The sequence below is a fragment of the Sphingobium sp. MP9-4 genome (assembly GCF_005281675.1).
In the GTDB taxonomy this organism is placed as follows: Bacteria; Pseudomonadota; Alphaproteobacteria; order Sphingomonadales; family Sphingomonadaceae; genus Sphingobium; species Sphingobium yanoikuyae.
Genome location: NZ_LUFI01000046.1, coordinates 1 through 43,126 on the forward strand (window position 1 = coordinate 1; position 43,126 = coordinate 43,126).

At 65.7% G+C, this 43,126-nt stretch carries 34 protein-coding genes and 1 pseudogene; 16 read left to right on the forward strand and 19 right to left on the reverse strand.

Annotation, left to right across the window (positions count from 1 at the left end; translation table 11 throughout):
• From A0U87_RS15270 to A0U87_RS15285, 4 genes are all read left to right on the forward strand, one after another.
• Positions 1-326, forward strand: a 326-nt coding sequence (locus tag A0U87_RS15270) for an SDR family oxidoreductase (protein WP_137405669.1), incomplete at its 5' end; no start/stop codon positions are given.
• A 90-nt stretch (positions 327-416) separates the two neighbouring features.
• Positions 417-2,813 carry a beta-galactosidase gene (locus A0U87_RS15275; RefSeq protein WP_137405670.1) on the forward strand — a complete coding sequence of 799 codons (2,397 nt, stop codon included), beginning with the start codon at positions 417-419 and terminating at the stop codon, positions 2,811-2,813.
• On the forward strand, positions 2,810-4,021 hold the full coding sequence (locus tag A0U87_RS15280; protein ID WP_137405671.1) for a glycosyl hydrolase 53 family protein: 1,212 nt from the start codon (positions 2,810-2,812) through the stop codon (positions 4,019-4,021). Before A0U87_RS15275 ends, A0U87_RS15280 begins: the two co-directional genes overlap by 4 nt.
• Positions 4,021-4,962, forward strand: a complete 942-nt coding sequence (locus tag A0U87_RS15285; RefSeq protein ID WP_137405672.1) for a glycoside hydrolase family 43 protein — start codon at positions 4,021-4,023, stop codon at positions 4,960-4,962. Before A0U87_RS15280 ends, A0U87_RS15285 begins: the two co-directional genes overlap by 1 nt.
• Here A0U87_RS15285 and A0U87_RS15290 read toward each other — a convergent pair.
• The 7 genes from A0U87_RS15290 to A0U87_RS15320 form a co-directional block, all read right to left on the reverse strand.
• The gene (locus A0U87_RS15290; protein WP_048936823.1) at positions 4,918-6,360 is read right to left on the reverse strand and encodes an efflux transporter outer membrane subunit; all 1,443 of its coding nucleotides are present in this window, start codon (positions 6,358-6,360) and stop codon (positions 4,918-4,920) included. The two genes, A0U87_RS15285 and A0U87_RS15290, sit on opposite strands and share 45 nt — an antisense overlap.
• Positions 6,353-7,255: an efflux RND transporter periplasmic adaptor subunit gene (locus tag A0U87_RS15295; RefSeq protein ID WP_010337503.1), complete on the reverse strand. Its 903-nt coding sequence runs from the start codon at positions 7,253-7,255 to the stop codon at positions 6,353-6,355. The genes A0U87_RS15290 and A0U87_RS15295 overlap by 8 nt, the downstream gene beginning before the upstream one ends.
• The gene (locus tag A0U87_RS15300) at positions 7,252-7,467 is read right to left on the reverse strand and encodes a DUF1656 domain-containing protein (RefSeq protein WP_004209328.1); all 216 of its coding nucleotides are present in this window, start codon (positions 7,465-7,467) and stop codon (positions 7,252-7,254) included. Before A0U87_RS15300 ends, A0U87_RS15295 begins: the two co-directional genes overlap by 4 nt.
• The gene (locus A0U87_RS15305; RefSeq protein ID WP_048936824.1) at positions 7,464-9,572 is read right to left on the reverse strand and encodes an FUSC family protein; all 2,109 of its coding nucleotides are present in this window, start codon (positions 9,570-9,572) and stop codon (positions 7,464-7,466) included. The genes A0U87_RS15300 and A0U87_RS15305 overlap by 4 nt, the downstream gene beginning before the upstream one ends.
• Positions 9,569-10,018, reverse strand: a complete 450-nt coding sequence (locus A0U87_RS15310; RefSeq protein ID WP_137405673.1) for a MarR family transcriptional regulator — start codon at positions 10,016-10,018, stop codon at positions 9,569-9,571. The genes A0U87_RS15305 and A0U87_RS15310 overlap by 4 nt, the downstream gene beginning before the upstream one ends.
• Positions 10,019-10,122: 104 nt before the next feature.
• The gene (locus A0U87_RS15315; protein ID WP_004209325.1) at positions 10,123-10,425 is read right to left on the reverse strand and encodes a hypothetical protein; all 303 of its coding nucleotides are present in this window, start codon (positions 10,423-10,425) and stop codon (positions 10,123-10,125) included.
• A gap of 23 nt (positions 10,426-10,448) precedes the next feature.
• Positions 10,449-13,334 (reverse strand): pitrilysin family protein, encoded by a 2,886-nt coding sequence (locus A0U87_RS15320; RefSeq protein ID WP_048936826.1) that lies wholly within the window; start codon positions 13,332-13,334, stop codon positions 10,449-10,451.
• Between the two features lie 186 nt (positions 13,335-13,520).
• On the opposite strand from A0U87_RS15320, the gene A0U87_RS15325 reads away from it, so the two are divergent.
• The 3 genes from A0U87_RS15325 to A0U87_RS15335 all read left to right on the forward strand — a co-directional run bounded on the left by A0U87_RS15325 (position 13,521) and on the right by A0U87_RS15335 (position 18,591).
• On the forward strand, positions 13,521-15,188 hold the full coding sequence (locus tag A0U87_RS15325) for a M28 family metallopeptidase (protein WP_048936827.1): 1,668 nt from the start codon (positions 13,521-13,523) through the stop codon (positions 15,186-15,188).
• A 95-nt stretch (positions 15,189-15,283) separates the two neighbouring features.
• Complete coding sequence (gene clpB / locus A0U87_RS15330; protein ID WP_048936828.1) at positions 15,284-17,863, forward strand: ATP-dependent chaperone ClpB; 2,580 nt, start codon at positions 15,284-15,286, stop codon at positions 17,861-17,863.
• Positions 17,860-18,591, forward strand: a complete 732-nt coding sequence (locus A0U87_RS15335) for a 2OG-Fe(II) oxygenase family protein (RefSeq protein WP_107917527.1) — start codon at positions 17,860-17,862, stop codon at positions 18,589-18,591. Before clpB ends, A0U87_RS15335 begins: the two co-directional genes overlap by 4 nt.
• A gap of 115 nt (positions 18,592-18,706) precedes the next feature.
• Here A0U87_RS15335 and A0U87_RS15340 read toward each other — a convergent pair whose 3' ends face one another.
• The 3 genes from A0U87_RS15340 to A0U87_RS15350 form a co-directional block, all read right to left on the reverse strand.
• Positions 18,707-21,682, reverse strand: coding sequence for a TonB-dependent receptor (locus A0U87_RS15340; RefSeq protein ID WP_037519341.1), 2,976 nt, complete (start codon positions 21,680-21,682; stop codon positions 18,707-18,709).
• Between the two features lie 482 nt (positions 21,683-22,164).
• On the reverse strand, positions 22,165-22,422 hold the full coding sequence (locus A0U87_RS15345) for a hypothetical protein (RefSeq protein ID WP_234415690.1): 258 nt from the start codon (positions 22,420-22,422) through the stop codon (positions 22,165-22,167).
• 56 nt (positions 22,423-22,478) lie between these two features.
• A complete protein-coding gene (locus A0U87_RS15350) occupies positions 22,479-23,762 on the reverse strand; it encodes an aspartyl/asparaginyl beta-hydroxylase domain-containing protein (protein ID WP_048936829.1) in 1,284 nt (427 codons plus the stop codon).
• A gap of 88 nt (positions 23,763-23,850) precedes the next feature.
• On the opposite strand from A0U87_RS15350, the gene A0U87_RS15355 reads away from it, so the two are divergent.
• Positions 23,851-24,885: a hypothetical protein gene (locus A0U87_RS15355; protein ID WP_048936830.1), complete on the forward strand. Its 1,035-nt coding sequence runs from the start codon at positions 23,851-23,853 to the stop codon at positions 24,883-24,885.
• A 164-nt stretch (positions 24,886-25,049) separates the two neighbouring features.
• Here A0U87_RS15355 and A0U87_RS15360 read toward each other — a convergent pair whose 3' ends face one another.
• Positions 25,050-28,106, reverse strand: a complete 3,057-nt coding sequence (locus tag A0U87_RS15360) for a TonB-dependent receptor (protein ID WP_048936831.1) — start codon at positions 28,104-28,106, stop codon at positions 25,050-25,052.
• Between the two features lie 393 nt (positions 28,107-28,499).
• On the opposite strand from A0U87_RS15360, the gene A0U87_RS15365 reads away from it, so the two are divergent.
• On the forward strand, positions 28,500-29,045 hold the full coding sequence (locus A0U87_RS15365) for a hypothetical protein (RefSeq protein WP_048936832.1): 546 nt from the start codon (positions 28,500-28,502) through the stop codon (positions 29,043-29,045).
• 3 nt (positions 29,046-29,048) lie between these two features.
• Here A0U87_RS15365 and A0U87_RS15370 read toward each other — a convergent pair whose 3' ends face one another.
• The 3 genes from A0U87_RS15370 to xseA are packed head-to-tail and all read right to left on the reverse strand — an operon-like array spanning position 29,049 to position 31,629.
• A complete protein-coding gene (locus A0U87_RS15370; protein ID WP_107917528.1) occupies positions 29,049-29,903 on the reverse strand; it encodes a M23 family metallopeptidase in 855 nt (284 codons plus the stop codon).
• On the reverse strand, positions 29,900-30,112 hold the full coding sequence (locus tag A0U87_RS15375; RefSeq protein ID WP_048936833.1) for a DUF2093 domain-containing protein: 213 nt from the start codon (positions 30,110-30,112) through the stop codon (positions 29,900-29,902). Before A0U87_RS15375 ends, A0U87_RS15370 begins: the two co-directional genes overlap by 4 nt.
• Positions 30,113-30,135: 23 nt before the next feature.
• Positions 30,136-31,629, reverse strand: coding sequence for an exodeoxyribonuclease VII large subunit (gene xseA / locus A0U87_RS15380; RefSeq protein WP_137405674.1), 1,494 nt, complete (start codon positions 31,627-31,629; stop codon positions 30,136-30,138).
• Between the two features lie 7 nt (positions 31,630-31,636).
• Here xseA and purD point away from each other — a divergent pair, with 7 nt between their 5' ends.
• The gene (gene purD, locus A0U87_RS15385; RefSeq protein WP_048936870.1) at positions 31,637-32,914 is read left to right on the forward strand and encodes a phosphoribosylamine--glycine ligase; all 1,278 of its coding nucleotides are present in this window, start codon (positions 31,637-31,639) and stop codon (positions 32,912-32,914) included.
• Between the two features lie 98 nt (positions 32,915-33,012).
• The gene (locus A0U87_RS15390; RefSeq protein ID WP_048936834.1) at positions 33,013-33,582 is read left to right on the forward strand and encodes a hypothetical protein; all 570 of its coding nucleotides are present in this window, start codon (positions 33,013-33,015) and stop codon (positions 33,580-33,582) included.
• Here A0U87_RS15390 and A0U87_RS15395 read toward each other — a convergent pair.
• Entirely contained in the window at positions 33,579-34,541 is a 963-nt protein-coding gene (locus A0U87_RS15395) for an acyltransferase (protein ID WP_048936835.1), read from the reverse strand. The two genes, A0U87_RS15390 and A0U87_RS15395, sit on opposite strands and share 4 nt — an antisense overlap.
• Before the next feature lie 171 nt (positions 34,542-34,712).
• On the opposite strand from A0U87_RS15395, the gene A0U87_RS15400 reads away from it, so the two are divergent.
• Positions 34,713-35,390, forward strand: coding sequence for a GDSL-type esterase/lipase family protein (locus A0U87_RS15400; protein ID WP_048936836.1), 678 nt, complete (start codon positions 34,713-34,715; stop codon positions 35,388-35,390).
• Here the strand turns inward: A0U87_RS15400 and A0U87_RS15405 are convergent, their stop codons facing one another.
• From A0U87_RS15405 to A0U87_RS15420, 4 genes and pseudogenes are all read right to left on the reverse strand, one after another.
• Entirely contained in the window at positions 35,391-36,188 is a 798-nt protein-coding gene (locus A0U87_RS15405; RefSeq protein WP_037519327.1) for a 3'(2'),5'-bisphosphate nucleotidase CysQ, read from the reverse strand.
• Positions 36,175-37,521, reverse strand: a complete 1,347-nt coding sequence (locus A0U87_RS15410; RefSeq protein ID WP_048936837.1) for a metallopeptidase TldD-related protein — start codon at positions 37,519-37,521, stop codon at positions 36,175-36,177. Before A0U87_RS15410 ends, A0U87_RS15405 begins: the two co-directional genes overlap by 14 nt.
• Positions 37,522-37,560: 39 nt before the next feature.
• Positions 37,561-38,479: pseudogene (gene nudC, locus A0U87_RS15415) on the reverse strand (NAD(+) diphosphatase).
• Positions 38,466-39,536 (reverse strand): A/G-specific adenine glycosylase, encoded by a 1,071-nt coding sequence (locus A0U87_RS15420; protein ID WP_048939102.1) that lies wholly within the window; start codon positions 39,534-39,536, stop codon positions 38,466-38,468. Before A0U87_RS15420 ends, nudC begins: the two are co-directional and overlap by 14 nt.
• Positions 39,537-39,562: 26 nt before the next feature.
• On the opposite strand from A0U87_RS15420, the gene A0U87_RS15425 reads away from it, so the two are divergent.
• The 4 genes from A0U87_RS15425 to A0U87_RS15440 all read left to right on the forward strand — a co-directional run.
• Positions 39,563-40,105 (forward strand): DciA family protein, encoded by a 543-nt coding sequence (locus tag A0U87_RS15425; RefSeq protein WP_037519322.1) that lies wholly within the window; start codon positions 39,563-39,565, stop codon positions 40,103-40,105.
• A 41-nt stretch (positions 40,106-40,146) separates the two neighbouring features.
• The gene (locus tag A0U87_RS15430) at positions 40,147-40,815 is read left to right on the forward strand and encodes a thioredoxin domain-containing protein (RefSeq protein WP_004209297.1); all 669 of its coding nucleotides are present in this window, start codon (positions 40,147-40,149) and stop codon (positions 40,813-40,815) included.
• 44 nt (positions 40,816-40,859) lie between these two features.
• Positions 40,860-41,594 carry a thioredoxin domain-containing protein gene (locus A0U87_RS15435; RefSeq protein ID WP_017501742.1) on the forward strand — a complete coding sequence of 245 codons (735 nt, stop codon included), beginning with the start codon at positions 40,860-40,862 and terminating at the stop codon, positions 41,592-41,594.
• A gap of 77 nt (positions 41,595-41,671) precedes the next feature.
• On the forward strand, positions 41,672-43,126 hold a 1,455-nt coding region (locus A0U87_RS15440; RefSeq protein WP_170978404.1), incomplete at its 3' end, for an AAA family ATPase.

Genomic DNA, 43,126 nt, shown 5'->3' on the forward strand with positions numbered 1-43,126 from the left:
TGCTGTCGTTCCAGGGCGGCATCCGGGTGCCGAGCTATACTGCGTCCAAGAGCGGCGTCGCCGGCCTCACCAAGCTGCTGGCGAACGAATGGGCGGCCAGGGGCGTCAACGTCAACGCGATCGCGCCGGGCTATATCGCGACCAACAACACCGCCGCGCTGCAGGCCGACGAGACCCGCAACCGCCAGATCCAGGAACGCATCCCGGCCGGCCGCTGGGGCGACCCGAGCGATATCGGCGGCGCCGCCGTGTTCCTCGCCTCGCCGGCGGCAAACTATATCCATGGCCATGTCCTGGCCGTCGATGGCGGCTGGCTGGCCCGCTGATATCCCGTCCTGCGCCTGCCAGCGGGTGGGCGCAGGACAACCTTGACCAAAGAGGAGGGCTCAGCCTCCCGTTTCACCACAGGAGGACGGATGCCCGATATCGACCGGCGCACGGCGCTGACTGCCACGGGCCTTGCCGGCCTGGGCCTCGCCCTTCCCGCTGACGCCCTGGCCCAGACGGCCAACAGCCTGGATGCGCGCAAGCCGGGCCTGCCGCTCAAATCCGGGCATCTCCATATGGGCACCGGCGCCGGGCCGCAGGGCCGGATCGGCATCACCAATCTCTATCTAACCCGCGACGACCGGCCCTGGCTGCCGGTGATGGGCGAGTTTCACTTCACCCGCTTCCCGAGCGAATATTGGGAAGAGGAATTGCTGAAGATGAAGGCGGTCGGTGTCGGCATCGTCGCCTCCTATGTTCTCTGGAACCATGTCGAACTGGCGCCCGGCAGGATCGACTGGACCGGCGACCGCGATATCGGGCGTTTCGTGCGGCTCTGCCAGAAACATGGTCTGCTCTTCTTCCTGCGGCCCGGCCCCTGGGGCCATGCGGAGGCGCGCTTTGGCGGCATTCCCGACTGGATCGCCGGCAGCACCCGCACGCGCAGCAACGACCCGGCCTATATGGCGCAGGTCGAGCGCTTCTGGCGCGGGCTGCACGATCAGCTCAAGGGGCTGATGTGGAAGGATGGCGGGCCGATCATCGGCATGCAGGTCGAGAATGAATATAATCTGGGCGGCCCCGGCCAGGGCCGGGAGCATATCGCGGCGCTGAAGGCGCTGGCGCTGCGGATCGGCTTCGACGTGCCGCTCTATACCGTGACCGGATGGGACCAGACCGTCTATCCCAAGGGCGAGGTGGTGCCGGTGCATGGCGGCTATCCCGACGAACCCTGGTCGGCGAAGACGGTCAAGCTGCCGCCCAAGGAAAATTACCTGTTCCGCTTCGACAGCCGGGTGAGCGGCGACCTGGGCGCGCAGACGCGCGGCGGGCGGCGCGGCGATGCCGACAGCGACATGGCAGATACGCCCTTCCTGGGCGCGGAATATGGCGGCGGCGTGCCGGTCATGTATCGGCGGCGGCCGTTGCTGCAGCCGGCCGACGTGGCGGCGGCGGTGACGACGCAGGTCGGATCGGGCGTCAATCTGCTGGGCTATTATATGTTCCATGGCGGCGCCAACCCGATGGCGAACGGGCGCATGCTGGAGGAAACGCAGCGGTCGGGCGGCTATAATGACTGCCCGGCGATCGCCTATGATTTCCAGGCGCCGATCGGCCAATATGGCGAGGTCAATCCGGTGAGCGCGGCGCTGCGCCCGCTCCATTATTTCCTGGCCGAATATGGCGAGACGCTGGCGCCGATGACGGTGCATGCGCCGGCCGTGCTGCCGGCAGACAAGGATGACCTGAAGACACTGCGCTGGGCGGTGCGGGCGAAGGGCGACTCCGGCTTCCTGTTCGTCAACAATCATGTCCGCCAATATGGCACGGCGGCGCATCCCGGCACGCAGTTCAATGTGACTTTGGCCGGCGGCCCGGTTCGCCTACCGAGCCGGCCGGTGACGATCGCGCCAGGCGACAATTTCTTCTGGCCGATCGGCATGGATCTGGACGGGGTGCGGCTCGACTGGGCGACGGCGCAGCCGGTGACGCGCATCGCCGACAGCGACGGGCCGATCCATGTGATGGCGGCCTGCCTGCCCGGCCCCGTGGAGCTGGCCTTCCCGGCCGGGACGAAGGTCGATGCGCCGGCGCGCAGCGAAGGTGGACGGGTGATCGTGCAGGTGCCGCCATCCGCGACGCGCCCGGTACAGGTGACCGGCGCTGAGGGGCGATCGGTGCGGTTGCTGCTGATCGAGCGGGACGCGGCAAAGCGCATCTGGGTCGGCGAGATCGGTGGCGAGGGGCGCGTGGTGCTGAGCGCGGCGGATGCGCTGTTCGGGCCGGACGGGCTGGAGCTGCGCCAGCGTGGCGAGGCGCGTTTCGCCTGGCAGATATTGCCCGGCAAGGCGGCGATGATGACGGCGAAAGCGACAGCCATCGCGCCCCTGCCCTTCACCCAGACGCGCGAGGCCGGCACGGCGCCGCCGATCGAGATTGGCGGGCCGGCCAAGGCGGCGATGCAGCCTTTGCCCGAGGCGCACAAGGCGGCGGCGGCCTTTAGCTTCACCATTCCGAAGGATGTGTTGGCGAAGGGCGGCGACGCCTTTCTGGAGATTGACTGGCGCGGCGATATCGGCCGGCTGTTCGATGGCCCCGACATGCTGGACGATGCCTATTGGGACGGGCGGGTCTGGCGGATCGGCCTGAAGCGCTTTGCCGCGCGGCTGGGCCGGCCCTGGACGCTGACGGTGATGCCGCTGCGCGCCGATGCACCCATCTATCTGGATGATGCAGCGCGGGCGAAGCTGCCGGCGGGGGAACAGGTGGCAACGCTGGAGGTGCTGCGCATCGTCCCGGAATATCGCATGGAGGTGAAGGCATGACCCGGTTTACGCGGCGCGGCACATTCGGTCTTGCCACCCTGCCCCTGCTGGCCCGGCCGGCGCTGGCCAAGGTAAGCAAGAATGGCGCGCGGCCCGGCCCCTATCTGATCGGCGCCGATGTGAGCTGGGCGCCCGAAGATGAAGCGGCCGGTGCGCGCTATTTCGCGAACGGTGTGCAGAAAGACCCGATCCTGATCCTGCGCGATGCCGGGTTCAATGCGATCCGGCTGCGCATCTTCGTCGATCCGGCCAAGGGCTATTCCAGGCGGGAGCCGGACAAGGGCTGGGCCGGCCTGGCCCAGACGGTGAAGCTGGGCAAGCGGGTGCGCGATGCCGGCATGGGGCTGGTGCTGAGTTTCCATTATAGCGACACCTGGGCCGATCCGGAGCATCAGGCGGTGCCGGCGGCCTGGGCCGGTTATGACCTGCCGGCGCTGGCCAAGGCGGTCGAGGCGCATACCCATGACACGCTGGTGGCGATGCGCGCGGGCGGCGCGCCGGTCGACATGGCGGTGATTGGCAATGAAACGACCTTCGGCATGTTGTGGCCTTATGGCCGGGTGAAGCTGTCGACGTCGACCGGCAATCCGGTGACCGACGCCAATCATGCCAAAGTCGGCGAGGTTGGCGGATTCGACGGCTTTGCCGCATTGCTGCGCGCCGGGATTGCCGGTGCGCGCCGGGCCGAACCGGGGGTGGCGATCCAGGTGCATAATCATCTGGGCCGGCACTGGCCGATCGTGCGCGAATGGAGCGATGCGCTGATCGCACGGCAGGTGGATTTCGATGTGGTCGGCTTTTCCTGCTACCAGCAGCGGGCGCAGGGTGACTGGGCCACGACCTTCAGCGAATATGTGAAGCGCTATCCCGACAAGGGGCTGCTGGTCGCCGAATATTCGAGCCGCAAGCGCTATATCAACGATCTGGTCCATGCCCTGCCCGGCAAGCATGGCTGGGGCACGTTTATCTGGGAGCCGATCCGGCACCAGGAGGCGATTTTCGACCAGGATGGGCATAATGCCGGCGAAGGCGCCAAGCCCGACCTGATCAGCCAGGGGCTGAACGGGGCGGAGGCGCCGGGCGGGCTGGCATCGCAGCAGCCGGCCGTGCCGAAACCCGAACCGACCGGGCCGATGGGCCATGGCGGCGACTATGTCGCCAATGAGCTGATCGACCTCTACCCGCAAATGGCCAAGGATTATCGCTGATGAGACGGCGCGACTTCACATTGGGGCTGGGCGCGCTGGCGCTGGCGGGGTGCGCTACCCGGTCGGCGGCGCGCGCCGATGACCTGCTGGTCTTTGCCTATTTCACCACCGGCAAGGGCGAGGCCGACGGCCTCAAACTGGCGGTGAGCGAGGATGGCTTTGCCTTTCGCACGCTGGCGGACGGGCGCAGCCTGCTGGTGCCGCAGGTGGGCGAGAAGAAGCTGATGCGCGACCCCTATCTGTTCGCGGACAAGGGCGTCTATCATCTGCTGTGGACCACCGCCTGGGAAGGGGTGACGATCGGCCATGCGACCAGCCGCGATCTGGTCCACTGGTCGGAGCAGCGCGCCATCCCGGTCATGCAGGACGTGCCGGGCACCCGCAATTGCTGGGCGCCCGAGGCGGTGCGCGATCCGGCGACCGGGCGGCATATCCTGTTCTGGTCTAGCACGGTGGAGGGGCGCTTCACCGAAACGGCGGGGACGTCGGAATCGGGCTATAATCATCGGCTCTGGTCGGTCAGCACGGCCGATTTCGAGACGTTCAGCGCGCCCGCGCCGCTTTATGATCCCGGCTTCAGCGTGATCGACGGGACGTTCGCGCAGGCGCCGGGCGGCGGCCTATACCTGATCGTCAAGGACGAGACGGTGCAGCCGCCGCACAAATGGCTGCAGGTGGCCAAGGCGGACAGCCCGACCGGGCCGTTCGGCCCCCTGTCGCCACCCTTCTCGCCCGGCTGGGTCGAAGGGCCGATGAGCGCGCAGGTCGGCGATGCGCTGCTCTGCTATTATGACGTCTACAAGGAGGGCCGCTGGGGCGCGGCGATGACGCGCGACATGGTCAGCTGGACCGAAGTCAGCGCGCGCCTGACCATGCCGGCCGGCGCGCGCCACGGATCATTGCTGCGCGTTCCCAGCGCTCTGGTTGCCGGCATCGTCTGAGGTCCAGCCGCCGCCCAGCGCCAGGAAGATGGCGATCTGGTCCTGCACCAGCTGGACGCGGGCGGCCGCGGCCGAGGATTCGGCGCTGGCGAGGCTGCGCTGGGTGTCGAGCAGGTCGAGGAAATCGCTGCGGCCAAAGCGGAACAGCTTGTTCGCCTGCCCCGCCGAGACATTGGCGCTGTCGCGCGCGCGATCGAGCGCGGCGGCCTTTTCCGCATCGCGGCGATAGGTTTCGAGCGCGGTTTCGGTCTGGCGCAGCGCTTCCAGCACGCTGCCGTCGAAGCTGGCGAGATCGGCCTGCACCTGGGCATCGGCCTGGGCAATGCGAGCGCGGACCACCGGACGGTTGGGGAAGGTCCAGCTGATGAGCGGGCCGAGGCTGAAGCCGAAGGCGGAGCCGGAGCCGAAATCCTTGAGCGGGCCGGACAGGCCGACCGAGCCACCGATGCTGACCTGCGGATAGAGATCGGCCATGGCAACGCCCAAAGTCGCGGTATCGGACGCGATCATGCGTTCGGCCTGGCGGATATCCGGGCGGCGGCGGATCAGTGCGGTGCCATCACCCACCGGCAGCGGCGCACCGAGCGACGGCAGGGTGGCGCAGCCTTCCACATCCCTGGGGTAATCGGCCGGCGGACGGCCGAGCAGGGTGGCGAGCAGATAGAGGCCGCTCTGGCGCTGCGCTTCATAAACGGGCAGCGTCGCCTCGCTCTGGTCCACCGCCGCCTGGGCGCGGCTGACGTCGAAGGCGGTGCCGCGACCACCCTTGAACAGGCGCTGGGTGGCGTTGAGCGTATCGCGCTGGAGCGAGACGACCCGGCGATTGACGCCGAGCGCATAATTGGCGGCGCAGACCTGGGCATAGGCCTTGGCCGTGGCGGCGGCGACGCTGACGCGGACATAGTCGCGCGCGGCGGTCACCGCCTCGACATTGGCACCGCTCGATTCGATCGCGCGGCGGATGCGGCCGTTGAGGTCGAGCGGATAGGAGGCACTGAGGCCGAAATCATAGCTGACCGAGCCGGGCAGATGCTGGGTCACGCCCGAGGGACGCGCCAGCGTTTCGCCGCCGCTGATCGTGGTGCTGATCTGGCGCCCCGCCTCGGTCTCGCGCAGCACTGCCTGCGCCGCGGTGAGATTGGCATCGGCGACGCGCAGGTCGGTATTGGCGGTCAGCGCTTCGGCGATCAGCGCGTCGAGCCGGGGGTCGTTATAGAGTTTCCACCAATGATCGGGCAGGTCGGCACTGCTGAAGCCCGCACCCTGGGCCGACTGGAAATTACCCTGCGCGCCCGGCGCGGTCGCGGCCGAATGCTCGGGCGGATGATAGTCCGGCCCGGCGGTGGCGCAGGCGCTGAGCGCCAGTGCCATCAAGGATGCAGCAAGGCCCTTACGCATGGCGGCAGCTTCCCGGCTTGGCATCCTTCTTCGCCGGTTCGACCGTGACCGTGGCGGTGCGGCCGGAGATCAGCGTGATATTGGCCGGGACATTGGTGAGCTTCACCCGGACCGGGATGCGCTGGGCGAGGCGGACCCAGGAGAAGGTCGGCTCCACCGTGGGCAGAAGGTTGCCGGAATCGCTGCGGGTCGAGTCATTGATGCCATAGGCGATGCTTTCGACCTTGCCGTGCAGATCCTGCTTCTCGCCCATCAGGCGAACGGTGACCGGCGCGCCGATGCAGACCAAAGGCAGCTTGGTTTCCTCGAAATAGCCCTCCACCCGCAGGCTGTCGCTGTCGATCAACGCCATCGCCTGGGTGCCGGCGCCAAGATAGTCGCCGGGATGCAGATCGAGATTGGTGACGACGCCGTTGACCGAGGCACGGACCTGGGTGCGCTTGAGGTTCAAGGCGGCGGCGTCGCGCGCACTCCGCGCCTCGGCCAGCGCGGCCTGCGCCGTGGCGACGCGGGCGACATTCTGTTCATGGCTTTCCTTGGCGACAAGATCGCCCAGCGCCAGATCGCGGGTCGCCTCTCGCCGGGCCTGGCCGAGCGTGGCCTGGGCGCTGGCGATCTGCGCCTCCGCCTGTTCCAGCGCCAGCGCATAGCGCGGCGTGTCGATGACGAAGAGCAGGTCGCCCGCCTTCACCTGCTGGTTGTCGCGCACCGCGACCGAGGTGACGAGGCCGCCGATATCGGGGGTCACGCGCACCACGTCGGCGCGCACGCGGCCGTCGCGGGTCCAGGGGCTGCGCTCATAATGGTTCCACATCCACACCGCGACGATGACGGCGAGAATGACGATGATGATGGTGGCGGCGCTGCGGATCAGCGTCCCGGTCAGGCGGTTCATAGGCGGATTCCCAGCATCGGAACGAGAATGGACAGGCCCCCGAGCGTCAGCACGAACAGGCTGAGGTCGACGAGGGCCCGATAGGCAAGAAAGCGGTAGAGGCCGAACGCCGCGATCAGGCGGGTGAGGCCATAGGTGAGGATGAGCGCTGCCAGCGCCAGCGCCAGCAGCGTGGGGAAGAAGACCCCGTCGATGGACAATTCGCCGGTCATGTGGGAACTCCGGTCAGGGGGATCTTTGGGGTCATGGGGGGCATGCGATAGCCGGCGCTGTCGGCAAAGAGATTACGGCGCAGGCTGACCAGCGCCAGGATCGCATCGCGGCGGACCGAAGGCGCGGGATTGGCGGCCAGGTCGCCGATGGCGCTGTCGATGTCATCGAGCAGGGCGGGGTCGGCCGCGGCCGGCGCATCGGGATCGAGCCGGCGATAATGGTCGGCCACGCCGCCCAGCACCCGGCCGAGCGGAGCGCCTTCGTCAAAGGGAAGATCGACGCGGAGCTGACGCAATTCGCCGATGGCGACACCGGTGCGCAGGTCGCGCAGTGCGTCATAGAGCGGCTTGCCGCTGTCGGTGCGGATGGCGGCGAGGCGTGGGGCGAGCAGCGCGATGCGATCGAGCATGCGGTTGATCCAGCCGCGCACATCGGGCTGGGTCATGAGGTTGGCGCGAGTGGCGATATCCGCCCAGCCGGCGCGCACGGTGCGGCGCACGGCGCGCTCCACCCCGGCCGATTGCAGCAGGCCGGCCATGATGATGGCGAACCAGATGCCGACAAGCTGTGCCACCGAGCCGTTCACATAGGAGGCGAAGGCGCTGACATAGGCACTGGAGAGCAGCACCGGACTGCCCAGGCCGAGCAGCGTCGGCAGCGCAATGCCCATCCAGCGCGGCGAGGCCATCATCGCGCCCAACACCAGCAGCGGCGGCGCATAGGCCAGGGCGAGCATGGCGAAGCCGTCGAGCCGGGGCATGATGGCATAGCCATAGAGGGCGCCGAGGAAGGTGGCGATGATCGTGCCGATCATGAAGCCCTTGAGCGGGGCGAGCGGATTGTCCGACGCCGAGAAGAGCGCAAGGAAGACGCCGGCCAGCATCACCGCGCTGCCGCCATCATGCCAGCCGCTGCCGATCCACAAGGCACAGCCGATCGTCACCGTCATGAAAGCGGCGAAGGCGCCGCGCGCGGCCCCGGCATAATCGCGATGCAGTTCGCGGTTGCGGCGCCCCTCCAGCAGTTCGGCGACGCGCGGCGTCACCGGGCTGCGGCTGTGGGTCAGCATCTGGTCGAACAGGTCGCGGCAGTCGCGATGGACGGCGATCAGCGTGCCGAGCCGCGAATAGAGGCTGAGCCGCATCATGCCGGCCCAATCCATATGGCTGTCGGCTGTCGGTTCCAGCGCGGCGCAGCGGTCGATCAGCGCCTGGGCGCCGGCGGCGCGGGTCGCGCTGTCGGTGCCGGGATGATCGAGCCAGTCGCGCGCATCGGCGATCAGCTGTTCGACCTGGGCCGGGACGATGCCGCCATTGGCCTGTTTCAGCATGGCCAGCCGATCCTCGACCGCGGCGCCGAGCGGCAGCAGCAGCGAGAGCTGGTCCTGCATCGCGCGCACGGTGCGGACGCGCGGCGCGAGGCGGCTGATGTCGAAGGGCAGATGGATCGACATCTGGTGCAGTTCGGTGACATCCTGCGCCAGGCGGCGACGTTCGGCATCAAGGCCGGGCACCGGATCGGTCGCGATCGCATCGCGCGACCAGCGTTCGGCATCGCGCAGCATGGCTTCGACACGGGCGAAGAGGTTGCCGGTGATCGAGCCGGGCAGGACGACGCCATGGACGATGCTGCCGCAGGCGATGCCGATCCAGATTTCCTGCACGCGCAGGGTTGCAACGGTGAAGATGGTCTGGGGCGAGTCGACGTCGGGGAAGACGATCAGGCAGGCGCTGTAGCCGGCCAGCACGAACATGTAGGAGCGCGGCGTGCGATCGAGCAGCGAGACGAAGACGCAAAGCGCCAGCCAGGCGGCCATGGCAAGGGTCAGAAGTTCGGGCGAATTGACCAAGGGCGGGACGATCGCAACCGAGAAGGCGGCGCCGACGATGGTGCCGATGGCGCGGAAGATCGCCTTGGAAATCACCGCGCCGGCGAGCGGCTGGGCGACGATATAGGAGGTAAGGAAGGCCCAATAGGGGCGTTCCAGCCCAATGCTGAGCGCCACATAAAGGGCCAGCATCGCCGCCAGGAAACATTTGAGCGAGAATAGCGCGGCGGGAACGCCGAGGCGCTCGCTCCAGGCTGACAAAGCGGCCTTTTTCATGACTGGCCCCGGCGCTCCCCGATACGGCGTCGCAGCAGTTCTAACAGATTGACCGCCGTCTCGATATCCGCCTCTGGCACACCATCGAGCAGGTCATTGCGCATGTTGCTGAGCCGCGTTTCGATGCGACCGACCAGGTCGCGGCCGGAGGTGGTGAGCGACAGGCAGTTGGACCGGCGATCCTCCGGATTGGGGGTGCGCTCGATCAGGGCGGCGGCCTGTAGATGGTCGAGGGTGCGGACCAGCGAAGGCTGGGTGATGCCCAGCACATCGGCCAGTTCGATCTGGCGCACGTCGGCGCCCAGCCGGTCGAGATAGAGAAGGCACCAGCCGGCGGAATTGGAGACGCCGAATTCGGCCAGGATGGAATCGGCAAGCTGGCCCCAGAGGCGCGCGATCTGCGGCATATTATGCGCCAGCGCGCGCTGAAGTTCGGTCCGATTCACGAACGCTTAGATAGCTAACTAATTTTACAGTGCAACGGGTCGGCCATGAATTTTTGGTAATGTCGGTTGCGGCCCGGCATGAACCGGGCCGCAGCCGATCGGGATTATGCGCGACGCGTGCCGGTGAAGGGCGCGGCACCAAAGGCGCCGAGCTGCATCGTGCCGGTCAGGCTTTCGCCGGTGATTTCGGCTTCGCATTCCAGCGTCATCGGCATGGGGATGGTCATTTCCATCTTCCAGGTCAGCTTGTTGCCGGCAACCACGCCATCCTTGACGTCGAGCGAGCCCATCATGCCGGCAAAGGTGCCGTTGAAGCGGTCGCCCGTGCTGATCACGGTGAACACGCCGGTCTGTTCGCCCAGCGGGGTCTTAGCCACGCAATCATAGGCACCATCCACTGCAGCCATCTCACTTCTCCTTTACGTTAGCGTCAATCAGCCAATGTGCCCATTTCCACCGGCAGGCCGACCGCGTCAAGCTGGGGCTTCACCAATTTCGCATCGCCGACCACGACCCAGATCAGCCGATCGGGATTGATCGCCTCGCGCGCGGCCTGATCCATCTGCGCCGCGGTGATGGCGCGATAGGTCGCCGGCAGGGTGGCGTAATAGTCGTCGGGCCGGCCGAGCAGATTGTTGCGCATCATCGCCGAGAGCAGGTCGGACGAGGTTTCGAAGCTGCCGGGCAGCGACAGGATCTGGCCATTGATCGTCTGGTCGCGCTCCGCCTGGGTCGTGCCCTTGCTGGTCAGGAAATCCTTGATGTCCTGGCGCGCGGCGATGATCGATTCGCCGGTCTTGTCGGTCTGGACCGGGGCATAGACCAGCAGCGGAATGGTTTCCTTGACGCCGGGCATGCCGGTGCCCGCGCCATAGGCCCAGCCCTTGGCCTCACGCAGGTCCATGGTCAGGCGCGAGGTGGTGCTGCCGCCCAGCACCTCGTTCGCGGTGATGAGGGTGACCGGATTGTCGGTGCCCGACTTGTTGGTGAGCTGGCCGGCGAGGATCATCGACTGCGGGCTTTGCGGCTTGTCGATGAGGACGATGCGCGACGGGCGCATCATGCGGTCCATGCGGAACAGCTTGGCGCCCTTGGCAAGGGCCGGCGCCTTCCAGTCGCCGAAGCGCTTTTCGAGCAGCGGCAGCAGTTCGGCCAGCGTCGTGTCGCCAGTCGCGAAGATGGTCGCATTGTCCGGGCGCATCCATGTGTCATGGAAGGCGACCAGATCGGCGCGCGTCACCGCTTTCACCCCGCTTTCGGTGCCCGAACCGGTGAAGGGAATGCCATAGGGATGGGCCTGGCCATAGAGCATCGGCGGCAGCATGCGCTGGGCGATGGCCATGGGCTGGGTCTTTTCCGCGGCGATGCGGGTCAGCATCTGGCTGCGCAGCCGTTCCACTTCCTTGGGATCGAAGGCGGGGTTGCGGATGATGTCGGCGAGCAGGCCGAGCGAGGCGTCGAGATTGGGCTTGAGCGCATAGAGGCCGACATTGGTGGCATCCATGCTGTTGGCCGCGCTGATGCCGGCGCCCAGACGTTCCTGCTCCTCGGAAATCTGCACCGAGTTGCGGCTGGTGGTGCCTTCGTCGAGCAGGGCGGTGGTGAGCGCGGCGGTGCCGAGCTTCTGCCGGTTGTCGGCGGCATTGCCCGCGTCGAAGGCGACCGAGACCTTCACCACCGGCACTGTGGCGCGACGCGAGAAGACGACGGACATGCCGTTGGAGAGCTTCGCGCGCTCGACCGGCGGGAAGACCAGATCCTTGACCGGCTCGATCGGCGGCTCGGCCACCTTGGTCGGCGGCGGCGGCGTGCCGGCCTTTGGCGCGGGGCCATTGGGATCGCGGAAATGGGCGGGATGCATGGTGGCGCTGCCCGTCGGCGCATTGCCGGCGAGCGCATTATCCTCGGCCGAGCGTTCGCCCGGCGACACGGTCAGGCGGAAGACCGGGCGGCCCAGCCATTGGCGCGCGGCGGCCGAGACGCTGGCGGGCGTCGCGGCGGCATAGATGGCGAGATCCTTCTTATATTTGCCGGGATCATTGGAATAGACCGCGCCTTCGGCCAGGGTCACCGCCTTGCCGGAGAAGCCGCCGACCTTTTCGAGACCACCGATCGTGCCGGAGAGCTGCTGGGTCGCGGCGCGCAGCACCTCGTCCGCGCTGGGGCCCTTGGCGAGATAGTCGGCGAGCAGCGCGTCGAGCCGCTTGCCCACGGCGACCGGATCCTGGCCCGGCTTCACGTCGACGGTGATTTCGACCATCGACAGCTTCTCGAACGGCTGGATGCTGGCCTTGACCGCGACCGCGACCTTCTCGTCGCGGACCAGGATATTGTCGAGGCGCGAGGAGCCGAGGCCACCGAACACCGAGAGGGCGAGGTCAAGCTGCTGCAGGTCGGGCGAATTGACGCCGGGGACGATCCAGTTGCGGTAAAGGCGGGTGGCAGCGACATTGTCGTGCATCACCTTTTCCACATCCTTGTCGAGCGTCGGCACGGTTGCGTCGACATCCTGCGGGGCCGGGCCGGAGGCGATGTTGCCGAACCATTTTTCAACCTTGGCCTTGGCGGTCGGCACGTCGATGTCGCCGGCCAGCACCAGCGTGGCGTTGTTGGGGCCATAGTGAGTCTTGAACCAGCTCTGGACGTCGGCCAGGCTGGCCGCGTTCAGATCCGCCATCGAGCCGATGGTCGAGTGGCGATAGGGATGGCCTTCGGGCAGCATGCCGGCAAGCTGGGCATATTCGACCAGGCCATAGGGCTCATTCTCGCCCATACGCTTTTCATTCTGGACGACGCCGCGCTGGGCATCGAGCTTGGTCTGGGTCACGGCGCCGAGCAGATGGCCCATGCGGTCGGATTCCAGAAACAGTGCGCGATCGAGCGCGCCGGTCGGCACCGTCTCGAAATAATTGGTGCGGTCGAACCAGGTCGTGCCGTTCCAGTCGGTGGCGCCGATATCCTCCAGACGGCCGAAGAAGGGACCGTCGGCATTTTCCGAGCCATAGAACATCAGATGTTCGAACAGATGGGCAAAGCCGGTCTTGCCGGCGGGCTCGAAGCGCGAACCGACATGGTACCAGACCGACACGGCGACGATCGGCGCCTTGCGATCGGTATGGACGATGACCCGCAGACCGTTGGGCAGGCGAAATTCCTGATAGGGGATGTCCACCGCCGAAACGAGGCTGGAGAGCGGCGCGGGCGCAGCGGCGGCGGTGGCCGGGGCGGCCCGCGCGGCGGAGCCAAGCGGCGCGAACGCAAGCGCGGACAGGCCGAGCATCAGGGGAAGCCGGCGGGACATGCGGGTAAGGATCATGAAGACCTCTAGGACAGGAGGGCAGTCGATGCGGCCGGGACGGACCCCGCCGCGATGGCGCGCAGCATAGCGGGGCGTGATAGCGGCGCAATACGCATGATATCGACAAGCGGAGGCTGGACAGCGACGGGGCGCAGCGGCAAGTCTGCACGCCATCATCCATAGAGACGGAAAGTCCCCGATCCCATGAAACGCCTGGCCCTGCTGGCCGCCACCGCCGCCCTTGTGCTGCCCGCCACCCTGCCCGCTCAAACAGCGACGCCGGCCGCGTCCGATGCGCCGACCTTCTCGGCCGCGGCGGTGCGCGCCCATGTCGAATTTCTGGCCGACGATCTGCTTAAGGGGCGCGACACCGGCAGCGAGGGGCATGAGATCGCCGCCCGTTATGTCGCCAGCCAGTTTGACGGGCTGGGCCTAAAGCCCGCCGGCGACAATGGAAGCTGGCTGCAGCGCATCGGTTTCCAGAAGACCGAGCGCGCCAAGACGCCGGGCACGCTGACCGTCACCGGTCCGGCCGGCAGCAAAAGCTTCACCCATGCCGGCGACGTGCTGATCGGCATGAACGCGGCCGAACCCAAGCTGGACGTGTCGGCACCTTTGGTGTTCGTGGGCTATGGCCTGGAAAATGCGCGGCTCGGCCTCAACGACTATGCCGGGCTGGACGTGAAGGGGAAGATCGTCGTCACCCTGCGCGGCTATCCCAAGGGGCTGCCGAGCGAGGAAGGCGCGCACCTGTCCGCCACCAAGGGCAAGATCGCCGAGGCGCATGGCGCGATCGGCATGCTGTCCATCGGCACCCTCCAGTCGATGAAGGCCCGCCCCTGGAACCGCATGGTCCAGTTCGCCGATGAGCCCGACTTCACCTGGGTCTCGCCCGAGGGCGTGCCGTTCGACGCCGCCCCCGGCATCCGGGTCGGCGCCAGCCTGGACGATGCCGCGGCGCAGGCGGTGTTCGCCGGCGCACCGACCAGCATCGCCGCGATCCGCAAGCAAGCCGACAAGGCCGGCGGCAAGCCCAAGGGCTTTGCGCTCAAGTCGACTGCCCAGATCCAGGTCGAAAGCGTCAGCGAGCGGGTGACCAGCCCCAATGTCGTCGCCATCCTGCCCGGCAGTGACCCCAAGCTGAAAGACGAATATGTCGTCCTGTCGGCGCATCTCGACCATATCGGCATCAGTCCGGAAAAGCCCGGCGACAAGCCCGACACCGACCGCATCAACAATGGCGCGCTGGACAATGGCGCCGGCATCGCGACCATGCTGGAAGTCGCGCGCGCCATGGCCCAGTCGCCCAACAAGCCGCGCCGCTCGATCGTCTTCCTGGCCTCCACCGGCGAGGAGAAGGGCCTGCTGGGCGCGGACTATTATGCCCGCCACCCCACCGTTCCGGGCAAGCAGATCGTCGGCAATGTCGACCTGGACATGCCGCTGCTGCTCTATCCCTTCACCGATGTGATCGCGTTCGGCGCCGACCATTCGACGCTGGGGCCGATCGTCGCCAAGGCGGTTGCGCCGATGGGGATCAAGCTGGCCGCCGACCCGATGCCGCAGGAAACCATTTTCGTGCGGTCGGACCATTATATGTTCGTGAAGCAGGGCGTGCCCGCGGTCTTCCTGGCGACCGGCTATGCCAATGGTGGCGAGAAGGCCTGGGGCGAATTTCTGAGCGGCGCCTATCATCATCCCGGTGATGACATGACGCAGAAGATCGACTGGGATGCGGGCGCCCGCTTTGCCGAGGCCAATTATCGCATTGCACGGGTTATGACCGATAGCGACACCCCGCCGCAATGGTACAAGGCGGACTTCTTCGGCGACCTGTTCGCACCGGACGCGGCCAAGGCGCCCAAGCAGTAAGTAAAATAGGCAAGGGGCGTGGATTTTTTGCCCGCGCCCCTTGTGTGTCATTTTTGCAACATTACATCGCCAGCAATGCCTTGAAGGGGATGCTAATGAACCTCGAAAAATTCACCGACCGCGCCAAGGGTTTCCTCCAGTCGGCGCAGACCGTTGCGATCCGCATGAACCATCAGCGGATCAGCCCCGAACATCTGTTGAAGGCGCTGCTGGAAGATGAGCAGGGCATGGCGTCCGGCCTGATCAGGGCGGCGGGCGGCGATGCCGCGACCGCGCTACGCGAGACCGATGCCGCGCTGGCCAGGGTGCCGGCCGTATCGGGCAGCGGCGCGCAGCAGACACCGGGCCTCGACAATGATGCCGTGCGCGTGCTCGATTCCGCCGAGCAGGTGGCGCAGAAGGCAGGCGACAGCTTCGTCACCGTCGAACGGCTGCTGCTGGCGCTGACGCTGGCGACGACCACGACGGCCGGCAAGGCGCTGGCGACCGCCGGCGTACGCGCCGAGGCGCTGAACGGCGCGATCAACCAGCTGCGCGGCGGCCGCACCGCCGATACGGCGGGCGCGGAAGACCGCTATGATGCGCTGAAGAAATTCGCGCGCGACCTGACCGAGGCGGCTAAGGCCGGCAAGCTCGATCCGGTGATCGGCCGCGACGAGGAAATTCGCCGCACCATCCAGATCCTGGCGCGCCGCACCAAGAACAACCCGGTGCTGATCGGCGAGCCGGGCGTCGGCAAGACCGCGATTGCCGAAGGGCTGGCGCTACGCATCGCCCATGGCGACGTGCCCGATACGCTGAAGGACCGCACGCTGATGGCGCTCGACATGGGCAGCCTGATCGCCGGCGCCAAATATCGTGGCGAGTTCGAGGAGCGGCTCAAGGGCGTGCTCGACGAGGTGAAGGGCGCGGACGGGCAGATCATCCTGTTCATCGACGAGATGCATACGCTGATCGGCGCGGGCAAATCCGAAGGCGCGATGGATGCCGGCAACCTGCTGAAGCCGGCGCTGGCACGGGGCGAGCTGCACTGCATCGGCGCGACCACGCTCGACGAATATCGCAAATATGTCGAGAAGGACCCGGCGCTCCAGCGGCGGTTCCAGCCGGTGTTCGTCGGCGAGCCGACGGTCGAGGACACGATTTCGATCCTGCGCGGCATCAAGGACAAATATGAGGCGCATCATGGCGTGCGCATCGCCGACGGCGCGATCGTGGCGGCGGCGACCCTGTCCAACCGCTATATCACCGACCGTTTCCTGCCCGACAAGGCGATCGACCTGATGGACGAGGCCGCGAGCCGCATCCGCATGGAGGTGGAGAGCAAGCCCGAGGAGATCGAAAATCTCGACCGGCGGATCATGCAGCTGCAGATCGAGCGCGAGGCGCTGAAGAAGGAAAGCGACCAGGCGTCGAAGGACCGGCTGGCCAATCTGGAAACCGACCTCGCCAATCTGGAGCAGCAGTCAGCCGAGCTGACGACGCGCTGGCAGGCGGAGAAGGACAAGATCGCGAGCGAAGCCAAGCTGAAGGAACAGCTCGACGCGGCGCGCCTGCAGCTGGAGCAGGCGCAGCGCGGTGGCGACTATGGCAAGGCCGGCGAGCTGCAATATGGCACCATTCCGCAGCTGGAAAAGCAGCTGGCCGAAGCCCAGGGCGCGTCCAAGGGCGCGATGCTGCGCGAGGAAGTGACGGCCGAGGATATTGCAAGCGTCGTGTCGCGCTGGACCGGCATTCCGGTCGACCGGATGATGGAAGGCGAGCGCGAGAAGCTGCTGGCGATGGAAGCCGAACTGGGCAAGCGGGTGATCGGCCAGGCCGATGCCGTGCGCGCGGTGGCGACCGCCGTGCGCCGCAGCCGGGCGGGTTTGCAGGATCCGAACCGGCCGCTGGGCAGCTTCCTGTTCCTGGGCCCCACGGGCGTCGGCAAGACCGAGCTGACCAAGGCGCTGGCCGGATTCCTGTTCGACGACGAAAGCGCGATGGTGCGCATCGACATGAGCGAGTTCATGGAGAAGCACTCGGTCGCCCGGCTGATCGGCGCGCCTCCGGGCTATGTCGGTTATGAGGAAGGCGGTGTGCTGACCGAAGCGGTGCGGCGCCGGCCCTATCAGGTCGTGCTGTTCGACGAGGTCGAGAAGGCGCATGGCGACGTGTTCAACATACTGCTGCAGGTGCTGGACGATGGCCGCCTGACCGATGGCCAGGGCCGCACGGTCGACTTCACCAACACGATCATCGTGCTGACGTCGAACCTGGGCAGCCAATATATCGCCGCCCAGCCCGACGACGAGCCGGTCGAGAAGGTCGAGGACCAGGTGATGGAAATGGTGCGCAGCCATTTCCGCCCCGAATTCCTCAACCGCCTGGACGAGATCATCCTGTTCCACCGTTTGGGGGCGGGCCATATGGCGCCGATCGTCGATATCCAGGTGGCGCGGGTGCAGAAGCTGCTGAAGGACCGCAAGGTGGTGCTGAACCTGACCGACGGCGCGCGCGCCTGGCTGGGCCGGGTCGGCTATGATCCGGTCTATGGCGCGCGACCATTGAAGCGGGCGGTACAGCGCTATCTGCAGGATCCGCTGGCCGACCTGATCCTGCGCGGCGAGGTGCCTGACGGATCGACCGTGACGGTGGAAGATGGCGACGGCGCGCTGAAGCTCAGCGTCGCATGACGACAATGGTTGCGGATTTCCGGTTGGCCGATGGCATCGACATCGACCAGCTGCGATCCGACTATCAGCGCGACGGGCATGTCCGCATCGGTCCCTTCCTGACCGATGCGGCGGCCCGCGCGCTGGCCGCGCATCTGGACACGCGCGAGGATTGGCGGATCGTCCTCAATTCGGACGAGAAATTGTTCGAGATCGATCGCCCGACGGCGCAATCCATGACGCCGCAGCAATGGGGCGCCCTGAACCAGGCGGTGCATGAGGCGGCACGCCATGGCTTCCAGTTTCGCTATGCTAGTATTCGCGTGCCCGACGAGGAGCAGGCGCGCCGGCAGTCGCCGCATCTGCTCGACGCCTTCGTCCGCTTCATGGCGGGGCCGGAGGTGCTGGCGCTGGTCCGGGCGATCACCGGCAGCGAAGCGATCGGGTTCGCCGACGGGCAGGCGACCCGCTATGTCAGCGGCGATTTCCTGACCGGCCATGATGATGGGGTCGCGGGGAAGAATCGGCATGCCGCCTATGTCTTTGGCCTGACCAAGGGATGGCGGACCGAATGGGGCGGCTTGCTGATGTTCCATGGTGCCGATGGCGGCTTTTCCGGCCGGGTTCCGGCCTTCAACAGGCTCGACCTATTCCGCGTGCCACAATTGCACAGCGTCAGCTATGTCGCGCCTTCCGCTGGCGCAGCCCGGACGTCGGTGACCGGCTGGTTCCGGTCGGCGATGGGGTGAAGACGGCGACGGCGCACGGAGACCCAGTGTCGGCTAAGTCGGGCGCGCCGCGCGCCAGTTGGTCCTGAAAGGAGGGCGGCCCCGCAAGGGAGGGCCGCCCTTTTATATTATATCGTCAGAAGCTGGCCTTCGCGCCGATGCGGAAGGAGCGGCCCAGGATCGCAGACTCTCCAACCACCGGGTTGTAGAGATAGGCGCCATAGGTGGTCGCATCGATCGGCGGCTTGTTGTTGAAGACGTTCATGACGTTGGCATAAAGCTCGAACTGGTCATTGACCTTGATCGTGCCCGTCATGTCGACGCTGATGAACGACTTCACGCGGCAGCCCTGATAGGCTTCACCATCATAGTTGGTCGGCACCAGGCTGCAGTCGCCGGCAACGCCGCCCTGATCCTCGGCCGAATAATTATAGCCATCGGTGTAATAGGCGGTCGCGCTGAGCGAAGCCTTACCGAAGTCCAGCGTATTCTGCCAGCTGCCACGCCACTGCTGCGTGCCCGAACCGGCCGTCAGGTTGAAGTTACCGAGCGTGTCGACATAATGTTCAACCGTCCCGTCGGGATATTCGGTGTTCAGCTTGATGACATAGGTCGCATCGATCGAGGTCGAGAAGGTGATGTTGTCGCTCAGGCGGAACTTGCCCATCGCGTTGAAATCGATACCCGACGTCTTGATCGTGTTGGCGTTGATGAAGCTGCCTTGCACGAAGGCGATGCGACGCTGCGAACCGGTATGTTCCTGATCGACTTCGTCCGGAATCACCGTCACGCCATCATAGGAGGTTTCCCCGGTGGCATAATAGTTGGCGATCGCGTTCGAGAAGTTCACCGAGGTGATCGCGCCGGTCTTCTTGATGTTATAGTAGTCGACGCTGAACGACACATTGTTGAGCGGCTGGAAGGTCGCGCCGAGCGTGATGTTGCGCGACTTTTCCGCCTTCAGGTTCGGGTTGCCCACCGTCGTCTGACCGATCGAATAGTTGGTCAGATAGGTGTTGGGACCGGTGCCAGCCGAGTTCAGATGCTGGTCGATGAATTCCTGCGGCATCGAACCGATCGACTGGGTGACATAGCCGGTGGTCGGCAGAGCGCCCATTTCCGCAAAGCTGGGGATGCGGAAGCCCTTCGAGAAGGTGCCCCGGAACATCAGTTCGCGGATCGGCTTGAACTTCGCACCGAACTTGGGCGAGAAATTGTCCTGGCCGGTCGAATAATGGTCGTAGCGACCCGCCGCCGTCAGTTCGAGCTGCTCGACGATCGGTGCGCTCAGTTCGAAATAGGCGGATTCGACGTCGCGATGGCCCTTGGCGCCGAAGGCGTTCAGGCGGAAATAGCGCTCCGTCTGACCATCATAGTCGGGGTTGCCGCTGGGATTGTTGAGCGATTCATAGCGGGCGGCGACACCGACCGCGACCTGCAGCGGGCCACCCGGCAGGTCGAACACTTCCTTCGAAATGCTGGCCTGGCCCTGATAGAGCTGGGTCTTGCTGTGGTTGATCTGGGTCGGGGTCAGATAGTCGAGCGTCTCCTGCGAGGTCGCCGACGGGTTCATGAAATTATACGAACCGTCCGCGATCACATCGAGCAGATGCTGGATATAGACATAGCCCTTGGCCGTGGTCTTCAGCTTCGAGACCATGGCAGTGCCATCGACCTGATAATGCCAGTCGTTGCCGAAATCGCCCTTGATACCGGCGGCAGCGCGGAAGACCTGGCTGACCGATTCATTATATTCGGTGCTGGTCGGCAGGCGGCCGATGATGGCGGCTTCCTGGCCCTGAGCGGCATAGGGGTTGTTCGGGTTCAGCGTGCCGTTGCTGGCGTCGCAGGTGGCGGTGCCACGGGCGCAGACATAGACGGGCAGACGCAGCAGGCCCGCACCCGTCGAGGTCGAGTAAGCCGAATAGTCGATGCCGGCCGGCGCATTGGCGCGGATGATCGAGGCAAGGCCGGTATAGGAGGACTTGCTGTTCTCATAGTTCAGTTCGAGATAGGCTTCACCGCTGTCGCCGACGATCTTGGTGAAGCGGCCCGAAATGCCCCAGCGCTGCTGTTCCGGCAGAACCTGGCTGTAATCGTGCGTGATGTCCTGCTGGCAGACGGTACGCGGCGCCGTTGCATTGGCCGCATATTCGTCGTCGGTCAGCGTATAGGGATTGAGGCTGCCGCAGCCGGCAGCGGCATTCAGCAGCGCGTAACGGCCAGTGCCGGCGCCGGTGGCCGCATCATAGGGGCGCGCCATGAAGACATTGGTCGCGGTCGACAGGCCGGTGAAGCCGATGCTGGGATCGACGCCATTAGCCATGTTGTTGGGGCCGCAGACGCCGTCATGGCAGATGCCCGACAGGTCGTCGCTGTTGTAGGGATAGCCCAGATCCTTGTTATAGACCGCAGCGCTCTTGAGATAATGGGCGCTGACATAAGCGTTGAAGCCCTGTTCGGCGAGGTCGCCATAGCCATAGGTGGCCGACAGGCGCTGGTTGGCGCCATAGCCCTTTTCAGCGACGCCGGCTTCGGCCTGAAGGTGCAGCCCCTTCACTTCGCGCTTGGTGATGATGTTGACCACGCCGGCAACCGCGTCGGCGCCATAGGTGGCCGACGCGCCGTCCTTCACCACTTCGACCCGATCGACGATGGCGTCGGGGATGGTGTTGAGATCGACGAAGTTGCGCGTGCCGTCATCGGCCAGCGGATAATAAGCAGCACGCAGGCCGTCGAACAGCACCAGCGTCGAAGAGGTCGACAGGCCGCGCAGCGAGACCGCCGACGCACCACCGGCAAAGGCGCCATTGGCCGAGAAGCCGTTGGTCAGTGCCGGGCCGTTATTGGCCGACAGATTCTGGATGCCCTGCTGCACCGTGGTGATGCCGCGGATCGCCAGATCTTCCGACGAAACGGTGGTGATCGGCGAAATGGTTTCCTTGTCGATGCGGCGCAGCAGCGAGCCGGTCACGACGATCGTGTCGTTGGCGCCGTCATCGGCCTGGGGGGCGGCATCCTGAGCATGGAGGGGCGCCTGGAACAGCGCGGTGGCGAGAATGACGGGCGCGACTCCGGCCCGCAAGAATGCGGCAATCGATGCGTTCTTCAAATTTCCAGTCCCTTATCTGGAGCGGCGGATTTTCCACCTGCTGTGACCAGTGCGACCCCGTGAGACCACAAGGCGGGGCATGGGTGCGCCCCATGGAACCGGCTGTAAACCCGGTTGCGTTACGAAACGTTACGATTTTTACAAATGTGCAACATTCTGGCAACACCATTACGGTTTTGAAACCAAATGAGATTCTTTTGACCCATCGGAGCGAACAGTCCGAAAACCCCGTAATTATAGGTATTTTTGTGCAACCCAACGCATCAGGAGGTCTTCCGTTTTCATCCTGACACGTAATTATGTTACAATGCCCGATTTGAAAAATATTGACGCATGGAACCGATCTCAGACGGGCAAATTAGCGGCCTGAGCAGATGGAATAGATGAGCTGTAGATATGAAAAGGGGAGCGCCTGCCCCTGGCAGCCGCTCCCGTCGATCAGCTAGACATTGTCCCTGCGCCCATGAGGGCGGCAGGCAGGGTTAGCCGTTCGGGTTCATGCCCGCCCGGCTGCGGGTGATCATGTCATCGGCATCGCGATTCTGCTGTTCGCTGATGGCGCGCCATTCCGCGTTGGTCTTGCAGACGCGCTCCTTCTTCACCAGCGATCCCGTGATCGGGAAACTCCGGCAGCGGGTCGCATTGGGATCATTCTTGTCGAGCTTGGGCTTGTCTTGAGCGAGGGCAGGATAAGCCATCACGAACAGGCCAGTCATGACCAAGGCTTTGACGATACGCATCTTCTATCTCCCAGATGACAAGGCAACCCGGCACAGTGGCCATCGCATCCCTTGTCTTAAACCCCGGCCCCCAGAGCATCCTGCGCCCTGCTGGCATCAGCTGTGGCATAGAATTGCTTCAAGAGCTGCTGCTCGGCAAGTGACAAATGCGGATTCCACATGTCGAAGATCAAGACGACACGAAGATGAGCGCTGTCATTCCAGGCTTCATGTTCGATCGTATCATCGAATGCGAAAGCCTGTCCTTCCTCCCAGGCGCGGGTTTCTCCGCCGACGCGGAAGTAACAGCCAGGTGGAACGATGAGCGGAAGGTGGATGATCGCCCGTGTATTGGTGACGCCGCTATGGGCCGGAATGCGGCTATGGGGCTTGAGCAGCGAGAAAAAGGCGGATGGTGCGCGGCCGGGAATATCCGCTCGCGGCAGCGCTTCGAGCGCAGCGACGGTCTGGGGACAGGCATTGCAGACGGCTTCGTTGCGCACGCCATATTCCCATAGAAACGCCGCGCCCCAATCGAGCGAGCCATCGAGCGCGGTCCATTTATTTTCGGGCGTGCCCGGATCCTGCCGAACATAGGGGCGCACATTGCCGCCCTGCTGTTCGATCAGGCCCAGAAATTCGGCCCGGATGGCGTCGGTCTTCGCCTCCAGTTCCGCCATCCAGGGGAAATGGTCGCGATCGAAATATTCATCGGCCGGCAGGAAGGGGTAATGGAGCCCGGAACATTGGTTCTGGTAGAGCGGACGCCGCCCGAATTCATGATCGAGACAGGCTTGAAAGCGGCGCTGACTCCGCAGGTCCGCGTCCGCCAGCAGCGGCGCGACACCGTCTTCCACGAAGCTTGCCAACCTCGCCTGATGATTGGTCACGAAGCCACGCGCTTCGGCCAACGTATCGACCAGTTGCGGCGGCAAATCGCCCATGCCGGACGACATCGCCAGCACCTTGCTCCAGCTATCGGCGGCAGCCTGGACTTCGCCCAGACGCTGCTGCAACTGGGCCAGACGCATCTGCGCCATGAAATTACGCTGATCGATATCGATCGCGCGTTGCAGAGCAGCGCGCTCGCCTTCTCCATCGCCCAACCCCCGCTGCGCGGCTGCCACATTCATCCACAGGGCAGGTTCGCCGGTGTCGCTCTGGGTCGCTCCCAGAAAATGCATGCGGGCAGCATGGAAATCGCCATTTTCCAGCGCCATCATGCCGAGCATGTTGAGCGCCTGAGGCTCGCCGGGCTGGAGCGCCAGAATATGCGTCAGCGCGGCCTGCGCCTCACCGTTGCGGCCAGTGCGGCGGGCTTCGGCCGCCTGTTGAAAAAATCGTCCGATCTGCTGGTTCATGCCATCCTGCTATCAGATGCGACGGCCCAAGCAAGACGGCTGCCTGCGGCCTTGCTCCCCGGCCCCATGCCGTGCGAAGGCTGGGTCGATGAGCGCTTCCTCGACCCAGCCCCTGACCATGTTAATGGCGGATGCCCGCTGGCTGGCCCACCGCTATGATCCGGGCCATGATGCCTTTCAGTTCCTGCAGGTTTCGCGCGCGCGTCACGCCGATGTGCCGTTCCTGACAGACGAATATATCGCGCAGGGCGTGGAACCCATCGTGGTACGGCGCGAAGATGCCGTGCGCGCAGCGCCGCCACCCGCGCCGGTGCATTTCATCTTCCATTCGGCCTATTGTTGTTCGACCTTGCTGGCCGCCGCCTTCGATCGGCCCGGCATCGCCATGGGCCTCAAGGAACCGGTACTGCTGAACGACATTGTCGGCTGGCGCCATCGCGGCGCGAAAGGGCCAGAAGCAGCCCGCGCGCTGGACCATGGTCTGCGGCTGTTGGCGCGGCCCTTTACGGCAGGCGAGGCGGTGGTGGTGAAGCCGTCCAATCTGATCAACCCTTTGATCCCCGGCATCATGGCGCTGCGCCCCACAGCCCGTGCGTTGCTACTCCATGCACCTCTGGATGCCTATCTGACGTCGATCGCGCGCAAGGGCATGTGGGGGCGCCTGTGGGTGCGCGACCTGTTCGGCAAGCTGCTGCGCGAAGGCATGGTCAATCTGGGCATCGCGCCGTCCGACTATCTGGGATTGACCGATATCCAGGTCGCGGCGCTGGGCTGGCTGGCGCAACAGGCCCAGTTTCAGGCGTTGGCCGGGCAGTTGGGCGAGCGCGTCCTGACCCTGAACAGCGAAACATTGATCGCGCATCCGGCCGAGAGTCTGACCGTCCTGGCCAGGCATTTCGATATCGCGCTGAGCGACGCGGACATTGCCGCCATCGTTGCTGGGCCGATATTCGGCCGGGATTCCAAGACCGGAGCCAATTTCGGCCAGGGCCAGCGCGAACGCGCCGCGCAGGATGGCAAGACGCTGCATGCCGAGGAGGTCGAGAAGGTTGGCGAATGGGCCGACCTGATCGCCCGCAACAATGGCATCGTCATGGACCTGCCCCGCCCGCTACTGGGCTGAGACGGCCATCCCGCCCGCAGGCGGAACAATAGCTAATCGACGGAAAGCCGACCGCTGCACGCAGCGGCGCGGCATCGCATGTTCGGCGCAGGCGCTGAGGACGGCATGAAAAAAGGGCCGGCTTTGCAGCCGGCCCTCCTTTTTCCTTCGGCGTTACGCTTCGATTAGAAGCGGAACTTGGCCGAAACAGCGTAGCGACGGCCCAGCGCGTCGTAGGTCGACGGATAGACGTTACCGCTGTTGTAGCTGGTCGAACCGATCGTGTTACCCACCACCTTCGGCTTGTTGTTCAGCAGGTTCTGAACGGTCAGCGTGAAGGTGATTTCGTCCGAAGCGTGGAAGCGGCCGGTCAGATCGAAATAATGTTCAGCCGGGATACGGTTGAAGTCGACCTGCTTGCCGTTGAGTTCACCAACGAAAGCATCGCCGAACTCATACTTCACACCGTCGATGTAGCGCCACAGCAGCGAGACATCGGCCATGCCGAACGACAGGGTGTTACGCACCGACCACTGGAACTCCGGCTGGATCGACGCACAGTTGGCCGAGTAGAGGCCGACGCAATCGCGGTTGATCGAGGTCGGGGTTGCCTGGAAGGTCGAGCTGTTGGTCCAGTTACCGTTGGCGTTCAGCGCCCACTTGGCGAAACCGATGTCCTTCGAATAGTTGATCGAGACATCGATACCGTCGGTCTTGAGCTTACCCAGGTTGGACAGCGGCTGGTACAGACCAGGAGCGTTCGCGGCCAGACCATAGAGGCCACCGGTCGACGGATCGCGACGGATGACCGTGCAAGCCTCGCTCGAAGCGCTGGCTGCCGTGACATTGCCGAAGCAAGCGTCGATAACATCGTCCGGGGTCGGCGTGGTGATCGCACCCGTGATCTTGATGTTATAATAGTCGACGGTGATCGCCAGACCGGGGACAGCCGACGGCTGCAGCACGACACCGAAGGTGTAGCTGTTCGACTTTTCCGGACCCAGGGCAAGGTTGCCACCGGTGGTGGTGTTCACCTGACCAGCCGGATCGTTGATGATCGAACCAATCTGCGCAAGCGTTGCGCCCTGCGCGACGCAGATCGCTGCCAGGTTGGCGTCCTGGGTCGGCGCGGCGCCGGCGCAGGGGTCCGAAGCCAGGTTGGTCAGAACGGTGTTCAGCGGCGAGAAGAGCTCCGAAATGTTCGGGGCGCGCACGGCATGCGAATAGTTGCCGCGCAGCTTCAGGCCGTTGACCGGGGTCCAGTTCAGACCGGCCTTCCAGGTGGTGGTGTTGTAGCCCGAACCACCCTGAACGCTGTAGTCCGAATAGCGGATACCCGCTTCGGCGGTCAGGTCTTCAAAGAAAGGCTTGTCCTGAACCAGCGGCAGAACGAGTTCGCCATAGGCTTCATAGACGTCATAGCCGCCGTTGATGTTGGGAGCCGCACCACCGGCGCCACCCAGATCACCCGACTGCGACAGCAGATCCGATTCCTGCGAGGCGGTGTACTTGCGATATTCGCCACCGACAGCGAAGGCGACGGCGTCCGAAGCGAACGGCACAGCCACGCCGAAGTCGCCGCTGATCACGCCCTTGACCTGAGCCAGCGAGGTCTTGGTGGTCACCTGGCTGTTGGCATTCAGGAAGCTGTTCATCGCATCGGTGATCGAACCGTCGGGACCGAACAGATTGAGCGGAACGCAGCCATTGGAATCATCGACGCACTCAGTGGTGCTGGTAGCAAGCAACGCCTGCTGCACGCGCGAGTTCAGCCAGTAGCCCTTCTGGGTCTGAATCTGCTCGCTTTCGCCATAGGCGCCCGACAGATCCCAGCTGATCGAATCCGTGATGCCGCCACGAGCGCCGATCTTGTAATCGAAGAAGGTGGTGGTGAAGTCCGAAATACGCGGCCCAAGCTCGGTGGCACGACGGTTCACGGTAACGGCGGGGTTCGAGTTGAAACCTTCGCCTTCCCCGATCACGCCATCGCCGTTCATGTCAGCCGCAACGAATTCGCTAGCCGAAGCAGAACCGACGGTACCGGTGCGGGCGTCGCATTCGGCCTGGGTAAAGCGGGGGCGATAGCCGGCGCGCGGATCAACGTCGAACGCACAGAAGGCATTGCGCTGTGCATCGGTCAGGAACGGATTGTCCAGACCGAAGGTCACCGGAATACCAAAAGCGCCCGAAGGAGCAATGATGGTGCTGACGGTGTTCTTCGAGAACACGCCACGCGAATAGACTTCCACCGCGTCGCTGAGTTCGTAGCGGCCAGCGCCGTACATGTTGAAGCGCTTAAACGGCGTCTGGAAGATGTTGAAAGGGTTGAAGTTGTAAGCATCGAAAGCCGAGGTCGGACGGAATGCACCGCCATCAGCAGTCAGCTGACGCGTACCCTGAACCGAAGTACAGGCCACCTGGCCAGTGCCACCGCAACCCGTGGTGATCGAATCCAGACCGCCAACGTTCACGCCACCGAAGCGCGACGGGGTCGAGGTGCCCGAACCACCGTTCGCACCGCTGAACGAGTCGATCGACGACTGCGAGAAGGAACGGTCGCCCTGATAGACGGGGTCAGCCTGCTGATAGCCGACCGAGAAGACCACATTGCCGCGGCCGTCGTCGAAGTTGGCGCCCAGGGTCACGTCGGCGCGGAAATAGTTGCCGTCGCCCTGTTCGGTCAGCTGGTTCGAAACATTGGCTTCGAGACCCGAGAAGTCCGACTTGGTGATGAAGTTCACCACGCCCGAGATGGCGTCGGCGCCGTAGGTGGTCGATGCACCACCGGTCAGCACTTCGACGCGCTCGACGAGAGCGAGCGGAATGTTGTTAAGGTCGAACTGGCCAGCGAGGCCCGAGGGAGCCAGACGCGAACCGTCGATCAGAACGATGTTACGGAACGAGCCGAGGCCGCGAAGGTCGACCAGCGATGCACCGCCGTTACCGTTGTTAACGGCCGAACCGATGCTGGGGACGACGCCCGGAATTTCGCGCAGAATTTCTTCGGCGGTGTTGTTCTGCTTCAGTTCGATCTGGTCCGACGTGGTCGCGGTGACCGGGGTCGAGCGTTCCAGATTCGGGTTCTTGATGAGCGAGCCGGTAACGACGATGGTGTCGGTGGCTTCGGCTTCGGCGCCCTGCGGCGCTTCCTGCGCGAATGCGGCAGTCGCGATCAGCGACGCACCGAGAATCGCCGGAGCGGCGCTGGCACGCAGCAGTGCCCTCTTCGAAAATGTCTTCACGTTTCCAGTCCCTTGCTCTGGAGTTGGGCAGTCACCTGCCTTCATGTGCACCTACAAGGGGATATGGTGCCCGACAGCGATCCCCCCGTATGGATTGCGGGAACCTGCGCGGTGGGAAAGCTGCTGTAAAGCGCGGGAAATCGCGCCTCGCCGCTTTTGAACAGCCCTGTATCAAAAATGCAACAAGGCGAAACATGTGGAATTGTACGGTCGCAAAGCAAGATAATTTCAACGCCGCAATAAGGTGCGACGCAATGCTGCAATCGCGAGCTGCCCGCTGTCAGTTTGTGACCGATGTCGCGATTCCATGGATGCCGGCGCGCTCTATTGACGACAGACTCGCGGGGTGCATGGTGGCGCCCATTGGCTGCAGATCGACGGAGAATCAAGCATATGAAGGCCCATCATGCGATGATCATGGCCCTGCCCCTGTGTCTGGTAGCGACCGGAACCGGTGCAGCAGAGCGGCAACAGCCCCGCGCCGAAATATTCACCGACCTGCTGAAATGTCGTGAAATCTCCGAGGATAAGGCGCGCCTGGACTGTTATGATCGACAGGTCGGCGCGATGGATAGCGCCGCCCAGCGCGACGAGGTCGTGGTGCTGGACAAGACCGAACTCAACAAGACGCGGCGCACGCTGTTTGGCTTTTCCTTCCCCAAATTGCCGTTCCTGGGCGGCGGTGATGAGGATGAGAAGAAGGAAGGTGCCGAGGCCGATGCCATGACGCAGATCGAGGCGACGATCGCGTCGGCCAAGAATGTCGGTAACGGCAAATGGCTGATTACGCTGGAAGATGGCGCCGAATGGATGACCACCGAAGCGGTCACCTATCGCGATCCCAAGCCCGGTATGACGATCGAGATCAAGCGCGCCAGCATGGGCAGCTTCATGGTCAAGATCGCCGGCCGGGCGGTGCGGGCGAAACGGGTCGGCTGATCCCTATCGCGCCTGCGGCATCGGCCCGGCGAGCAGCAGCGGGTCGATGCGCGCGTCGTTCCATTTCATGCCCCAGTGGAGGTGGGGTCCGGTGGCGCGGCCTGTGGCGCCGATCGCGCCGATGCGTTGCCCCTGTGCCACATGGTCGCCGGGCTTCACGTCGATCCGCGACAGATGCAGGAAGGCGCTGTTGAGACCATGACCATGGTCGATCATCAGCAGATTGCCCTCCAGCGTGAAGGGATGGTCCGCGGCCAGGATCACCACCCCGTCCGCCGGCGCCACCACCGGCTCGCCGGTCGCGCCGGCAACATCGACGCCGCCATGATAGGCGCCGGGCTGCCCCTGATAGATGCGCTGCGACCCGAACAGGCCGGAAATCCGACCCAGGCGCGGCCAGATGAAAGTCTGGCGCCAGCCCTGCGCGTCCGTCACCTTGTCGCGCGCGGCCGCGATCTGCTCCAGTTCGGGCTTGCGCAGGGCCAGGAAGGCCTCGCTGCTTTTCGTCGGGCGCAGCGGCGCATTGATCCGTTCCAGCCGCCATTCGCGCGGGGCGACGGTAAGGGTTCGGTCGATAACCCGGCCGTCCGACAGGCGCGCACTGAGCTTCGCCGGCGGCGGCGCATCGCGATCGAAGGCGATCAGGAAGCGGCCATCGGCATCGACCGGCACCAGCTGATCGCCGAAATGGAGCGCGACCGTGCCGGCCGGCGCGGTGCCGAGCAAAGTGCCGCCCTGGATCGCGGGGCCGGACAGGATGAAATCGGGTCCAGCCACACTCGTCGGCGCCGCGCGCAGCATCGCCGGGGCAAGCGGCAGCGCGGTGAGGACCAGCAAAGCGGCGAGCCGGCGGGTCATCCGGCGGCGCGTGCCTTCAGCTCCGCCTCGACCGACAAAGCGGCGCTGGCATAGGGTTCCTGGCGGGTGATCGACCAGTAGCGCAGATCCTCCAGCGGGATGCGCTGGCCGGACACGGCGCACAGCACATGGTCGCCGGCCTGCAGCACGCGAAAGCTGTAGGGCATATAATGCAGCCGGGCCGGGCGGTCGCGGTTGGACATCAACATGAATCAGGCCTTTCTGCGGCGCATCAGGAGAAGAGATCCTGCTGGCCGCCTTCGACGGTGTCGCGCGGTTTGCGCGCGGGACGGGATGGGGCGGATATATCGGGCGCGGGCGCGGCCTCAAGGGGCGCGGCGGCGTCGATCGCGGCAGCCACGGCGCCATCGGCGAAGTGCAGGCTGACCTGGCCCGCGGCCTGTGCATCGGTGACCGAACGGATCAGCCGATCGCCCGCCATCACCCGGGCAAAGCCGCGCTGCAACGGCAGGTCAGGATTCACCGAGGTGAAGAGGCGCGAGAGGCGATCGAAGGCGGTGGCGCGATCGCGATAAACGCGGGTCAGATAGTCGGGGCGCAGCCGCAGCCGGTCGACCCGCTCGGCCGCGCGGCTGACATATTGGCGCAGCAAGGCCGGGCGCAGCGCGCCACTGACCTGGCCCAGATGGGCGCGGGCGTCTGCGAGCCGGTGGCGCAGGCCGCTGTTGAGGCCGTCGGACAGGAGGTCGAGCCGCTGCCGCTGCGGCGCGAGCAGGGTGTCGGGCGTCGGCATCAGCCGCGCCTGCATATCCAGCCGTTCGCGCGCCTGCATCGCCCCGCGTCGCACCGCCCGGCCCGAGCGCAGGCCCATCTCGCCCAGCATCGCCAGCAGTTCGGCGCGGACCGGCACCGCCATTTCGGCGGCCGCCGTGGGCGTGGGCGCACGCATGTCGGCAGCATAGTCGCACAAGGTCGTATCGGTTTCATGCCCGACCGCCGAAATGGTCGGGATCGAGCATTCGGCGACCGCGCGGACGACGATTTCCTCGTTGAAGCTCCACAGATCCTCGATCGAGCCGCCACCGCGCGCGACGATGACGAGATCGGGCCGGGGCAGCGGGCCGCTGCCGTCCATGGCGGAAAAGCCGCGCACGGCGCGGGCAATCTGTTCGGCTGCGCCCTGCCCCTGGACCAGCACCGGCCAGAGCAGCACCTGGGTCGGGCAGCGATCCGCCAGGCGGTGGAGAATGTCGCGGATCACCGCGCCGGTGGGCGAGGTAACGACGCCGATGGTGCGCGGCAGGAAGGGCAGGCGGCGCTTGCGATCGCGGTTGAACAGCCCTTCGGCCGCCAGCTTGGCCTTGAGCTTTTCGAGCAGCGCCATCAGCGCGCCCTCGCCCGCCAGCTCCATCCGGTCGATCACGATCTGATATTTGGACCGACCGGGATAGGTGGTGAGCTTGCCGGTAGCGATCACCTCCACCCCGTCCTGCGGCTGGAAGGCGAGCCGCTGCGCCCCGCCCTTCCACATCACCCCGTCGAGCACGGCATTGTCGTCCTTGAGCGCCAGATAGAGATGGCCTGAGGCCGCGCGCTTGAAGCCAGAAATCTCGCCGCGCAGGCGAACATGGCCGAAGCGATCCTCCACCGTGCGCTTGAGCAGGCCCGACAATTCGCTGACACTGAGCGGCGGCGCGTTGTCCCCCGCCCTTTCCTCGGCTAACAGGCGGCCCGAACTGTCATAGGCATCAAATTCCGGGGACATGGCCGAGATGAACATCCTTCTGCTTGGCGGCGGCGGCCGCGAACATGCGCTGGCGTGGAAGCTGGCACAATCGCCACGCCTCTCGACGCTTTATGCGGCGCCTGGCAACCCCGGCATAGCCCAGCATGCCACGCTGGTCGACCTCGACGCGACGGATCATCGTGCGGTGCTGGATTTCTGCACCCGCCATTCGATCGCGTTGGTGGTGATCGGGCCGGAAGCGCCTCTGGTCGACGGCCTGGCCGACAATCTGCGCACCATGGGCGTCGCCGTGTTCGGCCCCGACAAGAAGCCGGCGCAGCTGGAAGGCTCCAAGGGGTTCACCAAGGATCTGTGCCAGCGCGCCAACATCCCGACCGCCGGCTACATCCGTGTCACCAGCAAGGATGGCGCGATCGCCGCGCTCGACGATTTCACCCTGCCGGTGGTTATCAAGGCCGATGGCCTGGCCGCGGGCAAAGGCGTGATCATCGCCGAAACGCGGCAGGAAGCGCTCGACGCGCTCGACACCATGTTCTCCGGCGCGTTCGGCAAGGCCGGCGAGGAAGTGGTGCTGGAAGAGTTCATGATGGGCGAGGAAGCCAGCTTCTTTGCCCTGACCGACGGCAGCGCGATCCTGCCCTTCGGTTCGGCCCAGGATCACAAGCGCGTCGGCGACGGCGACACCGGCCCCAATACCGGCGGCATGGGCGCCTACAGCCCGGCCCGCGTGCTGACGCCCGAACTGGAAGCACAGGTGATCGAGCGGATCATCAGGCCGACGGTCGAGACGCTGGCCGCAGAAGGCATGCCCTATTCGGGTGTACTCTACGCCGGGCTGATGCTGACCGAGGAAGGCCCCAAGCTGATCGAATATAATGCCCGGTTCGGCGATCCCGAATGCCAGGTGCTGATGATGCGCTTCGACGGCGACCTGGTCGAATTGCTGCTGGCGGTGGCCGAAGGCAAGCTGGCCGAGCAGGGGCCGGTCGCGCTGGCGGATCGCACCGCGCTGACCATCGTGATGGCGGCCAATGGCTATCCCGGCACGCCGGAAAAGGGCGGCGCGATCAAGGGGATCGACGCAGCCGAAGCACAGGGCGCCCGCGTCTTCCATGCCGGCACGGCGGAGAAGGATGGTGCGATCGTCGCCAATGGCGGGCGCGTGCTGAACGTCACCGCGACCGGCGATACCGTGGGCGCAGCGCAGGCCGCCGCCTATGCTGCAGTCGACGCGATCGACTTCCCGACCGGCTTCTGCCGCGGCGACATTGGCTGGCGCGAGGTCGCCCGCGAGGCGCAATAAGGGCCAAACCGGCGCGGGATCGGGACATGTCCCCCTTGTCCCGCGCCGCCAAGCGTCCTTAAATAGGGCGACATATCCATTCCGGGAGGCAAAGGGCGATGCAGGAATTCTTCATGGACTATGGCCTGTGGCTGCTGATCGCGCTGCTGGTCGTGATCGGCCTGGTGTTCCTGCTGTCGGGCAAGGGCAAGTCGGCTGCGGTGGAAGACCCCGCGCCGGTGGCACCGCCCGTGGCCGCCGAGCCGATTGCCGAGCCTGTTGTCGCGCCGCTGGTGGCCACGCCCGATCCGGTGCCGGTCGTCGAGCCCGTGGTCGCCGAGCCGGTCGCGGTCGAGCCGGTGATCGAGGAAGCCCCTGCGCCCGCCCCTGTCGTCGAACCGACGCCTGCGCCGATCCCGACATCGCCTGCCGTCGCGGCACCGGCCGATGGCGCCGACGACCTGCTGAAGCTGAAGGGCGTTGGTCCCAAGCTGGGCGCATTGCTGACCGAGCTGGGCGTGACGCGCTATGCCCAGATCGCCGGCTGGAGCGACAGCGACATCGCCGCGATCGACGCGAAGCTGGGCAATTTCAAGGGACGTCCGGTCCGCGACCAGTGGATCGACCAGGCCAAATATCTCGCCGCCGGCGACATTGCCGGTTTCGAAGCGAAATATGGCAAGATCTAAACCGTGATCGTGACCGGTTCCGGTTGCATTGCGACCGGGGCCGGCCTGCGTTGCGGCACCGCGCCCAGCAACAGGGGCGGCAATCGTCCCTGCCCCGCAAGTGCGCTGGCGATGTAGAGCAGCAGCACCGCACCAGCGAGAATGACGGCGCCATGCGGGTCGAGCATCGCCACCAGCCCCATTACCAGCGGATGCCAGAGATAGAAGAACAGGCTTTCGCGCCCGATCCGGTTGATCGGGCCGAAATGGAGGCGCACCGCCGACACGCTGGGCAGCAGCGCGATCAGCGCCAGACACATCAGCAGGCGGGCGGGCACGAAGGCGAGCGCATTGCCGGTGCCATAGAGATCCGACCACCAGAACAGACCCAGCGCCCCGACCATCAGCACGGGCCACAAATAGCGTTTGGGCATGCCCCGTTCGGCCATCAGCATGCCGAAGAAGAAATAGACCGGATAGCGCAGGAAGCGGCTATCGGGCGACAACAGGCTGCCGCCGACCGCGCCATGGTCGAGGCCGAAGCTGTACATGGTGGCCAGGCTGACGGGCGCGCCGATCGCCAGCAGCAAGAGCGGCGAAAGCGGCAGCAACCGGGTCACCAGAATCAACAGGAACAGCGCCGGCACATACCAGAGATGGAAGGGCGGACGCAGCAGCAGGTCGAGCGGCGTCTGCCAGGAAAGCAGGCCGCCGCTGGCCAGCCAATAGACAAGCATCGCCACCGCCCAGGGCAGCAGCATGCGTCGGCCATAGCGGCTGAACATCTCGCCAGTCGGCATGGAGCGGGTGCGGGTGACGTTGAGCAGATAACCGGAAATGCCGATCATCAGCGGCATGCGAAAACCCGAACCGATCCACAGCAGGACATGCTGCTGATGCGTCAATTCCATCGCATGCCCGCCCATGACGAGCAGGATCAGCAAGCCTTTCAGCAGGTCGATCGACGGGTTCTTGGTCACGATATGCTCGCAAAATTTGCCATCGAAACGATAGCGTCACAATATTGCCAAGCCCTTAAAATCCGCAATGGCATCATTCTGCCGCAGCCATCTTTTCTTAAGGAAAATATCGTTTAGACTTGGGCTATTAGCAGGAGGGTCGCCATCATCTTGCAGAGACTGGATTCCCCATTGGGCAAGCGTCTGCTGGCCCTGTCGATTTTTTGCGTGATAATCGGGGGCTGGTTTGCCTTCACCCATTATCGCGACGCCAGCCAGACCCTGCCGGACGGGCAGGGCCGTGAAGGGCCGTGCGCCCTGTGGTTCGTGGGCAGTTCATCGATCAAGCGCTGGACCAGCCTGGAGCAGGACATGGCGCCATGGGTCGCGCATAATCGCGGCATCAACAGCGCCACCTTCAACGAGATATTGCCGCGCTTCGCCAATATCGAGCCTGGCACGCCAAAACCGGCGGCGATCATCCTCTATGCCGGCGAGAATGACCTGGCGGGCGGGCGACAGGTGCGACCGATCTTCCACGATATGGCCCGCTTCCTGGAGATGCGGACGCAATTGCTGGGCGATGTGCCGGTCATCATATTGTCGATGAAGCCCAGTCCGGGGCGCTGGGCGATCTTTCCGCAGCAGCAAATCTATAATGATGCGACCCGGCGACTGATCCCGCACATGCAGAATGTCCATTATGCCGACATCACCACGCCGCTGCTGAAGGACGGCAAGCTGGGCGACAATTATCAGCCCGACAAGGTGCATATGAACGCGGCCGGCTATCGCATCTGGGCCGATGTGGTGCGGGCCCGGCTGAAAGACATTCTGCCGGAGAAGACGGTGAAGGCCTGCGCTGGCTGATCAGGCCTTGCCCAATATCTCCTTCGCGCGCGGCGCGAGGCGGGCGGCGGCGGCGGCATGGATGCCCGGCGCCGCACAGAGCAGGCCGAAGGCGACCGGCTGAGGCCGGTTGAAGGCGAGCGGATCGCCCAGCGCGTCGGTGACGATGGCGCCGGCCTCCTGCGCGATCAGGGCGGAGGCAGCGACATCCCATTCATTACCCCAGCGCACGGTGGCCACCAGATCGGCCTCATCGGCGGCGACCATCGCCATGCGCAGCGCGATGCTGTTGGGCTTGTCGACGGTGACGAGATCGCGGTCGGCGCGCGGCAGTTGGTCGGCGGGGACGCGGGCGCCGGGCAGCATGGTGCGATTGCCGGCATGGAGCGGCACGCCATTGCGGGTCGCCCCCTGCCCCGCCTGCGCAATCCATAATTCCTTACGCGCGGGTGCCGCCAGGATGCCCAGACGGACCGCGCCATCCTCTACCAGGGCGACGGAGACCGCCCAGCCGGGCCGGCCGCGCAAATAGTCGCGGGTGCCATCGATCGGATCGACCACCCAGACGCGCGATACGCCCAGGCGATGCACGGTATCGGCCGTCTCCTCCGACAGCCAGCCGGCCTGCGGATCGATCGCCGCCAGCCGTTCGCGCAGCATGACGTCGATTTCCAGGTCCGCCTCGCAGACCGGATGGCCGGGCACCTTTTCCCACTGGCGCACGCGCGTCTCGCCATCGGCCCATAGCGCCAGCGCGCGATCGGCCGCATCCGTGACCGCCGAAACGACGGCCGGCAACAGAGGCTCAGCCGCCGGCAACGGTCATCCCGTCAACGCGCAGGGTCGGCACGTTCATGGCGTAGCGGAACATCAGGTCATTGGCCGGCACCAGAGTGCGGAACATGTCCTTCAGATTGCCGGCGATGGTGATTTCCGACACGGCCGGGCCGACCGCGCCATTTTCGATCAGGAAGCCGGCGGCACCGCGGCTATAGTCGCCAGTGACGCCATTGACGCCCATGCCGATCAATTCGGTGACATAGATGCCGCGCTTCACGTCGGCCATCAGTTCGCCGACCGACAGGCTGCCTGCTTCCATATGGACATTGGTGATGCCCGCGCCCGGCGCACCGGCGCCGCCACGGCTGGCATGGCCGGTCGGTTCCAGGCCAAGCTGGCGGGCCGAGGCGCTGTCCATCAGCCAGCCGGTCAGCACGCCATCCTCGATCAGCGCGCGGCGCTCGACCGGCAGTCCTTCGCCATCGAACGGGCGCGAACGCAGGCCGCGCTGCAGCAGCGGATCGTCGATGATCGTGACCTTGCTGTCGAACAGCAGGGCGCCTAGCGAGTCCAGCAGGAAGCTGGAGCGGCGGGCGATCGCCGGGCCGACCATGCCGCCGATCAGATGACCGACCAGGCTGGAGCCGATGCGCGGATCGAAGATGACCGGCATGACGCCGCTGTCGACCTTGCCCGGATTGAGCCGCGCGACCGCGCGCTGGCCGGCGCGCATGCCGACCGCTTCGGCATCGTCCAGATCCTTCAGGTGGCGGCTGGCATGGCTGGCATGATCGCGCTGCATGTCGGCGCCGCTGCCCGCGAGCACACTGGCCCAGGTCGAATGGTTGGTCGCGGCATAGGCGCCGGCGAAGCCATGGCTGGTGGCGAGCGCGACCTGGCTGCGGCCGCTGGCGGCGCCGCCGCCTTCGCTGTTGGTGATGCCGGGGATGCTGCGCGCCGCTTCTTCCGCGATCAGTGCGCGTTCGCGCAGCGCGGCGGGTTCAGGCTCTTCCTCATCGACTAGGTCTAGCGAGGGTGCGCGCTTCCTGAGCAGCCGATCCTCCGGCGCCAGGCCGGCATAGGGATCTTCGGGCGCTTCGCGCGCCATGGCGATGCTGCGATCGATCAGGGTGGCGAGCGTCGCCGGGTTCATGTCCGACGCGGAAATGCTGGCCGAGCGCTGGCCGATGAAGACGCGCAGGCCGATCTCCTCGCCCTCGGACCGCTCGACATCCTCCAGCGCGCCAAGCCGCACCGCCACCGTGGTCGAGGCGTTGCAGGCATAGATGGCGTCGGCCGCGTCCGCCCCCGCCTTGCGCGCCGCCGTCACCAGATCCTGCGCGCGCGACTGGGCTTCTTCGAGGCTGAGCATAAGGGGAGGTCGATCCTGTAGTGAAGACGAAGCCGGGCCTTACGCCCTTGCGTCGGACGGGGCAACCGCGCCGCGCAGCCAATGATCGAGCAGGTGCCAGGCGACCGCCATGCGCGGCGGCGCGAGGAAGGGCGTCGGGATCGCCCGCCAGCGCCGCGGCGACGCCATCGGCATCGCACCAGAAGGCATGTTCGATCTCGGTCTCGTCCAGGGTCAGCGCGGGATCGTCGCACTGGGCGACGCAGGCGATCATCAGCGAGGAGGGGAAGGGCCAGGGCTGGCTCATCACATAGCGGACCGAATGGACCGTGATGCCGGCTTCCTCCTTCAGTTCGCGTGCGACCGCTTCCTCGACCGTCTCGCCCGGTTCGATGAAGCCGGCGAGCGCGGAATAGCGGCCGGGCGGCCAGCTATGCTGGCGACCGAGCAGGACACGGCCCTGATGTTCGGCGAGCATGATCGAAACCGGATCGACGCGCGGGAAATGTTCGGAGGCGCAAGTTCCGCAGCGCCGCGCCCAGCCGGCCTTGTGCGCATGGGTCGGCCCACCGCAGACCGAGCAGAAGCGATGCCGGGCATGCCAGAAGACGAGGCTGCGCGCGGTGCCGTAGAGCGCAACGTCGGACGCGGAGACGAGATCGGCGAGGCCACGCGATCGCGGCGTCGCGTTGGGGCCTTGGTCCAGCGTCTCGACCAGATGGGCAAAGATCGGCCGATCCTGCAGATCGACGCCGAGCAATACATGTTCCTCGATCCGCGCGTCGGGGCCAAGCGGGGCGAGGGCCAGGCCATGATCGTCCGTCACCGGTTCGAGGCCTTCGAGGATCAGCAACCGGGCATTGGGCGAGGCAAAGGCCTGCGCATGGAGCGCGGGGTTGCTGCGGATATGGTCGACCCGGTCGAGCGTGCCGCCGACGAAACCGGGCAGGCCGTGCGCTTGGGGGTCAGTTCCGTGCATCGTCCGTCATCTCCTTCATCGCCGCATCGGCCGCCCGCGCGAACAGGGTGGGCAGCCCTGCCTCGCCGATCCGGGCGCGCGGCCACCATTCGCCCGCGCCCGCCGGCACATGGTCCATCCCCACATGGGTAGTGTGGACGCTGAGCGCCAGCGAGAAATGGGTGAAGACATGGGCGACCGGCGGATCGATGGTCTGCCACTGCGCGACGAAGGGCGGCGTGGCGTCAGGCGCGGCGTTCCAGTCGGAACTGGGCAGCGCGCGCATGCCGCCCAGCAATCCCTTGTCAGGGCGCCGCACCAGCCAGACCTGGCCATCGCTGCGTTCGATCCACCAGGCATGGCCGAGGCGATGGGGCTTGGCCTTTTTCGGCGCCTTGACCGGGAAGGCAGCGGGATCGGCAGTGCGCACCGCCGCACAATCCTGACGCAGCGGGCAGATGCCGCAGGCGGGGTTGCGCGCCGTGCAGATGGTGGCGCCCAGGTCCATCATCGCCTGGGCAAAATCGCCGGCGCGCAGATCCGGCGTGATGCTGTCGGCGGCGGCGCGGATGTCCGGCCGGGCCGCGGGCAGCGGTGTCGCTATGGCGAACAAACGGGCGACCACCCGCTCGACATTGGCGTCGACCACCACGGCGCGCCGGCCGAAGGCGATGGCGGCGACAGCGGCAGCGGTATAGGCGCCCAGGCCCGGTAGGGCGCGCAACGCGTCCTCCGTATCAGGGAAGCGGCCGCCATGGTCGGCCACCACGGCGCGGGCGCAGGCCAGCAGGTTCCGGGCACGGGCATAATAGCCCAGCCCCGCCCAGGCGGCCATCAGGTCGGCGTCGGCGCTGGCGGCCAGATCCTCCACCGTCGGCCAGCGGACCGTGAATTTCTCGAAATAAGGGCCGACCGCCGCGACCGTGGTCTGTTGCAGCATCACTTCGGACAGCCAGACATGATAGGGATCGGCCGCATTGGCGCCCGGTGGCGCGCGCCAGGGCAGGCGCCGGGCATGGACGTCATAATGGGCCAGCAGATCCCGTGCGATTTTTGAACCCGACATCTCGACGCGCATGGCGGCCCTATGCCATGTAGCGCGCCATGACGGAACGCCCCCCGACCGCGAAAAAGACGAGCCGCGCCACGCCGCCGGCCGAGCGCCCCCGCGTGGGTGCGCCGCGCGCGATCGCCGACCTGATGCCGGAAATCGGCCGCACCGCCTTTCGCAAGTTCGGTTTCGTCCAGTCGAGCATCGTCACCCGCTGGAACGATATCGTCGGCGCCGACTATGCCGCGATCACCGCGCCCGAATCGATCCGCTTTCCGGTCGGCCAGAAATCGGGCGGCACGCTGCAACTGACCGTGATGAGCGGCCATGCGCCGATGATCCAGCATGCGCTGCCCGACATCATCGAGCGGGTGAACCGCTTCTTCGGCTATGCCGCCGTCGCCAAGGTGGCGATGAAGCAGGGCATGGTCGGTCCCGCACCGGTCGAGCGGCGCCCGCCGCCCCGCAACCTCAAACCCATTCCGGTCGAGCTGGGGGATTCCCTGCGCGACATCGGTGACCCGGAATTGCGCAAAGTCCTCGAATCGCTGGCACAGGGGCTTGCGAATTCGAATGGCCTGCCCAAGATCGGTTGATGCAACCCGCCCCGTCCGGGGCGATGCCTTAGGACTGCCCCATGACCAAGTTCCGCCTTTCCCTGCTTGCCCTGATCGCCGTTCCCGCCATCGCCGTCGCCGCCGCGCCCAACTGGGTCGCGCAGGTGGTGCGTTCGCCGATCGGCGGCCATGTCATGGGCAACCCTGCCGCGCCGACCAAGCTGGTCGAATATGTGAGCTATACCTGCAGCCACTGCGCCCATTTCGTGAATGACGCGAGTGCATCGCTGAAAGCCGATTATGTGAAGGGTGGCAAGGTCAGCGCCGAAGTGCGCAACGCGGTGCGCGACAAATATGACCTGACCGCCGCGCTGCTAGCCCGCTGCGGCGGCGCCAAGCGCTTCATGGGCAATCATGAGGCGCTGTTCGCCAACCAGGATGCCTGGATGGAGCAGATCATGGCGTACGACAAGGGCGCGGCCAAGCCGACCGAGCAGAAGGCGGCGCTGCGCGACATCGGCCAGAAGACCGGCCTCTATGCGCTGATGAACAAGCGCGGCTTCACCAATGCGCAGCTCGACGCCTGCATCGCCGACCCGGCATCGGAAAAGGCGATCCTAGCGATGACCGACGAGGCGTGGAACAAGGTCAAGATCACCGGCACGCCCGGCTTCGTCGTCAACGGCACGCTGGTCCAGGGATCGACCTGGGAGTTGCTCAAGGCCGCATTGCCCGCAGCCGCCCGCTGATCTAAACCGTCCCCAACTATCCATAATTCGGAGCGTCGCCCGTCGTGAAAGTCCTGTCCGGCCTTGCCCTTATCGCCCTGTCCCTGACGCTTGCCGGTTGCGGCAAGAAGGATGAGGGTAATGCAACCTCCGCCGCGCCGATCGCCGCCGTGGCCGCGCCCGCCGGCACCAGCTGGTCGGAAACCGTCGCCGAAACGCCCGAAGGCAATTTCGTGATGGGCAATCCCGCCGCCAAGTTGAAGCTGGTCGAATATGGCTCCTTCACCTGCAGCCACTGCCGCGACTTCGCCCATGAATCGTCGGAAGAACTGAAGGCGATGGTCGATAGCGGTAAGATCAGCTACGAATTCCGCGTCTATGTCCGCGATCCGATCGACATCACGACGGCGCTGCTGGCCCGTTGCGGCGGCAAGGACATTTATTACCCGCTGTCGGAACAGTTCTTCGCCAACCAGAGCGCGATGTTCGAAAAGGCGCAGGGCCTGGGCGACGCCCCCTATCAGGCGATGGTGTCGGCCCCGCCGGCGCAGCGTTTCGGCCAGCTGGCCAACGCGCTGGGCCTCATTGACTATGCCAAGCAGCGCGGCATTGCCGAGGATCAGGCCAAGCAGTGCCTGGCCGACACGGCAACTGCCGAGAAGCTGGCCAAGGGCGTCGAAGCGGCCAATGCCCAATATAATATCTCCGGCACGCCGACCTTCCTGATGAATGGCGTGGTGGTCGAGAATGCCTCGTCCTGGCCGGTGCTGAAGAACAAGCTCAAGGAAGCGGGTATCTGATTGGCGCAAGGGGGGGCGACATCTGAAGGCCTGAGGCCCAAGGAGACCGGGGCGGCACCCTGCCCCGGCGTTTCCCCATGCAGATAAAGCGGCTCAAGCTTTCGGGCTTCAAGAGCTTCGTCGATGCGACCGAATTGCGCATCGAGCCGGGCCTGACCGGCATTGTCGGCCCCAATGGCTGCGGTAAATCCAACCTCTTGGAAGCGATCCGCTGGGTGATGGGCGAATCCAGCGCCAAGTCCATGCGCGGCGGCGGCATGGAGGATGTGATCTTCGCCGGCACCACCAGCCGGCCGCAGCGCGACTTTGCCGAAGTGTCGCTGCTGACCATCCAGGAACAGGGCGAGCTGTTCAACGCGGTCGATGTCGGCGCGGATGGCGAGCTGGAGGTCACGCGCCGGATCGAGCGCGGCGCGGGCAGCGCCTATCGCGCCAATGGCAAGGATGTGCGCGCCAAGGATGTGGCGCTGATCTTCGCCGATGCCGCCACCGGCGCGCACAGCCCGGCGCTGGTCAGCCAGGGGCGGATCGCCGCCGTCATCGCCGCCCGGCCGCAGGAACGGCGCGCCATGCTGGAAGAGGCCGCAGGGATCGCCGGCCTGCATGTCCGGCGCAAGGATGCCGAGCAGAAATTGCGCGCGGCCGAGGGCAATCTGGCCCGGCTGGACGAGATACTGGCCGACATGGACAGTCGCGCCGGCAATTTGCGGCGCCAGGCGCGCGCGGCGGAGCGCTATATTCGCCTGTCCGAACAGATACGCGTTGCCGAGGGCCGGGTGATCTTCGCCCGCTGGCGCGAAGCCAATGCCAGTGCCGAGGCGGCGCGGGCCGAGGCGAAGCTGGCCGAGGCGACCGTGGGCGCGGCGCAGGAGGCGCTGACCGCCGCCAATGTCCATAGCAGTGCCGCAGTGACCGCGCTGGCCGAACGGCGGGCCGAGGCATTGGCGACGCGCGATGCCGCCAGCGAATCCGGCCACCAGCTCAACACGCTGAAGGCAGAGCGCGACGGGGTCGTGCGGCGGCTGCATGACCTGGCGCAGCAGGCGGCGCGGCTGGACGAGGATCGCGAGCGCGAGGGCACGCTGGCCAATGACGCGGCCGAGGCGATCGCGCGGCTGACCGCCGAGGTTGCGAGCCTGAAGGGCCGGATTGCCGAGACCGAGGCGATGCGCCCCGATTTCGCCGCGCGTATCGCCCGCGCCGAGGATGGCGCGCGCGATGCCGAACTGGAGCTGGCCAGGGCGATGGCCAAGCAGGCGGGCGAGCAGGCCGAATTGCGCGTCGCCGAGGCGGCGCTGGCGGCGGCGCGCGACCGGCTGGGCCGGGCGGAGCAGGCGATGCGACGGCTGGAGGGGGAAGCGGCGGCCTTGCCCGATGCCGCGCCGCTGGAAGCGAAGCGCGACGAGGCAGCGGCGGCGCAGGTCCGCGCCAATGCCGATCGCGAGGCAGCGGAAGCGGCGATCGCGACGGCCGAGACGGAGCGGCAGGTGGCGAGCGAGGCGCGGTCGGCAGCGGAGGCGGCGCTGGCATCG

Bases quoted from the DNA above. Each gene is read 5' to 3' on its own strand.
- A0U87_RS15275 (WP_137405670.1), top strand. From the start codon at position 417: ATGCCCGATATCGACCGGCGCACGGCGCTGACTGCCACGGGCCTTGCC.
- A0U87_RS15280 (WP_137405671.1), top strand. From the start codon at position 2,810: ATGACCCGGTTTACGCGGCGCGGCACATTCGGTCTTGCCACCCTGCCC.
- A0U87_RS15285 (WP_137405672.1), top strand. From the start codon at position 4,021: ATGAGACGGCGCGACTTCACATTGGGGCTGGGCGCGCTGGCGCTGGCG.
- A0U87_RS15290 (WP_048936823.1), bottom strand. From the start codon at position 6,360: ATGCGTAAGGGCCTTGCTGCATCCTTGATGGCACTGGCGCTCAGCGCC.
- A0U87_RS15295 (WP_010337503.1), bottom strand. From the start codon at position 7,255: ATGAACCGCCTGACCGGGACGCTGATCCGCAGCGCCGCCACCATCATC.
- A0U87_RS15300 (WP_004209328.1), bottom strand. From the start codon at position 7,467: ATGACCGGCGAATTGTCCATCGACGGGGTCTTCTTCCCCACGCTGCTG.
- A0U87_RS15305 (WP_048936824.1), bottom strand. From the start codon at position 9,572: ATGAAAAAGGCCGCTTTGTCAGCCTGGAGCGAGCGCCTCGGCGTTCCC.
- A0U87_RS15315 (WP_004209325.1), bottom strand. From the start codon at position 10,425: ATGGCTGCAGTGGATGGTGCCTATGATTGCGTGGCTAAGACCCCGCTG.
- A0U87_RS15320 (WP_048936826.1), bottom strand. From the start codon at position 13,334: ATGATCCTTACCCGCATGTCCCGCCGGCTTCCCCTGATGCTCGGCCTG.
- A0U87_RS15325 (WP_048936827.1), top strand. From the start codon at position 13,521: ATGAAACGCCTGGCCCTGCTGGCCGCCACCGCCGCCCTTGTGCTGCCC.
- clpB (WP_048936828.1), top strand. From the start codon at position 15,284: ATGAACCTCGAAAAATTCACCGACCGCGCCAAGGGTTTCCTCCAGTCG.
- A0U87_RS15335 (WP_107917527.1), top strand. From the start codon at position 17,860: ATGACGACAATGGTTGCGGATTTCCGGTTGGCCGATGGCATCGACATC.
- A0U87_RS15345 (WP_234415690.1), bottom strand. From the start codon at position 22,422: ATGCGTATCGTCAAAGCCTTGGTCATGACTGGCCTGTTCGTGATGGCT.
- A0U87_RS15350 (WP_048936829.1), bottom strand. From the start codon at position 23,762: ATGAACCAGCAGATCGGACGATTTTTTCAACAGGCGGCCGAAGCCCGC.
- A0U87_RS15355 (WP_048936830.1), top strand. From the start codon at position 23,851: ATGAGCGCTTCCTCGACCCAGCCCCTGACCATGTTAATGGCGGATGCC.
- A0U87_RS15365 (WP_048936832.1), top strand. From the start codon at position 28,500: ATGAAGGCCCATCATGCGATGATCATGGCCCTGCCCCTGTGTCTGGTA.
- A0U87_RS15370 (WP_107917528.1), bottom strand. From the start codon at position 29,903: ATGACCCGCCGGCTCGCCGCTTTGCTGGTCCTCACCGCGCTGCCGCTT.
- A0U87_RS15375 (WP_048936833.1), bottom strand. From the start codon at position 30,112: ATGTTGATGTCCAACCGCGACCGCCCGGCCCGGCTGCATTATATGCCC.
- xseA (WP_137405674.1), bottom strand. From the start codon at position 31,629: ATGTCCCCGGAATTTGATGCCTATGACAGTTCGGGCCGCCTGTTAGCC.
- purD (WP_048936870.1), top strand. From the start codon at position 31,637: ATGAACATCCTTCTGCTTGGCGGCGGCGGCCGCGAACATGCGCTGGCG.
- A0U87_RS15390 (WP_048936834.1), top strand. From the start codon at position 33,013: ATGCAGGAATTCTTCATGGACTATGGCCTGTGGCTGCTGATCGCGCTG.
- A0U87_RS15410 (WP_048936837.1), bottom strand. From the start codon at position 37,521: ATGCTCAGCCTCGAAGAAGCCCAGTCGCGCGCGCAGGATCTGGTGACG.
- A0U87_RS15420 (WP_048939102.1), bottom strand. From the start codon at position 39,536: ATGCGCGTCGAGATGTCGGGTTCAAAAATCGCACGGGATCTGCTGGCC.
- A0U87_RS15425 (WP_037519322.1), top strand. From the start codon at position 39,563: ATGACGGAACGCCCCCCGACCGCGAAAAAGACGAGCCGCGCCACGCCG.
- A0U87_RS15430 (WP_004209297.1), top strand. From the start codon at position 40,147: ATGACCAAGTTCCGCCTTTCCCTGCTTGCCCTGATCGCCGTTCCCGCC.